The sequence below is a fragment of the Plantactinospora sp. WMMC1484 genome, from assembly GCF_049315195.1.
Classification (GTDB): domain Bacteria; phylum Actinomycetota; class Actinomycetes; order Mycobacteriales; family Micromonosporaceae; genus Plantactinospora.
The window spans coordinates 6,521,973-6,579,643 of record NZ_CP186055.1; the positions used below are offsets into that span (position 1 = coordinate 6,521,973).

A 57,671-nucleotide genomic window follows, 5' to 3' on the forward strand; every position below is an offset into this window, starting at 1 on the left:
ACGTACCGGATCGCCGTCATCCCGGGTGACGGCATCGGAGCGGAAGTGATCCCGCCCGCCCTGCGTACCCTCGAGGTCCTGGCCGAGCGCGGCGGGTTCGCCTTCCGGTTCGACCACTTCGACTGGTCCTGCCGGCGCTACCTGGAGACCGGGGCGATGATGCCGGCGGACGGCCTCGACCGGATCGCCGGGCACGACGCCATCCTGCTGGGAGCGGTCGGCTGGCCCGGCGTGCCGGACCACGTCTCGCTCTGGGGACTCCTCATCCCCATCCGGCGCCAGTTCCGCCAGTACGTCAACCTGCGCCCGATCAGGGTCCTGCCCGGCCTGCCCGGACCGCTGCGGGACTCGGCCGGGGTCGACCTCGTCGTGGTGCGGGAGAACGTCGAGGGGGAATACAGCGAGATCGGTGGCCGGCTCAACCGGGGGTTCGCGGACGAGTTCGCGGTCCAGGAGGCAGTCTTCACCCGGGCCGGCGTCTCCCGCGTCGTCGACCACGCGTTCGGGCTCGCCGCCGCCCGACGACAGCACGTCACCTCGGCGACCAAGTCGAACGGCATAGTGCACACCATGCCGTTCTGGGACGAGATCGTCGAGGAGCGGGCCGCGCGGCACCCGGCCGTCGGCTGGCGCAGGGAGCACATCGACGCGCTCACCGCGAAGCTCGTCCTCAGCCCGGCGTCCTTCGACGTGATCGTCGCGTCGAACCTCTTCGGCGACATCCTCAGCGACCTCGCCGCGGCGATCGCCGGCAGCATCGGCATCGCGCCAGCCGGCAACATCAACCCCGAGCGGGACTTCCCGTCGATGTTCGAACCGGTACACGGCTCGGCCCCCGACATCGCCGGGAAGGGGATCGCCAACCCGCTCGGGGCGCTCTGGTCGGCGAGCCTGATGCTCGAGCACCTCGGCCGTCCGGAGTCGGCGGCGGCACTCGTCGACGCCATCGAGGTGGTCCTGGCCGAGGGGGCGGTCCGCACGCCCGATCTCGGCGGCACCGCGACCACCGACGAACTCGGCGACGCCGTCCTGAACGCGCTCACCGCGACCGGTAGAAGGGCAGAGAAGTGAACGACGCCTCCGTCGAACCCGTACGGATCCTCGTGCCGAGCGGTGCGATCGGAGCCGGATTCCCGGAGAGCCAGGTCGAGCGGGGTCTGGCGCTCGGCGCCGACGTCATCGCCGTGGACGCCGGCTCGACCGACTCGGGACCGTACTACCTGGGAGCGGCGCAGCCCAAGATGAGCGCCGCCGCCGTCACCCGCGATGCCCGGATCCTGCTGCGCGCGGCCGCAGACGCCGACATCCCACTGATCATCGGATCGTGCGGCACCAGCGGCACCGACGCGGGCGTCGACTGGGTCGCCGGGATCGTGCGGCGGGTGCAGGCCGAGGAGGGCCTCTCCCTACCCGTCGCGCGCATCTACAGCGAGCAGCGCGTCGCCGACCTCAGGGAACAGTTGGACGCCGGGCGGATCCACGCCCTGCCGCCCCTGCCGGAACTGCGGGCCGACACCCTGGAGAGCTGCACGCACGTCGTCGGGATGATGGGGCACGAACCGATCGTCGACGCGCTCGCGGCCGGGGCCCGGGTGGTGCTCGCCGGCCGCGCCACCGACACCGCGCTCGCGGCGGCGTACCCGTTGATGAAGGGCCTGCCCGCGGGGCCGACCTGGCACGCCGCCAAGATCGTCGAGTGCGGCGACCAGTGCAGCACCAACCCGCGCGGCGGTGGAGTCTTCGTCACCGTCGACGCGACCGGCTTCACCGTCGAACCACTCGATCCGGAAACCTCGTGCACGCCGATCACCGTGGCGGCGCACATGCTCTACGAGACCGCCGACCCGTTCCGGATGCGCGAGCCGGCCGGCACGCTCGACGTGCGGGAGGCGACCTACACCGCGCTGGACTCCCGGCGGGTGCGGGTCGAGGGCTCCCGCTTCCACATTGCCGACCAGCACACCGTCAAGCTGGAGGGCGCGCGGATCGCCGGGTACGAGACGATGTCGTTCACCGCCGTCCGCGACCCGCACGTGCTGGGCCAGATCGAGGACTGGGCGGCCCTCCTCCGCACGATGATCGTCAAGCGGGTCAGCCAGACCCTCGGCCTCGGTCCGGACGAGTACGCCTTCGACATCCGCCTCTACGGCTACGACGCCGTCCTCGGCAACCTGGAGCCGGCGCGGACGCCGCCGCGCGAGGTCGGCGTCATGCTGCTCGTCAACGCGGCGGACCAGGCGACCGCCACCGCGATCGCGAAGACCGCGAACCCGTTGCTGCTGCACCTGCCCACCCGCGACATGCCCTACCTGCCGAGCTTCGCCTTCGCCTCCTCCCCCGCCGAGGTGGAGCGCGGGGCCGCGTACGAATTCGTGCTCCACCACGTCGTCGACAGCGTCACCCCCACCGGCCTGTTCCGGATCGAGTTCGGAGATCACCAGAATGGCTGACCACGCAGGCCACGCCGCACCGACATCTGCCATCGGCGACCTCGCCCACGAGGTGCGGTCGAAGAACGCCGGCCCGTTCTGGGTCACGATGGAGCTCTTCATGCGCGACGCCGCCGGCTACCGGATCGCGGCCGACGAGGACTTCCTCAACGAGCAGGTCGTCGCCGAGCTTTACCAGGTCGACGCGGACACGGTCCAGATGTTCCGGATCCCGTCGCTCAACGTCGTGAAGATCTCGTTTCCCCGGCCGGTCCCGCAGGGGTCGCTGCGCGACCGGGACATGCACTCCGGGCAGCACCACGTTCCCCTCGCCCTGCTGCCGATCCCGGTCGCGAAGGAGTCGTGATGGAAGCGGAGATCATGGAGGCCGACCTCGTGGTCGTCGGCGCCGGCCTCGCCGGCCTGGTCGCCGCGGCCGAGGCGGCGGACGCCGGACGCAGCGTCGTCCTGCTCGACCAGGAGGGCGAGCAGTCGCTCGGCGGTCAGGCGTTCTGGAGCCTCGGCGGGCTCTTCCTCGTCGACAGCCCCGAACAACGGCGGATGGGCATCCGCGACTCCCGCGAGCTGGCCTGGCAGGACTGGCTGGGCAGTGCGCGGTTCGACCGCGAGGAGGACCGCTGGCCGCGCCGGTGGGCCGAGGCGTACCTCGACTTCGCGGCGGGCGAGAAGCGCGGATGGCTGCGCGGCATGGGACACCGCCTCTTTCCCATCGTCGGCTGGGCGGAGCGCGGCGACGGCCGGGCCGTCGGCCACGGCAACTCCGTCCCGCGCTTCCACGTCACCTGGGGCACCGGACCGGGCGTGGTCGCGCCCTTCGCGCGACGGGTACGCGAACACGTCGCGGCCGGACGGATTGCCACGGCCTTCCGGCACCGGGTCGACGGACTCGTCGTCCAGGCCGGCACGGTGGTCGGCGTCCAGGGGCACGTGCTCGAACCGACCGCCGCCGAGCGTGGCCGGCCCACCTCCCGGGTCGAGGTGGCCACCTTCGAGGCCCGCGCCCAGGCGGTACTGGTCACCAGCGGCGGCATCGGCGGCGACCTGGACCTGGTCCGCAGGGCCTGGCCCGACCGGCTCGGCACCCCGCCGCGAAGGATGGTCGCCGGGGTTCCGGCGCACGTGGACGGTCGAATGCTCACCATCAGCACCGATGCCGGCGCCAACCTGATCAACGCCGACCGCATGTGGCACTACGTCGAGGGGCTGCGCAACTGGGACCCGATCTGGGACAACCACGGCATCCGGATCCTCCCCGGCCCCTCGTCGCTCTGGCTCGACGCGACCGGCCGGCGGTTGCCCCCGCCGAACTTCCCGGGCTTCGACACCCTCGGCACGCTGAAACACCTGCGGGCGACCGGCCACGACTACTCCTGGTTCGTGCTGACCCAGAAGATCATCGAGAAGGAGTTCGCCCTCTCCGGCTCCGAGCAGAATCCCGATCTCACCGACCGCGACATCCGGCAGGTCCTGAGCCGGGTCCGGCCGGGAGCGCCCGGGCCGGTGGAAGCCTTCAAGCGGCACGGCGAGGACTTCGTCGTGGCCGACACCCTCGCCGATCTGGTACGCGGGATGAACGCGATCGCCGATCCCGACGTGCCGGCAATCCGGGAGCCGGATCTCAGGTCCGTGATCGAGGCGCGGGACCGCGCTATCGACCACGAGTTCGGCAAGGACCTCCAGGTGCTGGCGATCCGCGCCGCCCGGCGCTACCGGGGCGACCGGCTGAGCCGGGTGGCCACGCCGCACAGGCTCCTCGACCCGTCGGCCGGCCCGCTGATCGCCGTCCGCCTACACGTGCTGTCCCGCAAGACGCTCGGCGGGCTCGAGACCGACCTGGACGGCCGCTGCCTGCGCGCCGACGGGAGTCCGCTGCCCGGGCTGTACGCCGCGGGCGAGGTCAGCGGCTTCGGGGGCGGCGGGATGATGGGGTACAACGCCCTCGAGGGGACCTTTCTCGGTGGCTGCCTCTTCTCCGGGCGCACAGCGGGCCGCGCCGCCGCCGCGCAGGTCGGCTGACCGTCACCGCCCGGCCGTGCTCGGCCCCCGGTTGGGGGTCGGGGATCGGCGGGGCGGAGTCGGGGATCGGCGGGGCGCCGGGTTCAGAGCGCGCCCCGGTCCACGAGGCTGAAGCTCGCGGTGGGGGTGGCGTCGCCGACCTCCTCGACGTACACCGTCCTGCGTGCGGCGCTCCACTGCACGAAGCCGTACGCCTCGCTGCGGATGTGGTAGGTCCGCCGGTTCTTGTCGTCCCGCTCGCCGGTGGGCGCGAGCGAGAAGAGCGTCGCCCGGGTCGGGATGCACTCGGCGGCGACCAGCGACGACGGGCCGTCCGACGCGATCTTGACACCGAGGCAGGTCTCCGGGTTGTCGTCGCGTCCCTCGCCGCGCAGCGACCTGATCATATGGTTCACCCCGAACGGCACCAGGACGAACTGGGACCTCACGCCGGTGCCGTCGGAGGCCTCCACCTCGTACGAGTGGTAGTCCAGGGCCAGATCCCGATCGATCTCGGCCAAGTGGATGAGCGTGCGCCGGCTCCCCTGCAGGATCGGGGTGTCCGGGTCCGGGGCCGCCGATGTGGGCCCGACGGTGGTCGGGGTCGGCGAGGTGGTCGGGATCGGCGAGGTGGTCGGGGTCGGCGAGGCCGGCGAGGAGGCTCCCGGGACACCCGCGGCGTCGTCGGGGTCGTCGCCGCCGGACCGGAGGGCGTCCAGCCCCACGAGGCCGGCACCGACCAGCACGACGAGGGCCGCGGCGACCCCGGCGACGCCCAGAAGTCGCCGACGGCGTCCGGTCTCCGGCCGGGTCGAGGCCGGCGTCGTCGTCGGGTCGCCTCCCCCGGCGACCTCCGGGCTCCTGCGGGCGGTCAGTGCCGCCTCGGCAACGGCGGTGCTGAGGCCCGGCTGCGGGGTGTCGCCGGAAAGCAGCACGTCGAGCAGCTCGCGCGCCGTCGGGCGCTCCGCCGGATCCTTCCGGAGGGCCCGCTCCACGAGGTCGCGGAGAGATCCGGGCAGCCCGGAGAGGTCGGGTGGCTGGGTGAGGATGCGCATGGCGGTCGCCGGGGCCGAGTCGGCGGCGAACGGGGTGCGGCCCGTCGCCGCGTACGCCACCACCACGCCCCAGGCGAAGACGTCCGCGGCGGAGGTCACCACCCGCGCCCCGTCCTCGGCCTCGAAGCGTTCCGGCGCCATGTAGGCGACCGTGCCGACTATCTGGTCGGTTCGGGTGTGCTGGCTGGTCGCCTCGAAGGGGCGGGCGATACCGAAGTCGATCACCTTGATGCCGCCCATGGCGAACAGCACGTTGGCCGGCTTGAGATCGCGGTGTATCACCCCGGCGCCGTGGATGGCGGTGAGCGCGGTGGCGATGCCGACGGCCACGCCGTGCAGCGCGGAGCCGGCGAGCGGCCCCTGTTCCTTGACCACGGTGGCCAGGCTGGGGCCGTCGACGTACTCGACGACCAGGTACGGCGGGTCGTGGTCCGGGTCGGCGTCGAGCACCTCGGCGGTGGAGAACGGCGGCACCTGCCGCGCCCGGTTGACCTCGCTGCGGAACCGACCCCGGAACTCGGCGTCGTACGAGAACTCGGGCCGGACCATCTTGATCGCGACCCTGCGCCCGTCCAGGTCCCGCCCGAGGTAGACGGTGCCCATGCCGCCCTCACCCAGCCGGCCCAGCAGTTCATACCTGCCGAGCCGGGTCCCCTCCCCCGGCAGCAGCGGCATGCTCATCTCTCGGACTCCCCCCTCGCTGCGGCCCCCACCTGCGTCAGGAGACGACCCTAGCCGGACGGGCCGTGCGGGACGAACACCGAGCTGAATGCGCCGGGCGCGCATACGCCGGGCGCGCCGGACGAGCAGAACGAACACTGCCGCGCTCGCCATCGATACCGTCGCCAGCGAGAGTCACGGCCCGGCGCTTCGGGCGACGACCGTGGGGCGCTCCGCCGGCGACACGGCGCGGGTGACCTCGCCCTCACGACCGAGCCGATCGTTCCATGCCGTGAAGCCGCTCCGTTCTGCGGGGGCCGGCGCGGCCGGGCAGGAGGCAGTGTGGACGTCAACGACGTGAGTGCGCCGTCCAGCGTGCCGAGGATCGGGTCCGGCCCGCCGTCCGTCCCAGCCTCGGCCACCGTCCGTGGGTACCCTCGGCCGGTGTTCTCGCCTCAAGGCCCGTCTCTGCGTGAGCTGTGCGTCCAGGCGCTCTCGTCGGTAGAGCGCGGTTACGACCTCCTCGCTCCGAAGTTCGACCACACGCCGTTCCGCACCCCACAGAGCGTCGTCGACGCGACCACCCGGGCGCTCGCCGAACTCGGGCCGTTCGACCACGGGCTGGACGTGTGCTGCGGCACCGGTGCGGGCATGCTGGTGCTCAGGTCCGTGTGCCAGGGACGGATCACCGGCGTCGACTTCAGTGCCGGGATGCTCGCGCAGGCGCGGAGTGCGCACCCGGACGCCACCTGGGTGCGGGCCGACGCTCGGGCCCTGCCCTTCACCGGGGACTTCGACCTCGCGGTCACCTCCGGGGCGCTCGGGCACTTCCTACCCGCCGAACGGCCCGCACTGTTCGAGGGGGTCTACCGCGCGCTGCGGCCGGGCGGGCTCTTCACCTTCCCCATCGGCACGCCGCCACCCCGCACCTCGGTCGCGCACTGGGCCATGCTCGGATTCGACCTGGCCATGCGGGTCCGCAATGCCGTGTGGCGCCCGCCTTTCGTCATGTACTACCGCACCTGTCCGCTGGCCGCGCTCTGTGCGGATCTGACGGCGGCCGGCTTCACCGCGACGACCGTCGCCCTGACGCCCCTGGGCCAGCACCGGAACGGTTCCCCACGCTACCGGCTCATCCTCGCGCGGAAGCCGGCAGACCCGCGCTGACAGCGGCCCGTCACATCCACCGGCGCCGTGCTGACCGAGCCCGGCCTTTCCGGAGGTGCGCCTCACTGCCTGACGCGCCGTCGAACGGCCGGATCAGCGGCACCCGGACCCCGGTCGAACCACCCATAGAAGTATAAATCCTGCTATACGGTTAGCTGACGCTCAGAAGAGCGGTGTCGACCCTGACCTGGAGCAGAAGCGCCATGCGTCGTACATCCGCCGCCGGGACGCGACGAGGTGGCGGCGACCGGGCGAAGGGCCGGGACGTCGACGTGTCGGCCGCGGCCCACCGGCCGAGTTCCCCGGACGACGGCGGCCGGGAACGGTACCTGGACCTCATCCGGGTGGTCGCCCTGGTCCGTGTCGTGGTGTACCACACCACCGGCTGGCTCTGGCTCAGCGCGCTGTTCCCGGCCATGGGGCTGATGTTCGGGATCGCCGGCTGCCTGATGGCGCGGTCCCTGGACCGGGGCGGGCCGCGCGCGGTCGGCAGCCGCCTGGCCAGGCTCCTGCCACCGTTCTGGCTCTACGGCGTGGTCGCCGTCACGCTGATGCTGCTCGCCGGCTGGCGGCCGTCGACCTCCGGGTCTCTGGGTTGGGGCGGCCTGGCCTGGTGGCTCCTACCGCTGCGGGTGCCACCGGCCGGTGGCCCCGCCTGGTCCTGGCTGCTCACCATCGCCCTCTGGTACATCTCCACCTACCTGTGGCTGGTGCTGCTCTCCCCGATCATGCGGCCCCTCTTCCGCCGCCGCCCCTGGTGCACTCTCGGCGTCGCCACTGCGGTGGCGGTCGGCGTCAATGCGACCGACCTGGACCTTCCCGGCTATTTCGTGCTGACCTACACCCCCTGCTGGCTGCTCGGTTTCGCCCGCCGGGACGGCCTGCTGCACCGGATTCCGGGCCGGGCGTTCGCGTACGGCGTGGGCATACTGGGCGCGGTCGGTGGAATCTGGATGCTCGTCGGCGCCCGGGCCGGCACCTTCGGCACCGACGACGCCGGCGGCGGCAACGTGCTGTGGTCGCTCGCTCTCGTCGCCGTGGTGCTCCGGTGCCGGTTCCGACTCGACCGGCTGGCCGACAACCGGCGGGCCGGTCGTGCGCTGCGGGCGGTCAACTCCCGTGCGGTCACCGTCTACCTGTGGCACCTGCCGGCCGGGGCGCTGGCCGGCGTGCTTGTGGAGGGCCGGTCCACCGGTCACCTGCCGTTACGGATCGCCGGCACGGTGCTGCTCACCGCGTCGGCAGTGCTGCTGTTCGGATGGGCGGAGAGGTGGCGCGCCCGCCGCGTGCCGCCATCCCGGCCGCGCGCGCCCGCACGACCGGACACCGCGCGGTCCCAGCCGCTCAGCCGACCTGAAGACTGACCTTTTTTTACCAAGAGTCCCTGTTGCTCTCTTTGGGCGGTTTAAGGTATGTCGAACCATGAATCCAACGTGTAGACCCACTCGGATTCCGCCGACCCGCCCAGAGAGCCGCGAGCACATTGAGCATCGAGCAGCCGCACGTCGCCCATGTCGAGACGCCACACACCGGCGTCCCGGGCACCCGTCCGCGGCCGCCGTACCGCAGAGGACCGCGGCGGGCCGACGCGGAGCACCAGGTCGATCCGACCCCGGCACGCCGACAGGGACGGCACGGGCACCCGGCGCCGCCAGGGCGAAGGACGACGCCGGCGCGCCGGGACGCCCGGGTGCTGGTGCTGGAACCGCCCCACGGCGACAGCACCACGGACCGGCTGGCCGACGAGTTCGAGATCGCCACCCGGTTGCCGCTGCCGCAGCGGATGGACCAGCTCGACGAGGCACTTCGGCACTGGCGGCCGAAACTGCTGCTCTGCAAACTCCGGCTGGACCAGCTCGACGAACCGCTGGTCGCGGTCTGCCTGGCCCACGACGTCGAGATCTTCGTCCTCGCCCACCCCGTCTACGGGCTGCTGCAACCCGCCCGACTGCGCCGTTTCGGCGGACTGCCCTGGCTGCGGCTGCGGCCGGGTCGCTCCGGCGAGGAGCGCCTCAAGCGCGGGTTCGACGTGGCGGTGACGCTGCTCAGCACACCGCTGGTGATCCCGCTGATGCTGCTCATCACGGCCGCGGTCGCCCTCAGCGGGCCGCCCTTCTACGTGCAGTCCCGGGTGGGCGCGGGTGGCCGGCGGTTCCGGATGGTCAAGTTCCGCACCATGCGCCCGGACGCCGAACGGGACACCGGACCGGCCCTCGCCAGCACCGACGACGCCCGGGTCACCCGGGTCGGCCGCCTGCTGCGCCGGTTCCGTCTGGACGAGCTGCCGCAACTGTGGAATGTCCTCAGGGGCGAGATGAGCCTGGTCGGGCCGCGCCCGGAACGGCCGGAGTTCGTGGCCAGCTTCCGCGAACTGCCACACTACGAACTCCGGCACCGGATCCGTCCCGGCCTGACCGGCATCGCCCAGCTCACCGGCGGTTACGCCGCGACCGTGGAGGACAAGCTCCGCTGCGACCTGCTCTACCTGCACTGCCGGTCGCTGCGGCTCGACCTCCTCCTGGTCGTGTTGACGATCGCCGAACTGTTCCGGGGTTTCCCCCGTGGCTAGCGGCGACGGCAGGCGACTGACCCGTAACTCCACCGGCCTGGTAGCCGCCCGGCTCACCGTGGCGGCGGCGGGACTGGCCACCCTGCCGGTCCTGTACGACCGGCTCGGCGCCGCCAAGTTCGGCACCTGGGTGCTGCTCGGCGGCATCGTGGCCGTGCTCGCCCTGGTCGACCTCGGGCTCGGCGCCGCCCTCGTCCGGCAGGTCGCCCGTACCCTGGCCGGGCAGCCGGACCGGGTCACCCGGACCGCGCTCGGGATCGGGCTGCTCTGGGGGGTCCTGCTCTGGCTGCTGGCCTCCGCCGGCACCGTCGCGGCCTGGCCCGTGCTCGCCCGGCTGCTGCAGCTCGGCCAGCTCGTCGGCGAGGCCCGCAACGCGCTGCTCACCCTGCTGCTCGGACTGCTCTGCGACGGCGCGGCGCTGCCCTGGCGGGCCGTCCTCGAGGGTGCCCAGCGCTACACCACGCTGGCCTGGATGACCGCCGGCACGGGGGTGCTCGGCGCCGTCCTCGCCGTCCTCGTCGTCCGGCTCGGCGGCGGACTGCTGGCCCTGGCCGCGTCCACGGCGGCGGCTGGAGCGGTCCGGACCGTGCTGGTGGTGACCGCCGCCCGGCACTGGCACCGGCACCTCGGCCCGAGCCTGCGCGGCGTGCGTCGCGACGAACTGCGCGAGCTGTTCGGGTACGGCCTGCGGATACAGGTGACCAACGCGTCCGGGGCAGCCAACCTGGAACTGGACCGCTTCGTCCTCGGCGGCGTCGCCGGTCCTGCCGTGGCCGGGTCGTTCGAGCTCGGCAACCGCCTACTCACGCTGCTCCGGTTGCCACCGGCGATCGTGCTGATGGCGATGTTCCCGATGGCGGTGTCCCGGGCGGCGGTCGAGGGGCGGGCCTGGCTGGACCGGTTCCACCTCACCGCCACCCGGTACCTGACCGCGTTCGCCGCGGTGGGCACGGCGCTGCTGGTGGTCTCCGCCGACCCGCTCATCCGGCTCTGGCTCGGCGAGCCCGTCTGGTGGGCGACCGCGACCATCCTCGTACTCGCCCCGAGCTATGCGCTGAACCTGGCCGCCGGCGCCACCGCGATCGTGCTCCGGGTCGAGGGACAGCCGGGCGGCGAGACCGGCTACGCCCTGCTGTCGGTCCTGCTCAACCTCGGGCTGACCTGGCCACTGTGGCAGCTCTTCGGTCCGGTGGGCGTGCCACTGGCCACCTCGTGCGGGATCGCGGCCGGCACGGCGTACTTCGTCCTGCGCTTCCACCGTCGTACCGGACGGCCGGTCGCCCCGATGCTGGCCGCCGTCCGGCCCGCCATGACCGCCGCCCTGGTGGCCGGCGCGGGCGGGGTCCTCGCCGCCCGGTTCCTGCCCGACGGGCCGGGCCGGCTCGACGCCGCGCTGGCCGTGGCGACCCGCTCCACGCTGGTGCTGCTGATCGCCGTCGCGGTGCTCGCCGGCACCGGATTCCTGCCTGCCCGGGACCGGGCCGAGCTGCGCCGGTTGGTACGCCGGGAGCGTCCCCTCGCCGCGACCGGGGAGCGTCTCCGGTGACCGCGGCGACCGACCTGAGCCGCTGCCTGGTCTGTGGTGGGGCGGCCGACCGGCACACCCGGCTCGACGGCAACCTGCGGCACTGCCCCTCCTGCACCTTCACCTGGACCGCACACCACCTCCCACCCACCACCGAGCTCTACGACGAGAGCTACTTCACCGGCGACGGCTACGAGGACTACTACCTCCCCCGCCCCCGCCGCTACGAATCAACCCGCCGCCTGCGCTGGCTCCTCCGCACCACCCGAAACCACCCACCCCGCACCCTCATCGAAGCCGGCAGCGCCGGCGGCTACTTCATCGAAGCCGCCCGACACGCCGGCATCACCGCCCACGGCATCGAAATCTCCGAACACGCCGCCCGACACGCCCGCGAACACCTCCACGTCCCCGTCCAACACGGCCACTTCGAAACCACCACCCCAGCACACCCCGTCGACGCCGTCTGCGCCTTCCACGTCCTCGAACACGTCGACAACCCCCGACACTTCCTCCACGCCGCCCACCACATGCTCAACCCCCAAGGCTGGCTCGCCCTCGAAGTACCCAACATCGCCTCCGCCGCCGCCACCCGACTCGGCACCGACTGGCCCGGCCTCCAACTGCGGTACCACCGCTGGCACTTCACCCCCGAATCACTCATCCGACTCGTCACCACCACCGGATACGACGTCATCACCTGCGACACCGCCGTCTTCCGCTACTACATGCCGGTCGGCTACCGGCTCCGGCACGCCCGCAGACTCGTGCCGCCCGACTGGTCGGGCACCAGGTCGCTGCGGCTGACCCAGCCCCGACTCGGCGACCTGCTCCGGCTCGTCGCCCGGACGCGCGGCGGGACCCGAAGGGAGAGATCGTGACCACACAACTGGAGACGTACACCTGCCTGGTCTGTGGTGGGGCGGCCGACCGGCACACCCGGCTCGACGGCAACCTGCGGCACTGCCCCTCCTGCACCTTCACCTGGACCGCACACCACCTCCCACCCACCACCGAGCTCTACGACGAGAGCTACTTCACCGGCGACGGCTACGAGGACTACTACCTCCCCCGCCCCCGCCGCTACGAATCAACCCGCCGCCTGCGCTGGCTCCTCCGCACCACCCGAAACCACCCACCCCGCACCCTCATCGAAGCCGGCAGCGCCGGCGGCTACTTCATCGAAGCCGCCCGACACGCCGGCATCACCGCCCACGGCATCGAAATCTCCGAACACGCCGCCCGACACGCCCGCGAACACCTCCACGTCCCCGTCCAACACGGCCACTTCGAAACCACCACCCCAGCACACCCCGTCGACGCCGTCTGCGCCTTCCACGTCCTCGAACACGTCGACAACCCCCGACACTTCCTCCACGCCGCCCACCACATGCTCAACCCCCAAGGCTGGCTCGCCCTCGAAGTACCCAACATCGCCTCCGCCGCCGCCACCCGACTCGGCGCCAACTGGCCGCACCTCCAGTTCCGGTACCACCGCTGGCACTTCACCCCCGAATCACTCATCCGACTCGTCACCACCACCGGATACGACGTCATCACCTGCGACACCGTCTTCTCCCGCTTCTACTGGCAGCCCTGGGGCCGGCTCCGGCACGCCCGCGAACTGCTGGTCGCCGACTGGGTCGCCACCCGCTCGCCCCGGATCCGGCACCCCCGGCTCGGCGACGCGCTGCGGCTGGTGGCCCGGCGCGCCGGACAGGGGTGGTCGGCATGACCGTCCCCGTCGTCTCGGTGCTGCTGATCAGTTGGAACACCCGCGAAGAGACCCGCCGCTGCCTCGACTCGCTGCACGTGGCGACCGGCGGCCTGCCGTACGAGGTGGTCGCGGTCGACAACGCCTCGGCCGACGGCTCCGCCGACCTGCTCGCCGCCGACCCCCGGGTTCGGCTGATCCGCAACCCGCGCAACGTCGGCTTCGCCGCCGCGATGAACCAGGCCTACCGGCAGGCGACCGGTGAACTGATCCTGCTGCTCAACAGCGACGTCCGGTTCCATCCCGGCGCGCTGGACACCATGGTGGAGTTCCTGCGGGTGCGCCCGGACGCGGCCGGAGTCAGCCCGCTGTATCTCAACCCGGACGGCAGTTTCCAGCAGCACTACGTGCAGTTGCCGACGTTCCCGGCCGCGCTCACCCTCTTCACCGCGCTGCGCCGGCTGCCGGGGTTCCGGTCCGCGTTGCACCGCTTCGAGCTGCGGGGCGCGGACTTCTCCCGGCCCCGGGAACTCGCCTCGGGCAGTTGCATGCTGGTCCGGCGCACGGTCCTCGAACCGGACCGGATCTTCGACGAGCGCTTTCCGATCTACTGGAACGACGCCGTGCTGACCCGTACGCTCCAGGCGGCCGGGCACCGGTTCTGGATGATCCCGCACGCCGCGGTCACGCACACCCGGGGCGCGTCCTGCCGCCTGCTGGGCACGGCGGCGCGGCTCCGGCACCTGATCGGCGGCCTGGTCTGCTACCTGCGGATGACCCAGCCCCGCTACCGGGTCGGCGTGTTCCGGCTGGTGCTGCTGGCGGACCATCTGGTGAAGCGGCTCTGCCGCCGGCAGACCAGCCTCGGCTGGCGCGACCTGGTCGCGGCGCTGCGCGGCGACGTCGGGCCGCTGCCGGACGGCGACCGGCGGGACTGGGCCATCATCTCCGGGTACGGCCCGTGGGCGGCCGCACACGACCCACCGACGCTGCTCGGCGACCGGTTCGACGACCACCGGGTGCTGCTGCTCGAGCGGCCGGGCCGGAACCGTCGGCTCCACGTCCGGTTCGACGGCTCCGTGTGGCGGGCCAGCCCACCCGCCCTGGTGCCGTTCGCCCGCCGGTCCGCGCCGGTCCGGGCGGTCAACGACCGGTACGCGGCCGGTGCGCTGCGCCGCTGGCTGGACGAACGCCCCGGAGCCCGGGTGCTGCACCTCGACGAGACCAGCCGCCACCTGGTCAGGCGGCTCAACGAGGACGACGTGACGCCGATCGCCACCGCCCCGTCCGCGTCGGACCTCGCCCGGAACTCCCGCGTCGGAGCGCGCCCGTGACCGACGCCGCGCTCGTCCCAGCACCGACTCGGAGCGGAGCCGCCGCACCGGCGGTCCGGTCGCGGCCGGCCGGCCCGGACTGGGTGCTGATGTTCAGTGGCAGCCCCTGGCGGGCCGCCGCGCACCGACAGCACGCGCTGGCCCGGCAGCTCGCCACCGACCGGCGGGTGGTCTTCGTGGACCCGCCCGGCAACTCGCCCCGCTGGCGCTGGTCGGTACGCCAGGTCGACCAGGCACTCTGGCATGCGGTGCCGCCCGCGATCCTCCCGTTCGGCCGCCACCTGCCGACCGTCAACCGGCTGAGCCGGCGGCTCGGCGCGCGCCGGCTGTCCCGCTGGCTGGACGCCGCGACGGATCGCCTCGAACGGGACCGGATCGGCGAAGCCGACGGGCCCGGCGGCCGGGCCGACGAAGCCGACCGGCCCGGTGAGCGGATCGACGAAGCCGACCGGCGAATCGGTCAAGCCGACCGGCCCGGTGAACGGATCGTCTGGCTCGACGAGGACCTGGCCTGGCCGGTGTGCCGCCGGCTCGGCGCCGCCGCCGTGGTGTATGACGCCACCGACCTGGACTGGACGTTCACCCGGTGGTGGAACCGGGGCCACCTGCGGCGGGCGCTGCGGCACGCGGTCGCCGAGGCCGATCTGGTTCTCGCCTCCTCCAGCGCGCTGCCGGCACGGCTACCCGGTGCCCGCCGGCCGCCGGTCGTGCTGCCGAACGGCTGCGACCCGGAGTGTTTCACCGCCGACGGGCCGGTCGCCGCGGCGCTCGCCGAGCTGCCCCGGCCGATCCTCGGCTACCTGGGCGCGGTCGACACCCGGGCGTTCGACGGCGAGCTGGTCGCCGCGGTGGCCGCCGCCCGTCCGGAGTGGACGGTTCTGCTGATCGGCCCGTCGACCCCGGCCGGCCGGGCGCCACTGCGCGGGCTGTCCAACGTACGGCTCTGGCCGGCGGTGCCGTTCGCCGAGGCGCCCGCCCTGGTCCGTGGCTTCGACGTCGGCATCATCCCCTACCGGGTGGGGGGCCTGATCGATTACGTCCACCCGAAGAAGTGCTACGAGTATCTCGCCGCCGGTCGGCCGGTGGTGGCGACACCGCTGCCCGCGCTGCGGGAGCTCTCCGCCCCGGTCCGGCTCGCGGCGACACCCGCGCGGTTCGTGGCCTCCGTGGAGGCGGAGCTGCGTACCGCGTGGTGCCCGGGCGTGGTCGCCGAGCGCCGGGCCGCCGCGGTGCCGCAGAGTTGGGACGCCCGTGGCGCCCGGCTGCGCGACCTGCTCGCGGATGTGGCGGGCGCGCGGTGAGCCGGCTCTGGGTGCCGTCGGCGCTGACCGCGGGGGTGATCGGTGCCGCTACCGCGCTGCCGGTCGCGATCCTGCCCACCAGCCTCGGCGTCGCGGTCGGCGGCACCGTGCTCTGCGCCCTCGGGTTCGTCCTCTGGCCGTGGGCGGTACTGCCGGTCGGGATCATCGGGGGCTCGGTCGCCAGCGGCCTGCTCGGCGTCGCCGACGTCCAGACGTTCGTGATCATGCATACCCTGCCGTTGGTCGCCGGCTGCGCGGCGCTGGCCGTACGGTACGTGCTCGGCTGGTGGCCGGAACAGAGCCCGCCGTGGCACCGCACCGGGCTGGCGATGGCGGTGCTCAGTGCCGGCATCGGCGTCGCCGCCGTCTACGGCCTGGCGATGGGAAACCTGCCGCGGAACGTGCTGGTGGCGGCGTACCAGGTGGCGGTGATCCCGGCGTACTTCTTCCTGGCCCTGCACACCCTGCACACCCGGCGGTGGCTGCGCGCCGCCGCCCTGCTCTACCTCGTCTCCGCCGGGGTGCTGACCACGATCGAGCTGAGCAACCCGGGCCGGCACGGCGGCCTGCTCGCGGTGCTGGCCGTACCACCGTTGATGGTGCTCGCCGGCCGGGCCCGCGGCTGGCGCCGCGCCGGCCTTGCGCTGCTGACCGCGGTCTTCCTCGCCGACGTGGTGCTCGCCTCCTACCGGGGGATCTGGCTGGTCACCGGGGTCGCCGTCCTCATCCTGCTGGTCCGGGGTGGCGCGGCGGTCCGGCGCGGGGTGCTGGTGACGGTCACCGGAGCGGTCCTGCTCTTCGGCCTGATCAGCCTGCACCCGGGGGTCCGTGAACGGTCCACCGTGGTGACGATGGCGCTCGAACGCGACGCCGGGCACCGGCTACCGGAGTCCGCCGTCGGCCTGGCCGCCTTCGCGGCGCAGCCGCTGGTCGGCGCGGGTCTCGGCCAGTCCGCCCCGCAGGTGTACGTCGAGGGTTACGCCGTTACCGACGTCGGTCCGGTGTACCACGCGTTCTGGGTGATGATCCTGGCCAACTCCGGCCTGCTCGGGCTCTTCGCCGTGCTGTGGCCGGTGCTGCGGGCGCTACCGGCCGGGTTGGCCCGGCGGAACCCTCTCGCCCTGGCGTTCGCGGCGTTGACCTGCGGCTTCCTCGGCGCCGCGTTCTTCGCCGGTCCGACCGACGGGCACTGGGAACTCGGCCTCCTGCCGGCGCTGACGCTGCTCGCCAGCCGGATCCGGGAGACACCGACGCCGGTGGTGGCACGATGACCGGCACGATCCCGCGGCCCGCCGACGACCGGGCCGGACCGATGACGGGGCGGCCCGGCAACCTGGCCGCGACCGCGGTGCTGGTGACCCACAACTCGGCCCGGCACGTCACGGATGCGGTGGCGCCGTTGCTGCGGGCGGGACTCACCGTCCGGGTCGTCGACAACAACTCCACGGACCGCACGGTCGCGCTGCTCGGCGAGCGTTTCCCCGAGGTCGCCGCCATCGCCAACCCACGCAACGTGGGATTCGCTGCCGCCGTCAACCAGGCGCTGGCCGGCTGCGTCGACGACGTCGTACTCGTGGTGAACCCGGACTGCGTCCTGCCGGCGGCGGCCGCCCGGGAACTTGTCGGATTCCTGCGCGCCCACCCCGCGGTCGGGATCGTGGGGCCGCGCCTCGTCGACGGGGACGGCCGGCCGGCGATCAGCGCCCATCCGTTCGAAACGCTGACCAGCGTGGTGCTCTCCCGGTTCGGTGGCACCCTGGTCCCGGTACCGGTGCGCCGGCTCTTCGGCGGCCCCCGCCGGCGGGCCGCCTACGACGCCTGCCGGATCCCACCCGAAGCGGTCATCCCCGGAACGGCCGGTGCCGGACCCGTCAGTGTCGACTGGCTCTCCGGTGCCTGCCTGGCGGTCCGGCGTGACCTGCTCGACCGGACCGGCGGGCTGGACGAGGGCTACTTCATGTACTACGAGGACGAGGAGCTCTGTCTCCAGGCCCACCGGCTCGGCGCCGACGTGGTGCTGCTGCCCGCCGTGACCGCCCGGCACACCGGCGGCGGCAGCAGCGCCGACCCCCGCTGGATCTGGCCGCACCTCTACCGCAGCATGCTGCGGTTCTTCGCCCGGCACCGACGCCCGACATACCAGGCGGTCCGGCTGGTGGTGCTGTTGCGGGCCCTGCTCGGCGCCGGGCTGGCGGCGGTACGGCTGGCCGTCTCACCACACTCCGGCCTGGCCCGGCTGCGGGCCTGGTCCACGATCGTCCGGCTCACGGCGACCGCCAGTCCGTCCCCGCTCGCGGCGACCCAGTCTCCATCGCCGCACGCGGCGACCGAGTCTCCATCGCTGCACGCGGCGACCGAGTCTCCGTCCCCGCTCGCGGGCACCGCGCCGCCATCCCGGCCCGCGGGTGCCGCCACACCTGCCTCGGCGGAAGGGAGTCACCGATGCACGTCCTGATCACCGCGGTCGGCCATCGCACCGAACACTGGACCGACCTGTTCGACATGCTGGCCGGGCGGCCGGACCTGACGCTCACGGTTGCCGTGGCCGACGTGTCCGTGCAGACCGACCAGACCCTACGGGCCCTCGCCCTGGCACATCCGGGGCTGCACTACCGGTGCCTGCCGCACCTGCTGGGCGAGACCCGCACCGGCCACATGGCGTCGGTGCTGTTCCGCCCCGACAGTCTGCGGCGGGCGGTGCCACGCCGTCCCGACGTGCTGCACGTCATCGGCGAGGCCGCCTACCTCAGCACCTGGCAGGCACTCCGCCTGCGCCGCCGGTGCTGGCCGGCCCTGCCGACCACGCTCTACGCGGCGCAGAACATCGTGATGCGCTTCCCGGCCCCCTTTCCCCGCCTCGAACGGCGGGCGTTCGGCGCCGTCACGCACGCCTTCCCGATCACCCCGGCGGCGCTCGGCGTGCTGCGTGCCAAGGGCTATCAGGGACCGGCCACCCTCGTGCCGCTCGGCGTGGACCTGGCCCGGTTCACCCCGGCACCGACTCCGGCCGAGGAGCGACAGTTCACGGTCGGCTTCGTCGGCCGCCTCGAACCCCACAAGGGCGTCGGAGACCTGGTGCGCGCGGTCGAGCTGATCGACGCCGACCTCCTGGTCGTGGGCCGGGGGAGCCTGTCGGCCGAGGTGGCCCGGGCGGCGGCGGCCAGACCGGGCCGGGTACGCCTGCACGACTGGGCGGACCACGAGCAGTTGCCGGACCTGCTCCGGCGGATGGACGTCCTGGTCCTCCCCTCGGTCGAGGTCGTCCAGCGCAACGTGCTGCCGTGGGTCGGCATACCGCTGCGGGAGCAGTTCGGCCGGGTCCTCGTCGAGGCGATGGCCTGCGGGGTGCCGGTCGTCGGCAGCGAGGTCGGCGAGATTCCCTACATCATCGGGCCGGCCGGGCTGACCTTTCCCGCCGGCAACGTGCCGGCCCTGGCACAGCGGCTGGCCCGACTGCGACACGACGCCAGCCTGCACGGCCGACTGCGGGAACGCGGCCTGCAACGTGCGGCGGAGTTCGGCTGGCACCGGGCCGCCGACACCATGTGCGAGATCTGGCGGCGGTTGCTCCGCCAGAGCGACGGAAGGGACGGGACACCGGACCTGCCACGCCCGCCGGCGATGGCGAACACCTCCGGACCCGAGGCCGAAAGGACGGTAAGACAATGACGATCCGGAACCGCGTACGCGGACTGCTGCGCAGTGGGCGGCAACACACCGTGATCCCGGTGCTGACCCTGCTCGCCGGTGTGGCGGGCGCACAGGTGGTGACCCTGGTGGTGCCCCGTTCCTACGAGGCGACGGCGTCGGTGATGGTGGTGCCGCAGAAGTCTGAGAGGGGCGGCGCCGCCGGTCTCGCCATCGCACAGAACCTCGCCCCCACGGTCGCCCGGCTGGCAGAGTCCCGGCAGGTCGCCGCCGACGCGGCGGCCACGCTCGGACTGCACGAGGAACTGGTGGCGGGCCGGATACGCGGCGCCTCCGAACCCGGCCTCCAGATCGTGACCATCCGGGCCACGGCACCTACCGGGCCCCGGGCCGCGGCGATCGCCAACGCGATCACCGAGGCGCTCGGCCACGAGGTCGGTGAACTGCGCATCGGCGGCGAGTCCCCGATCGCCACCGAGCTGTTCGACCGGGCCGCGCCGCCGCGTACGCCGGTGACGCCGAAGCCCCTGCTCAATCTGGCACTCGGCGGCCTCGCCGGGCTACTTGTGGGGCTCGCCCTGACCTCCGTGCGCAACCGCTTCGACACCCGACTGCGCAGACCGGACCAGATCGAGGAGTCTCTCCGGCTGCCGGTCCTCTGCGCCCTGCCACGACTGCCGCGCCGCCCGACGACGCAGGCCCTTCCCGTGCACGAACGGCCCGAGGTGGCCGCCGCGGTCGGCTCGGCGGTCGCGACGCTGAGCGTCTTGACCGCCGCGTCGCCGCGCTGCCGGATTCTCGTCACCGGGATCCGCGATTCCACCTCGGTCGACCTGGTCGCCGGGTTGTTGGCCCTCGGTTTCGCCCGGCACGGCCGATCGACGACGCTGGTGGAGGGCCGGACGACCCAACCGACCCTGGCCAGGCTGTTCCCCGGCTCGGAGCGCTGCGCGCTGCAGCAGGTGATCGCCGGTGACCGCGTCCCGGAGCCGGTGTCGGGCGTCGCCTCGCTCGCCGTCGTGCCGGCAGATCCGATCGGCCGGTCGTTCGGCGCACAGCCACCGGACAGCGAGCGGATCGGCGCCCTGCTGGACGAACTGGCGGAACGGTCCGGTGCGGTCGTGACCACCGCCTCACCGCTGCTGACCGGCACCGACCTGCCCGTACTCGCCCGGCACGCGGACGCCGTCCTGCTGGTGGTGCACGCCAACCGTACGCGTAAGGGTGAGGCGAGCCGAGCCACGCTGCTGTTGCAGCGGCTCGACGTACCGCTGCTGGGAGTGCTGGTGGTCGGCGCGACCGGCGACCTCGACACGCCGGTCCCCGCCGCGTGGCCCGTCGTCCAGCCGGTCCACGGAGTACGGCAGTACGGGGTGCGGCACCACGACGTGCCGGCCGGCGCCGTGCTGGCGCCTCCGGTCCCCGACACCAGCTCCGTCCCGACGGGCGGCCGGCTCGAACCGGCCGCCGGGACCGGACCGGCCGCCGAGCCGGATCCGACGCCCGGACCCGTCGTCGATCCGCAGCCGGTGCGCTCCCGGTCTTCGACACAGCCGAAGCCGCAGAGCCCGACCCGGGCCCGGGGGCAGGCGACGGCGCCGAGCCCCGCCCGGTCCCGAACACGACCGGACGCGTCGAATCCGAGCCGGCTCGGGGCAGCCCTGAACCGCGACCGCACCTGACCTGGCAGAGACCCAACGGCGTGCGGACGCCCATCGTCCGCACGTCCCTACCCGAACGGAGAAACCCGTGAGTGAGACCTTCGTCGCGTCCAAGCAGTCCGGATCCGACATCGCCGATCCCCGACGCATGTACACCGAGTTGTTGAAGAAGACCCTGACCAGGTACACGTTCGGCGAGGCGTGGCAGCCGTACGAACCGCGCCCCAGGAGCCTGCGTGGCACACTGGTCCGCCAGGGCAGACGGGTGCTGCACCGACGCGGCCTCGAACTCGTCTCGAAGTTCAGCTTCGACGCCGACGCCCGGGCCAACGGGCGGGACTGGCCACCGGACGCCGAGACGATGGTCGGGCTGCGCCGGCTGGACAACGTCGAACACTGCGTCCTGGACGTGCTGCGGCGGGGTGTTCCCGGTGACCTGATCGAGACGGGTGTCTGGCGCGGTGGGACGGTGATCTTCATGCGGGCGCTGCTCGCCGCGTACGCCGACCACGACCGCACCGTGTGGGTGGCGGACTCCTTCCGCGGCCTGCCGAAGCCGGAGGCGCACCGCGTGGAGGACGTCGAGGATGCCCTGTGGACGGTGCCCTTCCTGGCGGTGTCGCTGCCCCAGGTCAAGGAGAACTTCCGCCGTTACGGTCTGCTCGACGAGCAGGTCAGGTTCCTGCCCGGCTGGTTCGAGGACACCCTGCCGGGCGCACCCGTGGAACGGATCGCGGTGATGCGGCTCGACGGCGACCTCTACGACTCCACAAGCGTCGCGTTGCGCTCGCTCTACCCGAAGCTCTCCGTCGGCGGGTACGTCATCATCGACGACTACCACGCGGTGCGAGGCTGTCAGCAGGCGGTCGACGACTTCCGCGCCGAGCTCGGCATCACCGACGAACTGGTACCGGTCGACTGGACCTGCCGCTACTGGCAGCGCACCCGCTGACGGCGGAGATCGCTGACCGCCCTCGCCCGGCGGTTGCCGATGCCGGCCGCCGCGACGGCCACCCCGGCGGGCGCGGCGACGGCCGAGATCACGCTCGACCAGGGGGCCACCTCGGAGAGGCCGAGCCGGGCCGGGAAGCTGCGGTGGCGTGCCGGAAGGATCAGGCCAGTCGTTCGAGTCGGCTGCGGGCGTCCTCGGCCGCCTGGTCGCCCAGCTCGTCGTAGATCTGCGCCGCACGTCGCCACGCGGTTGCCGCCCCGGGCAGATCGGCGATCGACTCCCGCGTCTCGCCGAGCCGGATCAGGGTCTCGGCCTCGTGGTACCGGTCCGCGGAGTCGCGGAACAGTCGGATCGCCTGTTCATAGCAGCTCAGGGCCCGGTCGTGTTCGCCGAGGCGGTCGTATGCGAAGCCGAGGCTGTCCAGCGTCGCCGCCTGGCCGTTGCGGTCGCCGCTGCGCTGTTGCCGGGCGAGGGCCTCCGTGCAGCTTGCGATGGCCTGGGGGTAGTCGCCCCTGCTGGCGTACAACCAGCCGATCGCGTTCAACGTCCGTGCTTCCCCGGCGCTGTTCCCGGCCAGCCGATAGAGCCGCAGCGCTTCGCGGCCGTGCGCGAGCGCCTCGTCCGGCCGGCCGCGCAGGTAGCAGAGTTCGCAGTAGTTGTGCAGGGTCTGCGCCTGGCCGGTCGGATCGCCGAGGCGCTCGTGTAGTTCGAGTGCGCGCCGCAGCCGGAACTCCGCGGTGTCGTGCTGGCCGAGCCGGGTGAACGCGCGGGCCAGCAGCCGGTTCGTCGCGGCCTGCCCGGCGACGTCGTCGATCTTCTCCGCGGCCGCGAGCGCGACCTGCTGGGTGGCGAGTTGCTCCTGCCAGAGACCGCTCGGTGCGAGGAACGTGTTCAGCGTCCAGGCGATCTGCCAGGCGTACGCCTCGAATCCCGTCTCGGCAGCCTGGACGACCAGGCGCAGCAGTACGCGCCGCTCCGCCGTGAACCAGGCGAGCGCGGTGTCGTGCTCGGTCGCCGGCCCCCTCGGCTGCGCCGGCAGCGGTGGCACCGGGTCGATGGGCGCCCACTGCGGCTGGAGCAACAGGGCCGCCGGATAGGCGTGGTGCAGGTAGTAGTCGTACAACCGGTGCCGGGCGGCCGACCGTTCGTCGGCGTGCTCCGACGACTCCGCAAGCTCGGCCGCATAGCCTCGGAGGAGATCGTGGAAGGCGTACCGGCCCGGAACGTGCTCGGTCAACAGGTGGAGCCGGGTCAGCTCGCGCAGCGGCGTCCGGACGGCCGGCACCGGCACTCCGGCGAGCGCGGCGGCGGTGTCGGCGGTGAGGTCGGGACCCGGATGCAGCCCCAGCAATCTGAACAGTCGCGCCGCGTCCCGGCTCAGCGCCAGGTACGACCACGAGAAGGCACGCCGGGCGTCCCCGTTGGCCAGGGCGTCCAGTCTCGCCTCGGCTGTGTGCAGCTCCGCCGCGATGGCGTCGAGCGGAAACGAGGGGTACGTGGCGATGCGGGCCGCCACCATCGACAGGGCGAGTGGAAGTCGACCGGTGGCGGCGATGATGCCGGTGACCGCGGCCGGCTCGGCGGCGAGTCGGTCCGAGCCGAGCCGGCTGGACAGCAGGCTCATCGACTCCTCGGTGGTGAGCACGTCCAGCGTCAGAGGTACGGCACTCTCCTCCGCGACCAGGCCGCTGAGCCGATCGCGGCTGGTGACCACGACCACGCACCTGCCGGCACCGGGCAGCAGGGGCCGCACCTGGTCGGAGTCTCGGGCGTTGTCGAGCACCACGAGCATCCGGCGCGAGGCCAGCAGGTCGCGGTAGCGCCCGACCCGGGCCTGGATGCTGGACGGGATCCGGGCGTGCGGCACGCCGAGTGCCTCGAGGAAGCCGAGCAGGGCATCGTCCGGGGACATCGCGTCGGCTTCGTCGTATCCGCGTAGGTTCGCGTAGAGCTGGCCGTCGGGAAAGTGCCCGGTCACCCGGTGCGCCCAGTGCAGCGCCAGGGCGGTCTTGCCGACCCCGGCCATGCCGGACACCGCCGAGATCACCACCGTCGTCGGGCCCAGCGGCCGCTCCTCCAGCAGCCCGTCGAGGTTGGCGAGTTCGGCGCCGCGGCCGACGAACTCCGGCACCGCGAGGGGCAGTTGCGCGGGACGTCCGGTGAGCGGGTCCGGCGGTGCGGCCCCGCGCACCGGCCCGTCCGGGCCGGTCGCCGATCCCGCGGCCAGGCCCGGGCGGTGGTGCAGGATGTCGTTGCGCAACCGGGTGAGCTGCGGCGTCGGCTCCAGCCCGGCCTGCTCGGCCAGCACCTGCCGCGCCTGCCGGAAGGCGTCCAGCGCGCCGGCCACGTCGCCGATGCGGTACAGGCCGAGCATCAGCTGGCCCCACGCCCGCTGCCGCAACGGATGCCGGTCGAGAAGGGCACGCAGCCGCTGCACGACCTCGGCCCGCGAGCCGAGCGCCAACATCGCCTCGGCGTAGTCCTCCTCGGCGACCATCCGCCGCTCCTCCAACTGCCCGACGCGCCGGGCCAGCAACGGATGCAGCGGCAGATCGGAGAGCGGCGCCCCGCGCCACATGCCGACGGCGGTGCCGAGCTCCACCTCGGCCAGGGCCGGGTCACCGGCGGCGAGAGCGTCCCGGCCACGGGCCGCGGCCGCGTCGAACCGGTCCAGATCCCGCTCGGCGGGCCCCACCCGGATCCGGTAACCACGGCCCGCGGCGGAGATTCCCTGCCACGACTCGCCGCCACCCAGCGATCGCCGCAACCCCCGCACGTAGGTACGCAGGTTCGCCGCCGCGGACGGGGGTGGCTCGTCGGCCCACAGCACCGCGGCCAGCTCATCGGTGCCGACCACGTCGTTCGGCCGCAACAGCAGGGCCGCCAGCAGCAGGCGCTGCTTCACCGAGCCCAGCGGAACCGGCCGGCCCTCACGGGAGACCACCAGCGGACCGAGCAGGTCGAAGCGCAAGAGCACCAGCCATTTGTACCGGACGCACGCACTTCCACCTGGCACGGCTGTACGCCACTTGTACCTGAGTTGTACGTCGATCGCCGTACGCTTCCTCCGTACGGACCCGCCAGAAAGCGCAATCGCATCCGCGTCGTGTCCGATCCGCTCAGCCGCCGGTGAATGGTGGCACGGTGTCACCGGACCGCGACCGGATATCGCGCAGCGGATGCAGCGACGCCTCCGACCGATCCAGGAGCCCCGGTGCCCACAGTCCCGTCCCGAGCGATCGTCACCCATGCGGAGCCGCCTTTCATCATGTATATGGCGGGAATGCCGGGGCGTCCTCAGGAATCAGCACCCGCGTGCTTTTCGGACCTTCTCGCTCCCATCCTTTCCGCACCTGTGGAACTGGTCGAGATCGCCGCACTGCGGGACGGCCTCTCGCCGCGCCTGGACGGCACCAGCCCGGCCCGCACCAGGCAGCTCGCCGATCTGGCCGCCAAGGTTCCACCGATCGTGGTGCAGCGGTCGTCGTTGCGCGTCGTCGACGGCATGCGCCGGCTGGCGGCGGCGCGCTCCCGCGGGGAACGCCTGATCCCCGTCGTCTACTTCGACGGGACGGACGAGGATGCCTTCGTCGCCGCGGTACGCCTCAACGCCGTACACGGTATGCCGCTGTCGGCGCGGGACCGTGCCGCAGCCGTCGGGCGCATCCTCGGCGCGCACCCGCACTGGTCGGACCGGCGGATAGCGGCCGTCTGCGGAGTCTCCCCGAGGACCGTCGCCGCGCAGCGGCTACGGTCGCCCGACCACCGGAACCGGCTGGGCGTCCGGGTCGGCCGGGACGGCCGCCGGCATCCGCTCTCCGCGGCGAAGGGCCGCCGGATCGCGACGGAGATCATGCGGAGCCGGCCGGAGGCGAGCCTGCGCGAGGTCGCCCGCGAGGCGGGAATCTCCGTGGGCACCGCGATGGACGTACGGCGCAAGCTCGCCGCGGAGAACGGCGTGGTGACTCCGGTCGAGGCGAGTGCGGCCTCCCGGCCCGCCGCGCAGACCGCTCCGGCAGCCCTGGTCCGGTCCAATGTGACCGTCCTGCGACCCGCCGGCGGATGGCCCACGGCGTCCAGCCGGGGCTCCGCGCTCACCGCCGAGGCACGGTTGGAGCGCCTGCTCCACGATCCGTCGCTGCGCTACACCGAGCGGGGCAGGGCACTGCTCCGGCTCGCGTCGATGACGCTGGCGTTCGTCGCCCAGTCCGGCGCGGTCGCGGAGAACGTCCCGGGGCACTGCCGGGAGTCGCTGCGCGCCATCGCGGAGGCCTACGCGGACGGCTGGCAGAAGTTCGGCGAACGCCTCGCGGAGACGGGATCGGTCCCCCCGCGCGCCGAGGCGGCGGCCAGGTAGGGGCCGCCATCCGGTCCCGCTGCTCCCCCGTCCGTCACGCGGGTCCGCGGGACAGCCTCGCGCGGAGCTCGCCGGCGTCCGGGTGGCCGGTGAGATCGAAGATCTCCAACGCCTGTTGCCAGGCCTCGCGGGACTCCGCGGGCCTCCCGTCGGCGTGGTAGGCGTCACCTAGCCGGAACAGTGTCTCGGCTTCGTAGAACTGGCTGCCGGCCTGGCGGGACAGTCGCAGCGCCTGTTCGTAGCAGTGGATCGCCCGCGCCGCGTCGCCCAGATGATGGTGGATGAATCCGAGGCTGTCCCAGGTGTTCGCCTCGCCGAGGATCATGCGCATCTCCTGATAAATCTGGAGCGCCTGCTCGCACAGGGGGAGGGCGATGGCGTGGTCGCCCAACAGGGCGTGGCACCAGCCCGCCGCGTTGAGGGCGCGGGCCTTTCCCGCCTGGTGGTTCTCGGCCACGAACTGGTCGAGCGCACTGAGGGCATGCTCCAGCGCCGCGGCCATCCGACCGCTCCGTTCGAGGGTGTGACTGAGGGCGAGGTCCGTGTATGCCACGGCGATCTTGTTGCCGAGTGCCTCGTGGATGCTGAGCGCTTCCCGAAGATGGAGGTGCGCGTCGTCGAAGCGGCCGATCTTGCTGTAGGCACGGCCCAGACCCTGGTGTGCCGCCGCCTGCCCGACCAGGTCGCCCATGGATCGCGTCGTCTTCAGGGCGGACTCCCGGACGGTCACCCAGTCCTGAAGCCGCCCGGACATGTGCAGATAGGACTCGAAGGTCGCGGTCAACGGCTCGACGAGTTCCGGCATCCCCAGATCGGCGGCACGTTCGTTCGCCGTGAGCAGGGCCTGGTGTTCGGTCTTGAACCACGTGACGGCCCGATCGTGGTCCGGGCTCGCGACGGTGGTGACTCCGGGAGCTGGCGGCTCCAGCCGATGATCGAGCTGGGGTGCGATCTGCCGGTCCGCGAGACGCGACGAGTGGAGATAGTGGTCGAACAACCGGCGTAGCGCGGCTCGGCGTTCCTCCTCACTCTCGGTCTCCGTGACGAGTTCGGCCGCGTACGCGCGCATCAGGTCGTGCAGCGTGTAGCGGCCGGGACGGTGCTCGTCGATCAGGTTCGCGCTGTTGAGCTCGGCCAGGGCGCGCCGCGCCTCGCCGACCGGCAGGCCGATCAGGCTGGCCGCCGCCTCGACACTCACATCGACGCCGATGTGCAGGCCCAGCATGCGGAACAGCCGCGCGACCGGTCCGTGATACGCCCGGTACGACCAGGAGAGGACCGCGCGGAGATCTCTGATCTCGTCGTCACCGGTGAACATGTCCAGGACGGCCCGGGAGCCGTGCAGCTCCGCGGCCAGTTGCGCGAGGGGAGTCGTCGGCGCGGTGGCGGCGCGGGCCGCGACGATCGCGAGGGCCAGCGGCAGGCGGCCGCATCTCTCGATCACCTCGTCCACGGCATCCGGCTCCGCATCCATGCGTGCGTTGCCCAGCCGCCGCGCCAGCAGCTCCCGCGCCTCGGCGCGGGACGGCACGGCTACCGGTAGCGGATGAGCGCCCTCGACTGCGACAAGCCCCGAGAGCTGGTTGCGGCTCGTGATGACGACGACGCCACCCGAGGTGCCCGGTAACAGTGGCCGGACCTGCTCCGCGCTGAACGCGTTGTCGAGCACGACCAGTACGCGCCGGCTGGCGAGCAGACTGCGGTAGAGGCCCACCTGTGCTCCGAGAGTGGTCGGAATACGTACGGCTGGGATGCCCAGCGCCTCGAGGAGGCTCCGGATAGCCTCGTTCGGGCTCATCACCGAACGGCTCGGACCGTAACCGCGAAGATTGATGTAGAGCTGGCCGTCGACGAAGCGGTGCGCGACCGCGTGGGCCCAGTGCAACGCCAATGCCGTCTTGCCCACGCCACCCGGTCCCGTGATCACCGATATGGTCACCCCGGCCCGTCTCGGGGTGTCCGCCAACTCGGAGAGTCGGTGCAGCTGCGTGGCGCGTCCGACGAACATCGCGGTCGCGGGCGGAAGCTGCCGGGGAACGAGCAGACCCTGACGGTTGCCGTTTTCCTCGGCACGCCGGGACATCGCCGTCATCCCGGTCCCCGCGTGCTGGGCCGCCACTCCCGAGACGCCGGCCACACTCTGCACACCGACCGGAGCGGAGGGTTCCGGTCGTGGCAGCCGGCCGGCGGCGGCAGCCTGCCACGGACGGGGGATCTCCCCGTGCCGCAGGATCTCGGCGTGCAGCTGGCTCAGCCCCGGCGCCGGATCCAGGCCGGTCTCCTCGGCCAGCACCCGCCGGGCCCGCTGGAACGCCCCGAGCGCGCCCGCCACGTCCCCGGCGTGATACAGGGTCACCATCAACTGGCCCCAGGCCCGTTGCCGGAGCGGGTGCCGATCCAGCAGCGCCCGCAGGCGGGGCAGCACCGCGTCGAGGGCACCGATGGCCAGCAGCGCGTCGGCGTAGTCCTCCTCGGCGAGCGCCCGCCGCTCCTCGAGCTGGCCGGTCAGGTGGACCAGCGGCGCCGGCAGCGGAAGGTCGGCCAGTGGCGCCCCGCGCCAGATACCGACGGCCGCCCCGAGCTCAGCGGCTGCGCCGGTCGGATCGTTCGCGGCGAGGGCGCGCCGACCGCGCGACGCCGCCGCGTCGAAGCGGTCCAGGTCCCGCTCCCCCGCCTCGACCCGCAACAGGTACCCGCCGGCCACGGCGGTCAACCGCGACGGGCCGCTGTCGTCGTTCAGGCGCCGACGCAGGCCAAGCACGTAGGTGCGCAGGTTCGCCGCCGCCGACGCCGGTGGGGTGTCGCCCCAGACTACGGAGAGCAGCTCGTCGACAGCGACGACCTCGTTCGGCCGCAGCAGCAGGGCGGCGAGCAGCAGGCGCTGCTTGACCGAGCCCAACGGGACGGTCTGGCCGTCCTCGCGCGACACCACCAGCGGGCCCAGCAGGTCGTAGCCAAGATTCACGAGCAGCCTTCGGGTGCGGCCGTGCCGGGGGCAGTACAGATCACACCCTACCGCGCCGCCGTGATCGGTCGATGAACGGCGGACCGCACGCCGCCCTTGTCGGGACTGGGATGTCCCGGCGCCCGAGCCAGGATAGGGCGTGCGGCCGGAGCTTCCCGGTCCGGCGCGATCGGCGGTGGCCGTCCTGCTCAGGAGGCTGTGGCGGGCCTCCTGGTGGGGTCGGTCGAGGTGCCGCCGCTCGCGGGGCGGCGGGTCAGGACCTGGGGGCCGGCAGCCGTGATGGCGACGGTGTGTTCGGAGTGGGCGGTGCGGGAGCCGTCGGCGGAGCGGATCGTCCAGCCGTCGTCGTCAAACCTGATCTTGTCGGTGGAGCGGCAGAACCAGGGCTCGATGGCGATGGTGAGCCCGGGGTCGAGTTTCACGCCACGGCGGGCGCGGCCGTTGTTGGCGACGTGCGGGGCCTCGTGCATGGTGCGGCCGATGCCGTGCCCGCCGAACTCGCCGTTGACGCCGTAGCCGTAGGAGCGGGCGACCTCGCCGATCGCCGCGGAGACGTCGCCGAGGCGGCCGCCGGGCTGGGCGGCGGTGATGGCGGCCTCCAGGGCGACCTCGGTGGCCTCGATCAGCTTCAGGTCGGCCGGGTCGGGAGTGCCGACGATGACAGAGAGGGCGGAGTCGGCGACCCAGCCGTCGATGCCGACCGCCATGTCGATGCTGAGCAGGTCGCCGTCGCGCAGGAGATAGTCGTGCGGCAGGCCGTGCAGTACCGCGTCGTTGACCGACAGGCAGAGCACGTTGCGGAACGGGCCGCGGCCGAACGACGGGGCATAGTCCCAGTAGCAGGATTCGGCGCCGCGCTCGGCGATCCGGCGGCGGGCGTGGTGCTCGAGGTCCATCAGGTTGACGCCGATCGCGGCGGCAGCGCTCAACTCGGCGAGCAGTTCCCCGACGAACTCGCCGGCCACCGCCATCCGGCCGATCTCCTCGGCGGTCTTCAGCTCGATCATGACAGCCTCCCTCTCCCTCTGCGGTATTTTTATACCACGCCGGTCGGGAGGGCTTCGGGGGATATCCTGCTGGCATGGTTCGCCAACCGCTCACCGCCGAACAGATCGCCGCGGGCCAGCGCCTCGGAGTCGCCCTGCGGGCCGCACGGGCCGGCCGCAGCCTCGTCGAGGTGGCCGTGGCGGCCGGCATCTCCCCCGAGACGCTCCGCAAGATCGAGGCGGGTCGCCTTCCCGCACCGGCTTTCGGCACCGTGGTCTGCCTCAGCCAGGCCCTCGACGTCCCCCTCGGCGACCTGGCCGACGTCTGGCTGGCCGAGATGCCCATCCGCCAGGCGTCCTAGGCCCGGCTGTGACAGAGCGCCTCGTGGCGCATCAGGGCTTGCGGCCGACCACGCCGTAGGCGGTGACGTCGCGTGCGGCGGGTCGGGGCTGCGGCTCCGACTCGGCCCGCCACTCGGCGAGCGGCACGATTCCCGGCGAGACCAGCTCCAGGCCGGTGTAGAACCGGCCGATCTCCTCGGCCTTGCGGGCCCGGCCCTGCCCGTTCGCCGGATTCTCCCGCCAGGCCGCCTCGATCTTGGCGGCCAGCTCCGGCGGCAGGAAGTCGTTGGTGAAGTGGGTCATCACCAGCGCGCTGCCGGAGGGCAGCGGCGCGAGCAGATCCTCGACCAGGTCGTACGGGTCGTCGTCGTCGACGAGGAAGTGCAGGACCGCGACCAGCAGCACCGCCACCGGCTGCGCCAGGTCGAGCGTGGCGAGCAGGTCCGGGTGGCTGAGGATCTCCCGCGGCCGCCGCAGGTCGGCGTCCAGATAGGCGGTACGCCCCTGTGTGGTGCTGGTCAGCAGCGCCCGCGCGTGCGCCAGCACGATCGGGTCGTTGTCCACGTAGACGATCCGCGACTCCGGAGCGATCGACTGCGCCACCTCGTGGGTGTTGCCCACCGAGGGGATACCGGTGCCGATGTCGAGGAACTGCCGTATCCCGGTCTCACGGGCCAGGTAGCCCACCGCGCGGCGGAGGAACCGGCGGTTCTCCTGCACGGCGATCCGGGCGCTCGGGTAGACCTTCAGCAGCGCCTCGGCCGACTCACGGTCGGCGGCGAAGTTGTCCTTGCCGCCCAGCAGGTAGTCATAGCGGCGGGCCGGGTGCGGCACCGTGGTGTCGATCCGGGTGGCGCCACCCTTGACCGACGGTGACTGGAAACTGGGGTCGGGCACCCCGGCACCTCCATACCTGTTGCGGAGCCGGTCCCATCGTATGCGCCTGCGGTGGTGGCGGTCGGTGCCGGGGGGCAGATCCACGGGCCGCGCCCCGCTCCGGCCTCCTCAACCGGTGATGAACTACGAGGGCTTCCTCCTGTCACACGCCGGCTACGCAACCGACCAGGTCGTCTTCCTCCCGCAACTCGGGATCGGCATGACGTGCCCGCCGCCCGGGTGGTCTTCTGCGACGCCCACCCGTACGACGCCGGATACCTGCCGGTCGAACAGATCGCCGGCCGGGTACGGGTCCGCGGGCGGGGCGGCACCGTGCTTCAGCCCGGCATCCACCTGCTGGAAACCGCCCGCGACTTTCCCGCCGCCGCGCCGGTCCTGCTCATCACCGACGGACACTGCGACGCCGTACGTATCCGTCGGGAGCACGCCTTCCTCATCCCGGAGGCCGCCCGGCTGCCCTTCACGCCCCGCGGCCCCGTCTTCCGACTGCGGTGACGGCCGACGCGTCGGTGCGACGCGGCGACACCGACCGGATCGCGGCCACCTGTCTCACCGGTGGCACGGCAGCCGACCTCACCGGTGGCACGGCAGCTGACCGGGGCCGTTCAGACGTCGGATTCGAGGGCAAAGGTATTGCCGTCCGGATCCTGGAACCACGCGATTCGTCCGCCGCCGGCCCGCGCACCGATCCCCTCGGCGCTGGGGCCGGACCGCAGCGCCGGTAGGCCGAGCTTGCCTTCGTAGAAGGCGACCGCCTGCTGTATGTCGGACACGGCGATCGACGTTCGGAGGTGATGGCTGCTCAACGGCATGAACCACTGTCGCACACGCGGGTGGTGGGCCGCGGACGCATGGCCGGGGAGCCGTCCGGCTCTGAACTCCACCCGACGACGCCTGGCATCACCTGGCGACTCTGCCGGGACCCGGACGGCCAGGGCACAGGAACGGCGCCGCCGACCTATCCGAACGCTGGGCCGAGGCGGATACTGCCGCCAGGTCAAGCGACGCCGCACGCCGAGGGTCGTCGCCTGGTTACCGGCGTACGGCGACGCGCTCGCCGCGAGCCGGTCCGACACCACCGCAACCCCTCATCGCAAAGGAGTGGCCATGTCCCCCGGCTCGACCCCGATTCTGCTCCTGCACGGCTCCTGGCATGGTGCCTGGTGCTGGAACGAGGTCATCGCCCACCTGATGCCGTACGACCGTCCGGCCCTGGCGGTCGACATGGTCGGGCACGGGTTGCGCGCCCGTCGGCCCGAGTGTCTGACCATGCGTCCGTTCGATCCGGAGGGACTGGCCACCGAGGTCTCGCCCGTGGCGGATGTGGACCTCGACCAAGCCGCCGAGATGCTGGTCTCCCAGATCGAACGGCTCGGCCGTGGCGGTCCGGTCACGGTCGTGGCCCACAGCATGGGCGGTGTCGTCCTCACCCGGGCCGCGCAGCAGGTTCCCGAGCTGGTGGCGCACGCCGTGTACCTCGCCGCGATCATGCCCGGCTCCGACAAACCCGCCGACCGGTACTTCACGCTGCCGGAGAACGCGGACGCACTGGTCCTGTCCGCCCTTCGGGGCGATCCTGCCGCGACCGGGGCGCTGCGGCTCGACCTCGCCTCGAACGATCCTGCCTATCGTCGGCAGCTTCGCGACGCGTTCTACGGCGATGTCGCCCCGATCGTCGCCGACGCCGCCCTGGGCCTGCTGACCCCCGACGCCCCGGTGAGCATGATGCTGGGCACCACCCGCCTGACCGAGGACGGCTGGGGCTCGGTATCCCGAACGTATGTCGTGTGTGCGCGTGACATGGCGATCCGGCCGGCCCTTCAGCGGCTGCTCGTCGCGGAGGCGGACGCCGCCTTTCCGGAGAATCCGACCTCCGTCCTGACGCTGGACACCTCGCACGCGCCGTTCCTGTCCATGCCGGGGGAACTCGCGAAGATCCTCGGAACGCTGGGCTGACCCAGACCGCATGGCTCAGCAAGCGGGTGTGGGTGCGGCGTAGGTCAGCAACCGAGATCCAGCTTTGGCACTTCGCGGGCGCCACTACCGGTAATCGTTCACCCGGCGGACGGGGATTCCGTCCGCTGACCGATGCCCGATGTACTCGGTGCCCCCCTTGTCGAACAGCACGCGCCACAAGGTGGTGACCACGGTACGGTGAGTAAAGGACACTGGTGTCAGAGATCGCACCCGCGGCTGCTCCAGGTGTCGCGGCACGCCCAGCCGCGCGGACCGCTCTCCGGACGGCGGCCCCGGTTCCACCGCTCCGACCGGCACGACTGGAAAGGACGAAGAATTACCTTGAACGTACAACCGATTGGTTGTACGTTTGTCCGGTGACCGAGGAGAGCGCGGACCGAGCGGACGCCATGTTCCACGCGCTCGCCGACCGGACCCGGCGCGACATCCTGCGCCGCGTGCTGGCCGGGGAGCACTCCGTCTCCGTGCTCGCCGCAAAATACGACATGAGCTTCGCCGCAGTACAAAAACACGTCGCCGTGCTGGAGAAGGCCGGCCTGCTGACCAAACGACGCAGCGGTCGCGAGCAGCTGGCCAGCGGCGACGTGGAGGCGGTGCGGTCGGTGGCGTCCATGCTCGCCGAGCTCGAACAGGTCTGGCGTGGCCGCGTCGCACGCATCGACGCACTCATCGCATTCGACACACAGGAGGACTGACCCATGCCCGTCACCGACGTCCAACAGGATCTTGACAACCTGACCTTGACCATCACCGCAGACTTCGCCGCACCGGTGGAGCGGATCTGGCAGGTCTACGCAGACCCTCGCCAACTGGAGAAGGTGTGGGGACCGCCGACCTACCCGGCGACAGTGGTCGACCACGACCTCACGCCCGGTGGTCGGGTGACCTACTACATGACCGGTCCCGAGGGCGACAAACATGCGGGATACTGGCTGATCACCACGGTGGACGGGCCAAGGAGCCTCTCCTTCGACGACGGCTTCGCCGACCTGGACTTCAACCCGAAGCCGGAACTGCCGGTCTCCAACAACACCTTCACCTTCACCGCGCACAACGGTGGCACCCGCGCGACCTACGTGAGCAAGTACGAGTCCGCCGAGGCGCTGCAGCAGGTGTTGGACATGGGCATGGTGGAGGGCGCCACATCGTCGATCAACCAGATCGACGACCTGCTCGCCTCCTGACCGGAGACCGGGGCCGCAACGTCCCGTATCGAGGGCCCTCCTCCCGGTCGCCAGCGATCAGGAGGAGGGCCCGACACGCGGGGCGTCGCCCCGACCTCGGCGGCGTCGGGACGGCGCGCCACCGAGCGTCCGGCGCGCCATAGACTGTGCGACGGTCAAAAGCGCCTGTGGGCGCAGACGCAGACCGACGAGGAGCCGTGGCGATTCGTGGCCGGCGGAGAGGGCTGAGAACCATCGAGATGGTGCCAGAGGCGCGACATGCCACGTCGGTGGTCGTGCACCGCGAGCTGTCCTACCGGACGGTGCCGGGTTTTCGCCCCTTGGCGCTCGACCTGCATGTGCCCGAGGGGGTGACCGACCCACCCCTGGTCGTCTACGTCCACGGCGGCGCGTTCCGCGAGGGCCACCGTACCGGGTTGCCGCCCGTCCTCGCGGATGCCGATCTCTTCGACTGGCTGCCCCGGCAGGGCTTCGCCGTGGCGTCCGTCGACTACCGGCTCAGCGGGGAAGCGCTCTGGCCCGCCTGCGTCGACGACGTGGTGACGGCACTGCACTGGCTGCGGGACAGTGTCGCCGAGTTCGGCGTCGACCCGACCAGGGTGGCGGTGTGGGGCGAGTCGGCCGGCGGTTACCTCGCGGTGATGGCCGGACTGGCCACCGCCGACCTGGCGCGACCCGACTCGCCCGGAGCCTTCGCTCCGCCCCCCGCCCGCGGTCGCGGGAGCTCGGACGGGAAGGCGGAGAAGGCGCCAGCGGCACCGGTACGCGGGATCGTCGACTGGTACGGCCCCACCGACTTCGTCACGATGGCCGCACAGGGGGCGCCGTGGACCGACGAGCCGGACTCTCCGGAGTCCCAGTTGCTCGGCGCACCGGTGCAGAGCGTTCCGGAGCTGGCGCGCCGGGCCAGCCCGTGTACCTGGGTCACCGCCGCCAGTCCGCCGCTGCTGATCATGCACGGCACGGCCGACGAGCTCGTCCCGTTCGGCCAGGCGCGGCAGCTGGCGCGGGCGTACTCGGACGCCGGCGCGCATGTCGAGCTGATCGCCGTGCCGGGCGGGACGCACGTGTTCGACGGTACGCCGGCGGAGCAGGTCACCGAGCCGGTCCTGTCGTTCCTGCGATCGGTGCTGGGATAGGCGGCGACGACGGGAACGACCGGGCGACGCGGAGCCGGCGGGCATACCATGTGCGGCAGATCAGGCGGCCCAGGGACGGAGCGCGTTCGGTGTCAGTCGAGGACCGGCTACGTGCCATCTTCAGCGAGGTGTTTCGGCTCGCCGGCACCGCCGAGGCCGACGAACTCGATCGCCGGTCCGACGACCGGTGGGACTCGTTCCACCACATGGCGCTGATGGCTGCGATCGAGGACGGGTTCGGCGTGGAACTCGATCCGGAGCAGATGTTCCGGGTCGAGAACCTGGAGTCGGCGGCTGCCGTGCTGCGTGAGGTGGACGCGGGGGCGCGCTGAGGGGCGCGTCCCGGGCGTGGTTCACCGGGATACGTCGACCGCCGTCGTGTCGCGGCAGGCTTCGACCAGAAGGTCCTCGAACGCGAGCAGGAACCGCTCCATCTCCTGCGCCGGCAGGTATCGGGTGTCGGCGCTCAACGAGATGCTGGGCACGGCGGACGGTCCGGACACCCGCAGCGAAAAGCTGCACTGCATCCACCCCGGGTCGCGCTGCCAACCGAACGTCGACAGAGCCGTGGCACGCCAGACGTCGGCGTCGCGGACGGGCGCCGTGCCATCGCCGTACGGCAGTGACTTCGGCGCGTCGTCGGCCGCCGGCTTGCTGGTGACCGTCCAGACAGGGGGGCCGTCGAGGCGGCTGTCGTTGAAGTAGCAGTCGGCATGCCCCGGGCCGCCCTTTTCCCGCTGCAGCTCGTCGGTGGCCCGGTCGAGTTCGCCCTGGTCGTAGTAGGCGTGCCAGTGCGCCCGCAGGGCAGCGCGTTCCGTTTCCTTCAGCAGGTCCACGAACCCGGTGTCGGCCGGGAGGTCGAGGACGAACAGTCCCAACTGACACAGGTGCGTGACGATTTCCCGGTGTCCCGGCCAGAACCGGTTGTCCGTGATCATCCGCAGATGGCAGCGACGTTGCCCGGTCCATCTGCCGAGCAGCGCGGCGCAGGCCGCCTGGTACACCGTCGAATCGGTGACACCGTGCCGCGTGGCGAGGATCCGGGCGCCCGCTCCGATCGCGGGTGACGTCAGCACGGCGCTGCGGAACGGCGGTCGCTGTGGCGGCCCCGCGTCGACGAACATCGGTGACCGGATCCGGCGGGACTCCGTGATCCAGTACCCCACCGACGTGGTCGAGCGGCGCCTGGCGGCCGCCTGCTGCTGGCGCCGGGCGAGATCGAGCGGTTGCGTGCCCGGTGCCGGCAGTGGCTCACCCGCGAGCAGTGCGGTCAGGTCACCGGCGACGATGCATACGGCCTGCAGGTCCACCGCCACGTGGCAGAGGACGAGCAGTATCTCCCGGACGGTGCCGTTGGCGGTGTTCAGGACGACCCGCACCGGGAGGTCACCCGCGAGGTAGTCGAATGGCGCGGCGCGGTGCTGCTCGACCAGACGGTGTGGGTCGGCCGCGGCGAACTCCGTCACCTCCAGCGGCAGCGTGCCGGCCCGCTCCACGATCTGCCGCGGCTCGCCGTCCGCGACCAGAATCCGGGTACGCAGCGCCTCATGCCGGTCGAGCAGCCGGCCGACCGCGCCGGCCACGGCACCGACGTCCGCCGGGACGTCGGGGGGCACCGGCACCGACACGCAGACGTTGTAGTGTCCCGGCAGGTTGCGTTCGATCGCGTGCCAGATGCCGCGCTGACCCCAGGTCAGCGGGGCATCTCCACTTCGGACACCGGAGAACGTGGCGACCGTCGGCTCGCCGCCCATCGGTCAGTCCGAGGGCGTACGGCGCGGGTGCGCTCGCCGTCGCTGGTACTGGGTGCGGGCCGGCATGGCGTACGACGCTACATCGTCGTACGCCGATGCAGCAAGCGGTCGCGTCGGCGGTTGACGGGCCCTTCGCCCCGTCCCTAGCATCGGCGTTACCGTGGGTTTCCCGCTCCGCCCGACCCGAGGGACGAGCATGACCGACTTTGTGCCGGGCGTGTAATGCCCGACCGGTACCGCCTCGACGGCCCGCCCGGTGACCGGATCTTCGTTGCGGTGAGTCTGCCCGAGCGACCCGCGGGTGACGATGTCGTGGTGATCTGCCCGCCCGTTCTCACCGACGCGCTGGTGACCTATCGCAGCGAGGTGCTGCTCGGCCGGGCGCTCGCCGCCCGAGGCGTGACAGCCGTACGCCCGCACTACCGGGGCACCGGGCACAGCGAGGGCGATCAGCGGGAGGTCGCCTTCGAGCGCATGGTGTCCGACGTGACCCGGGTCGCGGCGGAGTTCGTCGGTCAGACCGGCGGTGCTCAGGTCGCCTTCGTCGGCACCCGGATCGGTGCGCTGGTTGCCGCCGAGGCGGCGCGGCGCAGTGCCTGCGCCCTTCTGCTCTGGGAGCCCACGCACGATCCCGAGTCGTTCTTCCGGGAGGCGTTCCGGGCCTCGTTCGTGCGAGCCGCCGGCGCCACCCGACGGGAACGCGTGAAGGCCAGCGACCTCTTCGCGCGGCTGCGCGCCGGCCAGGACGTCGACGTGCTGGGACACGTCGTCAGCGCGCGGCTCTATGCCAGCCTGACCGGCCGGTCACTGCGCGAGTCGCTCCGCGCCACGGTCCTTCCCACGCTGCTGCTCGATCTCACCGGCACCGCGGTCGGCCACGAACGGCTGCGTGTGCTGGCGGCCGAGCTGACGGCGGCGGGGGGCGCGGTGGATACCGGCACCGAGCCGACCCGGTTGAACTGGTGGCTGCTGGACCACGACTGGCCGGTACCGGAGCGTCTCGTGGCGCGGTCGACCGACTGGCTGGCCGACCGGCTGGCGCGGGGGGTGGCGTGACGGTGCCGCAGGTGCCGCCGACGCAGCACAGTGGAATTGTCGAGGAGTTCTGTCTTCTCGACGGGTGCCCGTACCCGCTGTTCTCGGTGTTGTCGGTGCCGGCCGACTGGGCCGGCGGGACCGGGGTGCTGCTGCTGCCCGGCGCCGGCATCTCCTCGGTCGGAAACGCACGCGTCTGGGTGGACGTCGCGCGCGAGCTGGCCGCCCACGGCAAGCTGGCGCTACGGCTCGATGTCCACGGCGTCGGCGAGAGTGGCGGCACGGCGGACCCGGCGGACCCGCTCCGACCGCCCACCGCCGATGCCTGCGCGGCGGCGCGGCGGGTCCACGAGCGCGGCGGCAACGATCTGGTGATCGTCGGCGAGTGTTTCGGCGCCCGAACCGCGCTCGACTGTGTCGGTCGGGTCGATGGGCTGCGTGGTCTCGTCCTGCTCGTTCCGCCGTTGGGTACCGCCCGACCGGGCACACCCGGGCACGCGGCCGAGACCGTCGACCTGCTCGACAAGCTGGAAGCCGCCGTTCGCTCGGACGTCCGCGTCGTGGTGGCGTACGGCCCGGACGACACCGACCGGGAGCCCTTCCTGTCAGCGGTGACGGAGCGGTTCGGCACCGGTTTCCCACGTGCCCTACCGGCTCTGCTGATCCGCTCGGCGGCGACGAAGATACACGGAATCGCCAGTGTCGAGGCGCGGATGGCGGTGAGGGAGCTTGTGGTCGAGGCGGTGGCGTCGTCGGTGCCACCCACTCCCGGAGCGCCCGTTCTTGACACGCATTGACCACAGCTGATGGTTGCCTGGCGCGCTCGGGTCTGCCTATTCTGAGGGCTCGCAGATTTTCGGCACGTACGGGGGTACATCATGGTTGGCACGCACGTTCCTGTGCGGAACACGAACCAGTGCCAAGCAGAGTGTGTGAACGGCCGTGGGCATGCTCTCCTCGACTGAGATCCGGGAGGCGATCCAGGCCAGCGCAGGGCGACAACAGGAGTTGTTCGAGGAGGCGCGCCGCGTCCGCGACGAGCACTTCGGGAAGACCGTGATCCTGCGCGGTGTAGTGGAAATTACCAACGTCTGCCGGGTCGACTGTGACTACTGTCCCATGCGGCGCGGCAACGCCCGCTACAACGACCGTTACGTGATGACCAGCGAGGACATCCTCAGTCGTGCCCGTGAGATACATGCCGCCGGTATTGACGTCATTCTCTTGCAGGGTGGGGAAACGCCACGGACACTCGCCGCGGTGACGAAGGCGATCCCTGCCATCAGGGAACTCTACGACAACCGCGTCGAGATCCTGCTCAACCTGGGAAACCTGACCCGGGCCGAGTACGCCCAACTGCGGCGTGCCGGGGCGACGAGCTATATCCTCAAACACGAGACCAGCGACCCCCGGCTGCACCTCCAGATTCGCAAGGAGACTCTCGACTCACGGCTGCGTTGCATGCGGGACCTGCTGGACCTCGGCTTCAAGGTCGGCACCGGGCTCATCTCGGACCTGCCGGGACAGAGCCTCGACAGCATCGTCCAGGACATCGAGCTGGCCGGTCCGCTCGGCGTCCACATGTGCAGTGTGAGCCCGTTCGTGCCCGCCCCGGGCACGCCGCTCGCGGACGCGCCGGCCGGCTCGCTCGACCTCGCCCTCAACGTCATCGCCTGTCTGCGGATCTGCTATCCGCACCTGCTCGTTCCGTCGGTGAGCGCGCTGGAGAAGGCGGACGCGGGCGGACAGTCGCGGGGGCTCGCCGCCGGTGCCAACGTGCTGACCGTCAACTTCACCGGCGACGCGGACCGTGGACGCTATCTCATCTACGGCAAGCAGCGGTACATCGTACGGCTGCAGCACGTCCGGGACATCGTGGCCGGGGCCGGGTTGCGCACCCGTGGGTCGGTCTTCCTGCCCACCAGCGCCGGCCGCCGCGGGTGAACGGACACACGATGAACAGCGGCCGTCGGGACCTGGCCGTCCGCGTTCTCGACCGTGCGGCGCAGCGCGCCGAACTGCTGCCCAAGATCGACCACCTGCGCGACCGGCTCGACGCGGTCGGCGTACGGGCGGGCGACGTGGTGGCGCTGGAGGGTCTGCACGGCGGCGACGTACTGGTGGCCGCGCTTGCCGCCTGGCGGCTGGACGCGGTGCCGATGCCGTGCCGCAGTTGCCCGGACACCCCGGTCGGTCAGCGCGCCTTCCGACTCGGCTCCGACCTGTGCGTCCCGCCACCGGCCCCGGGCCCACCGCCGGACGGGCTCGCCAGCACCGCCGTGTTACATCTCAGCTCCGGCAGCACCGATCGACCGAAAATCGTCAAGCGCGGCGTGCCGAGCGTGCTGACGGAGGCCGAGGGCTACCTCACCGGCCTGTCACTCGACCCCACTGACCGGGTGCTCGTGCCGGTTCCGCTCACCCACTCGTACGGCTGGGGTGTCGCGATGAGCGCCCTGCTCGGCGGCTGCGCGGTCGACGCCGCCCCGATGGTCCGACCCGCCACGGTGGCCAGGAAGATCGACAGCGGTGCGGCCACCGTGGTGGCGCTGACCGCACCGCTGGCCCGGCTACTCGCCGACACACCGCGCCGTTCCGGCTCGGGAGTGCTGCGTCGCGCCATCGTCGGTGCCGGGCAGGTCGGTGACGAACTGGACGCCGCCTTCGCCAGCCGATTCGGTGTGCACCTGACCCGTGGTTACGGCTGCACGGAGACCGGCGGGACGTTCATCGGAGACCGGGGCATCGGGCGGCCCGTCGTCGGGGTCGAGATCCTTCACCCGCCCCGTGGCGCACGTGGAGAGCTGCGGCTGCGCCTGGCCGCGCCGGTCGAGGGCTATCTGGGGGCAGCGACACCGCCGGGTCGGGAGTGGCGCACCGGTGACCTGGTGCACCGCGACGGCGAGGTGGTGCACTTCGTCGAACGGCTCCGGCCGGCGCTACGGGTCAACGGGCGGTTCGTCGACGCCTACCACCTCGAACGCCTGCTGCGCGGTGTTCCCGGCGTCGAGGCGGTGTATCTGCTGGCGATGGCCGATCCGAGGGCCCCGGAGATCGAGACTCTGTACGCCATGGTCGCCGGCACCGAGGCGAGCGGTGCCGACATCGACGCCCACCTCGCGGAACTGCCGGACGGCGTCCCGGCTCCCCGGGTGGTGCGCTGTGCCAGGCTGCCGCGCGACGCCGTCGGCAAGCCCGACCGGGAGCGGATCGCGGCGCTGGTTCGGGGAGGAGTTCCCGGATGAACCCGGACGACGCACGGCTGCGCGCATGCGAACGCCTGGTCGCCACGGCGGTGGTGGACGCCCTGGCCGGCGACGGTACCGCCCGACTCTCGGTTGCCGCGCTACTCGCCGACGCCGACCTCCGGTCTACCGACTTCGCCCTGCTGGGCCTGGGTTCACTCGACTGGATGCGGGTGGCGACCCGGCTGGAGTCGGAGACCGGCGTCGAGCTCGACGACGAGGTGCTGACGGACCCGGGGCGCCGCTGCCTGCTGGGCTGGTCGGGATGCCTCTTCACCGCCGGGGCCCTGGTCGGCACGGCGTGACCCACGGATCGACGGACAGCGTGCGACACTGCGGGGCGGCAGCCACCGCAGGCCACCTCCTCCAACGGCTTCTCCAGCGACGAAAGGTGCGCCGACCGCCATGTCGAATCGCGGAACCGACAGCCACGCGACCGAGGCCTACCTGCCGGACCTGGTCTCGGCGGCCGTGGCGCTGGCCGTCGAACTGGACTTTCCGAACTCGTGTCGGGTTGAGCAGGGCCGCCTGCTGCACGCGCTGGCGGCCGGTGCGAGCGGACGGATCGGCGAGACCGGCACGGGGTGCGGGGTGGGGCTCGCCTGGCTGGTCTCCGGTGCGCGCCCAGGAGTGCGGGTAATCAGTGTCGAGCGCGACGCGGAACGCGCCGAGCGGGCCGGCAAGCTCTTCGCGGAGATGCCCGACGTGACCATCATCCGGGCTGACTGGACTGCCATCAACGACCACGGTCCCTTCGACCTGTTGGTGGTCGACGGCGGCGGCAACGGTAAGAAGGGTGGTGCCGTCGACCCGGAGCGGATGCTCACCCCGGGCGGTGTGCTCGTCATCGACGACTTCACCCCGCTCTGCGAATGGCCACCGACGCACGAGGGCGCACCCGACCGGGCCCGGCTGTCCTGGCTGGAGCATCCGGCGCTGCTGGCCACCGAGATACGGCTGGCCCCGGACCTCTCGACGGTCGTCGCGATGCGGCGGCCCTGATGTCCCGGGTCGACGTTGCCACCGTGGTCGGGCTGCTCGAACGGCTGCGTGGCGCCGCACCGGGCGCCGCCGGTCAACACGTCGACAGCTCGCCCCGGCCACCGGGGCCCGCATCGCCGGGAGCTGCCGAACCGGTCGCGCGGGCCATTCTGGCGGCCCTCGGATACCAGGTGAGCGACGGCCCGATCCACAGCCCGCAGGGGCGGTCCTGCGGGATGTTCTCCCGACGCCTGGCGCACGTGCGGATCGACCTCGCGGCGCGCGATCCGGCCGACGACCCGGCCGCGGTCATCTGTCACGAGGCGGCGCACTGCGTCGACGAGGGCCCGTACGACTTCGACCACCCCTGGCCGAAGACCGCCGAGCAGCGGGACCAGGCGGTACGCGCCCAGCTCGTGGCGTGCCTGAGCAGTCACCTGTTCGTGCGCGGCGAGCTGGATGTCGAGCCCGGCCCGGGACAGCTCGCCCTGGCCGGCCACATGGTGCGAACCCTGGTGAACGGATCCGGCCTGGCGCCCAGCGACGCGCACGGGATCGCCGGCCGGGTCGAGGCGGTGACCCGGACGCTACGGGCGGCGCTGTCCGCCCCGCCCTGGGTCGACAGGCCGACCCGTGAGGTGGCGGTTGACCGGGGGCGGGGCGTCATGTGGCTCTCCATCGGCCCGGCCGCCAGCACGGCACCGCCGCCCTCGGCCCCGGCGGCGTTGGCGGCGACACTGAGCCGGCGGGCGCAGCGCAGGTTCGCCGACGATCCACGCTTCACCACGGAGCTGGACCGGTCCCGACCGGTCGCCACGACGACCGACTGACTGCCTGCCGGTCCACCGCAGCGCCGGGCACGTGATGCCTGGACAAGTCGTGAAAGATATACATAACATAGACGTCCGACAGTGTCTTGACTGGCACGACGACGGGGGCGTGCGATGGCTGTGACAGCACAGGTCCACCACGACCAGGTCCGGCAGCGGATGGACGGATTCGGTTTCTGTCAGGCCTTCCAACGCGCCAATCTGCTGCGCGGCTCCGAAGGGCTCTCGCCCGAGCAATGCCGCGAGATTCTGGACCTGTTCTTCCGCGCCGACGTGGGTGCCGGGCTGTCGATCCTGCGGCTGGGCATCGGCTCCACCACCGCCGGGCAGGAGGGCCCCATGCGGTCCATCGCGCCGACCGATCCGGGCGGGCCGGACAAGCCGCTGAAGTACGAGTGGGACGGCGACGACCACGGGCAGGTGTGGCTCGCGCAGCAGGCCGTACGGTACGGCGTACGACGGTTCTTCGCCAATGCGTGGAGCGCGCCGGGGTACATGCTGCACAACGGCACCGACGTCGGGGACGGCGTGGTCCGCGGGATGCCCGGCACCTCCCCCGAGGATGGTGACTGGCGCGCGACGTACGCCGAATACCTCCTGCAGTACGTGCGGTTCTACCGCGAGTGCGGTGTCGAAATCACCGATCTCGGCTTCGCCAACGAGCCCGATCTGCTCCTCAACATGCCGGACCACGTCGTGCACTACGCATTGATGCGATTGGAGCCGCACCACGTCGTCGACTTCGTCAAGGTGTTGGGCCCGGCCATCGAAAGGTCTGGCCTGCCGCTGTCGCTGGTCAGTTGCGACGCGATGACCTGGCAGCAGCAGGCGGCCTACACCGCGGCGGTGGAGGCCGACCCGGAGGCGGCCCGTTGGGTCGACATCCACGCCGGTCACAACTACCGGACCCGCGCCCGCTGGCCCTTGCCGACGAAACGGCAGACCTGGATGTCGGAGTGGGACCCGGACGTCAACCTGCGGGTGGGCGTGTGGAACGACAGGTGGGACAGCGACCGACGGTGTGACGGCATCCGGCTCGCCGAGGACATCAACGACGCGCTCACCATGGCCGAGGTCGGCGGCTACCTGTACTGGTTCGGCATCTCGACGGGCCCGACCCGGGCGCTGATCCAGGCCGACGGCACCGAATACCACGTCTCGAAGCGGTTCTGGGCGGTCGCCGCGTACAGCCGGTTCATCCGGCCGGGGGCGCACCGGGTCGACGCGGAGTTGTCCGGGGCCGACACGGTGAAGGTGTCGGCGTTCCAGAATCCCGACGGTGGAACGATCGTCAACCTGCTGAACCTCGACACCACCCCGATCGACGTCGGGCTGGACCTCGGCGCAGCGCACCCGGCGACACTGTGCACGTGGTTGACCGACGAAAGTCACGATCTCGCGGCCACCGGCACCCGGCCGGCATCCACGGCGGTACCGCTGCCGCCCCGGTCGCTGACCACCGTCCTCCTTGACACGGAGCCCGCAGACCGGGACCGGCGACCGGGTCCGACTCGGTGACCGGGGTGGCGCCGACCACCGGCGCCGAGCCCACCCCTGCGGAGCCAGCGACGGAGACCGGTCCGGCGGCGGCGACGCCGCTCGGGCGCGTGATCGGCTCGGTACGAGGGCTCGGGGTCCGCCGCGTCGCGGCCACTCGGCAGCGGCTGCGTCTGCTCGGGCTGCTCCGGCTCGTCGACCCCCGGGCCACGGTCGGCCTGGTCGCCGTCCGGGCGATGATCGAGTTGAACCCCGTGCTCGTGGCGCTGGCCGGGGGGCATCTGGTGGCCGTTCTGGCCGACGGGGCGGACTCCCCCGCCGCCGGTCGGGACGACGTACTGGGCGCCGTGGTGATCCTGGGCGCGCTGATGCTGGCCGGCAGGGCGGCCGAGTCGCTCCAGGGCTTCGTCGGCACGGTCGTCACCCAGAGCATCAACGGCGCACTGCGGGAACGCCTGCGGAAGCTGGCCATGGCCCCGGCCGATCTGCGGCTGATCGAGGATTCGACGTTCCAGACCGACGCGGAACAGGCCGGCGACCTCGGTCTGGGCAACGGTCGGGCTCGTTCCCCGGGGGCGGCGGCGACCGGCCAGACCGCACTGCTGCTCCGTCTCGCCAGCGGGTTGGCCGGTGCGGCCGTGCTGGCCCGGTTCTCGGTGCTGCTCGCCGTCGCGTTGCTGGCGATCACCCTGACGATCCGGGCCCTGCTGCGCAGGCACTGGATGCACATCGCGGAGATCCGGCGCGGGGACGGCCGGCGGCAACGCCGGGCACGGTACTGGGCGGGGCTGGCGACCGAACCGGAGGCCGGCAAGGAAATGCGGATCTTCGGTCTGGACTACTGGACGGTGCGGCGGTACCAACGCGACGAGGTCGGCGGAATGGCCGCCACGTGGCGTGCCATCCTCCGGACCGTGCGCGCGCAGGGTCCGGTCGTGGCGCTGTCCGCGCTCGCCGCCGGGCTCGCGCTCGGGGTCCCCGGGTACGCGGCCCTGCACGGCACCATCGGGGCCGGCACCATGGTCACCTGCGTGCTCGCCGCCTGGGGGCTGTTCGGGCTGAGCTTCCTGGGCACCGAGGTCTTCGACATCGAGTACGGCGCGCTGACCGTGGCCGCGCACGACCGGTTGCTGCGCCGGTACGCGCGCCCGGCGGACGCTCCGGCCCCTGGTTCCCGGCCGCCCGGGGTGGCGGCGACCGGCACGGCGGTCCCACCGTCCGGCTCGCGGGGCGACGGCGCGTCGGGGCAGGGAGAGCAGCCGCCGATGGTCCGCTTCGACGGCGTCACGTTCGGCTATCCGGGCGCATCCGGCATCGTGCTCGACCAGCTGACCCTCGAACTGCGGCCCGGCACGGTCATCGGGCTGGTCGGTCGCAACGGTGCCGGGAAGACCACCCTGATCAAGCTGCTCGCCGGCCTGTACCAGCCGACCGCCGGTCGGATCACCGTCGACGGCGTGCCGCTGGGCGAGATCGACCCGGCCGCCTGGCGTACCCAGCTCGCCGTGCTCTTCCAAGACTTCGTACGGTATCCCGAGTCGTTGCGGACGAACCTCGCGATGGGAGCGCCGCAGGCGGCTGAGGACGTCGCCGGGGTACGGGCCGCGATCGATCGCGCGGGTCTGTCCGAGCTGGTCGACCGGTTGCCGGACGGGATCGACACCCCGTTGTGGTCGGGGGTTCCGGGCGGAGTCGACCTCTCCGGCGGCCAGTGGCAGCGGGTGGCGCTGGCCCGGGTGTTGTTCGCGGTGGCACACGGTCGCCGGATCGTCGTGCTCGACGAACCCACCGCGCATCTCGACGTCGAGCTGGAGGCCGACTTCCACCGACAGATCGTGGCGGCAATGCCGGGCGTGACCGTCGTACTGATCTCGCACCGACTCTCCACCGTGCGGCCGGCGCGCACGATCCTGCTGGTCTCCGGCGGCCGGATCGCGGAGGCCGGCGACCACGACACGCTGATGGCGCGGCAGGGCGAGTACGCCCGGCTGTACCGCCTGCAGGCGGCCCGGTTCGCCGCTCCGGGGCGGTCGTCGTGAGTCGGAACGGCGGCGCCGCGGCTCCCGTGGCGCGCGGCCCGGCCGGCCGGCCCTACGACCGGATACGCGATTCGGTGCGCGGCCGCTGGACCATGCTGACCGACCTGGTCCGGTTGACGACTGCCGGCGACCGGTGGCGGGCGGCCGGGGTCACCGTGATGGCGCTCGCCCTCGCCAGCAGCACCGCCGGCACCGGGCTCAGCCAACGCTGGTTGGTTGACTCCGCCATGGACGGCCTGGTGGCCGGCCTGCTCGCCGCCGTCGCGGTCGGCGTGGTCGCACACACAATGGCCGCGGCCTGCGGCCGGATCGAGTCGAACCTCCGACTCTACCTGATCGAGCGGTTCGGAATCCTGCTCAACCGGGAGATCGTCGGCTGGTCCGCCCGGATCCCCACGCTCGAGCACTTCGACGATCCGCGCTTCCTGGACCGGGCGTCGCTGCTCCGCAACAGCACCTGGCAGCTCGCCGGCGGGCTCAGCGCGATCAGCGAGCTCGCCATCGCGGCCTTCGGGGTCATGCTCTGCGTCGGACTGCTCGCGGACGTTCATCCCGTCCTCGGGCTGCTGGTGGCGCTGGCCGTTCCGCCGTTGCTGGCCAACCGGGCGGGGCTGCGCCGGGTACGGGACGCCCGGGAGCGCGCGACGGGTTCGATCCGGCTTGAGGAGCGCCTGCAGGATACGATCCTGCGCCCGGAGTCGGCGAAGGAGGTCCTGGTCGCGGGGGCCGCCCCGATGCTCGGCGCCCGAGCCGCCGAGCTGTGGCGCGGCGCCTGGCGGATCGAGGCGAGGGCACATCTGGTGGCAGCGGCCTGGCAGGTGCTCGGCTGGGCGGCGTACGTGGGCGGACTGGTCGCCGCGCTGCTGGTGGTGAGCCGGATGGTCGCCCGGGGCACCGCGACCGTCGGAGACGCCGTGCTGGTGCTCTCGCTCGGCACCCAGCTTCTCGTCCAGATCAACTTCGCCATCCAGGCGGCGCACCGGGCCTCGCTGGCCGGGCACGTGACCGAGTACTACCAGGCGCTGCGGGAGCGGGCCCGTCGGCCCGACTCCGGGGACCGGCCGACGCCGGCACGGCTGCGGCACGGGATCACGCTCCGCAACGTCTCCTTCGGGTACGGCGAGAGCGTGGACGGGGTGCTGCGCGGCGTCGACCTGCACCTGCCGGCGGGTGCCACCGTGGCCCTGGTGGGTGTCAACGGCGCCGGCAAGAGCACCCTGGTGAAGCTCGTGGCCGGGTTGTACCGGCCCAAGTCCGGTGGGATCGAGGTCGACGGCGTCCCGCTGCAGCAGCTCGACCCGGCCTCCTGGCGCGGGCGGCTGTCCGCCGCGTTCCAGGACGGGGTGCGGTTCCAGGTGCGCGCCGGGGAGGCGATCCGCCTCGGCGACCTGCGCCGGCTCGACCAGGCCGACGCGGTGGCCGCGGCGGAGCGGGCCGGCGCTGCCGAACTGGTCGAGCGGCTGCCGGCGGGCTACGCCACCCCGCTCGGCACCTCGTTCGGCGGGGTGGACCTGTCCGGAGGCGAGTGGCAACTGCTGGCGATGGCTCGGGCCTGCATGCGCGGCGACCCGCTGCTCCTGTTGCTGGACGAGCCGACGGCGGCGATGGACCCGGCGGCCGAGCACGCACTGTTCGAGCGCTTCGGCCGGATGGCCGCAGCCGCCGCCCGCCGCTCCGGCAGCATCACTCTGCTCGTGACGCACCGGTTCTCGACCGTGCGGGACGCCGACCTGGTCATCGTGCTGGACGACGGCCGGATCACCGAGCAGGGTCGGCACGAGGAGCTGATCGCGCGCGGCGGACGGTACGCGCGGATGTACCACCGCCAGGCGGAAGGCTACCGGTAGGGCGGCCCACGACGGATTCGTCGAGTGGTCTCGACGGCGGGTGGTGCCCGGCGCGGGCCGGTCAGGGGGCGGCCGGAGCGGGAGCCCGGCCGGGATCTACTTCGGACACGCCCTCCGGCGGTAGGAGCATCTTGCAGCGCTTGAGCAGTCGGTTGGCCGCCGCGGTGAATGCGCGCCTGCCGTGCAGCCAGCGTCGGTTGTCGAGCACGAACAGGTCGCCGGGACGGAGCACGAACTCGGCGACCAGGTCGGGACGCCGGAGGACGGCTTCGAAGTCGGCCAGCGCGGTGGTGTGTGGCTCGTCCAGGCCGGGCCAGCGGTCGGCCGCGGTGGAGGCCGGCTCGCGGTAGCGTACCCACCACCGTCCGTTGGTGTGCCACAGGATGGGGCCGTGCACGATCCCTTCGTGGTTGGGGAACGGAAAGACCGGCTCGGCGAGTGCCCGCAGGCTGTGCCGACGATCCTCGGCGAACAGCGTCGACGCGATCGCCTCGGCGCTGACGAGCAGCGACTCCCCGCCATGGCCGACTTCGGCGCGTACACACCCGAGGGCCACGAACGCGTGCGGTCGGGCGAAGTTGGCGGAGTCGCTGTGCAGACCGAACTCGCCGGTTCCGCGTGACGTGCCAGCGTCGGAGAGTCCCGAGGCGGTCGGCCGGGGTGTGACGTCGAAGACGAGTGCGCTCGGTATGCCGTTGCCCGCCACGACCACCGGGCCGAACGCCGAGGAGAGCACCGCCACCGCCTCGTCCGGTTGTATCGCACAGTTTTCGACGATGACGCCTCCGGTGGCGTCGACCAGGCTCCGCGCCTCGGCCAGCAGTGCGTCCAGGCCGGGGATGCCGGCGGAGAGGGCGTCGAGCGAGTGGCGCTGTTGGACGGGGTCCGCCAACACCGTCGGGTCGGGATAGTCGGCGGCGGCGATCGCGTCCCGGATATGGTTCGGCATCCTCAACCGCGGCAAGGCAGCTGCGGAAATCGCAGCGGGTAGTGACGACACGGTGCCTCCCTGAGCATGGGTGGTGACCTCCCACCAAACGGCTTGCCTTGACAAGTATAAATATCTACTCTGGTGGATGCGGTTGGTCTATTAGGACACGGGGGAGGCATCTTGCCATCCGACAGTTCACGCACCCAGCCAGTCGCCCCGCATCCGGTGGGGACGCTTCAGCTAACGGTCCTCGATCGGGCGACGGACTTCCACGAAGACTCGATGATGGTGGATGCGGGTGACGACGCACCGGAATGGACCAGAAGAATTCCGATCTCGGTGAACGACACCTACGGCGATCCTTTCATCCCGGAACAGGTGGCGAACACGGTGACCAAGCTGGCCGAGCTGCGCACTCACCGGGCGCCGATCGCCATCTTCACCAAGGCCGGTTACCACCCCGACGTGCTCGCCCGGCTGGCCGAGATCGCCGACAACGACAACATCATCGTGTACTACTCACTGACCGGCCTGGACGAGGGGGGCATCTCGTTCGACGAACGGTTGCGGTTCATCGCCGCGCTTACCGGCCTGTTCCGTAGCGTCTTCGTCTTCACCCGGCCGATCATCCGCCGCCGCAACGACAGCCCGAAACACCTGCGCCGGCTCGCCCAGGCCGCGGCGGAGTTGACCGGGCAACTCGTGCTGGGCGGGCTGCACGACGCGAAGAAGCGCAAGCAGATCGAGCGTCCGGTCGAGCTGCGTCTGCTCGACTACTGCGACGAACTCGGGGTGCGGGCCTTCCACAAGACGAGTTGTGCCGCGGCGTGGACCCGGCAGCGCCGCTGCTGGGTCCACGACATCGGCACGCCCGGAGAGATCGAGGTGGCGGCGTCGCTGGGCTACCGGTTGCAGGTGGGCGACGACCGGGTGGTTCTGCACGAGGGATCGACCGGGGACATCAACTTCGTGCGCATGCTGACCGGCGCCGAGGTGTACGTCGACAACCTCCTGAGCAACTACAACCTTCTGACGATCGGAGCGCCGCGCAAACTCGAGATGACCTCGTCCTGGTTCGCCTGGTCGGAGAACATCGAAACCTGCCTGGACTGCAGCTACTGCATCATCAAACAAATCGAGTATCTGAAAAAGATGCAGGTGCGGATCGGCGTTCACCCCACCCGCCTTCCCGAGATCGTCGACGGCGAGCAATCCGCACACACCCTGTCCCAGCTTCGCGGAAACAAGCTCGCACCAGGCTCCGGCGGGCGCAAGCGATACGGCGACGTGCGCATCGAAAAACCCTGTCGCGTCGCCGTATACCAGTAGTCCGTGGCACGGCCCGCCGGTGAACCGAGTTCGGAGAGGGGGTGCTGCAGATGAGGGACTGCGTCGTGGTCGTATCCGACAAGGTCGGACCGAGCAGCAGCAAGAAGTAAGCCGTTGTCGTGGTCGCGCCGTGCGTTGGCGCGGCCACGACGCGCCTTCGAGCCCGAAGGGTTCGACGAGCGGCACCGGCTATGCGAGACCCGCCTCCCGCAGCCGGGGAAGCAGAAGCTCACGAAACCGGACCACCTCGCGTAGCTTCGGGTAACCGGACACGATCACGCTGTCGACTCCGAGGTCGCGGTACTCCACCAGCCGCGCGGTGACCTCGTCCGGGGCGCCCACCAACGCCAGCGCCGCACCACGCCGCGCCGTCCCGACCCCGGCCCACAGGTTTGGCGCCACGACCAGGTCGTCCGAGGTGGCCAGCTTGTGCACGGTATTCAGCTTGGACTCCGCCTCGTGCCGCTCGTTGCTCATGATGGCGGCGACGCGGGGATCGACCCGCGAGACGAGGTGGTCTGCCGCGGCCCACGCCTCCGCACTGGTGCGCCGAACGATCAGGTGTAGCCGCATGCAGATCCCGACGGCAGCGAGGTCCGGCACCACCCGCAGGCCCGTCACCTCCGCGGCGGCGGCATCGGGCGGCACGCCGTACATCAGGTAGTGGGTGCCGTAGCGGGCGAGCAGGGATCGCGCGACGGCCGACGACCCGGACAGGTAGATCGGCACCCGCTCGGTGGGCGACTCCACCATCAGGAAGTCGGTCACCTGGTAGAACTCACCTGCGTACGAGAACGTCCGGCCCCCGTACAGTACGCCGGTGAACACCTCCATCCACTCGGCCATCCGGCGTTGCCGCGCCTCCCGGTCGTCGCCGACCCCGAGCATCGCCGGCTCGTCGCCACCGGCACCCACCACGTTGAGCCGGATCCGACCCGGAAACCAGGACAGCAGCGTGGCCGTCATCTTGGCGAACTGCGCCGGATGGAACTGAAACGGCCGTACGGCGACCAGCAGCGCCGCCCGCTCCGTACGCGCCAGCACGGCGGCCGTGGCGATCAGCGCATCGTGATGGTTGCGGAACGTCGCCGGTACGAGCAGTGCGGCGCAGCCCGCCGCCTCGGCCTCGGTGACGATTTCGGTGAGGTACGGCAGTGTGGGCTCGGGCCCTTCCTCCGGCCACAGCCCGATCTGTTCGACGTCGGGACTCAGCGGTAGGAACCAGTGGAACTCCATGTGCCCTCCAAGTACTCGGCGGCGGACAGCTCGATGGCGTCGTCGGCGCGGAGTTGGCAGTATCCGAGGTGGTATCCGAGGCCCGCGTAGCCGAAGACCGTTTCGTTGTAGAACGGCCGGTACGGGTCGCGTTCGACCCGGCCGTGCCAACGGTCGTCGAAGAAGGCGGGATTCGCCGTGCCGGCGCGGCGGAACAGGGTCACCGCGTCGGTCCAGTTCTCCTGGGACTGGGCGAGCAGGCCCAGGTTGATGTCCACGTGCACGAGCTGCGGGTCGCACCGACGAGCCGTGTCGTACGCCCGCGCGGCCTCGTCGAGATCGCCCAGCACGTGGCGTTGCACGCCGACCATGTTGTGCCCGGCCGCCGACGTCGGTGCCAGCGCGGTCGCCCGCTGATACGCCTGCAGCGCGCCCACGTCGTCGCCGACGGAACGCAGGACGTGCCCCCGGAACAGCCACACGGTCGCCCGCTCAGGTGCGATCCGCACCGCCTCCTCGGAGTGCCGCAGCGCGGTGGAGAAGTTGCCGAGGGTCCGCTCGATGAGCCCCAGATAGCCCACCAGCACGCCGTCGTCGGGTTGCTGCCGGAGCTGCTCCGCCATGAGCGTCAGATACCGGTGCGCCTTGCGCTCGCGCGCGTCGACCGGCCGGCAGTGGCCGAAGTGGTTGAGCAGCACGGGCGCGGCCTCGACCCGGCCGCCCGCGTCCCGGATCGCGTCCGCGACGGACTCGTTGATTCTGCGCCGGTAGCGCACCTGCGGAAGGTTCCGGAAGACCCGTAGTTCCCGCCCACTGTAGAAGGAACCGGTCGCGAAGAAGTTGTATCGCATCAGCCGGTAGCCGAGCACGTCGTCGCCGGCCGCTGCCAGCGTGTGCCGGAGCGGCTCCACGGCGTTAGCCGGTAGCCGCTCGTCGGCGTCGAGGAACACCACCCAGTCACCCTCGGCCCGCTCCAGTGCCGCATTGCGGGCCGCGGAGAAGTCGCCGTCGAACGGGTACTCCACGAACACGTCGGCGAGGGCCCGGGCCCGCTCTACGGTGCCGTCGGCGGAGCCGGTGTCCACGATCACGACCTGGTCGACCAGGCCACGGACACTCGCCACGCACTGGTCGAGAAACGGCAACTCGTTCTTGACGATCAGGCAGAGAGCGATGCGCATCGTACGTACTCCTCCATCGGTTGCCGGCCGTCCGATCCGGTCGTCATTCGCGGGCCGCGTGGGCCGCACCGAGGAGGTCGGCCACGAAGCCGGTGCTGTGTTCGAGGAGGCTGTCCCGGGCCCCGACCGACCCGAACAGGTGGTCGGTGTCGGCGATCTCCCGCACCCACGCGCCGAGCGCTGCCAGTTCGGTCGCCGCCCGCCGCAGCTTGTCGTCCCGGGCGCCGTAGACCAGCCCCCAGGGGCGGCCGCGCGCGGCCAGCGTGCTGCGCGGGCGCAGTCGCTCACGTTCCCGGAAGAAGCCGTGCGGCAGGTGGAATTCGCCTCCGCGGATCGGCATGCTCTCCGCCACCTCGAAGCGCACATCCTCGATCAGGTCACTGGACATCAGCAGCGTCCCCGCCGCGTCGAGGTCCGGTGCAGCAAGAGCCGCCGGCACCCCGCCGATGCTGATGCCGGCGGTGACGAGCGGCACCGCGCCGATCGACGCCCGAGCCCACTCGCCGATCGCGACGAGGTCGCTCGTCATACCGGCGAATGTCGTGTCCAACCAGGAACCGGATGACTCGCCGGAGCCACGAAAGTCGAAGCGCAGCACGGCCGCACCGGTCGCGCTGAGCCCCACCGCCCAGTCGGCGAGCAGCTCGGCGGGGCCGCTGCGGTCACCGGTCAGCCCGTGTGCGCACACCACGATCGCCCTCGGAGCGGCGACCGGACGGTCCAGCACCGTGTAGCACCACCCGCCGGGTACCTCGACGTACCGCTCCTCGCGCTCGGTCATCCGGCCTCCCACCACTCCGGCCCTACCACGTGCGCCCCGCCCGCCGGACGGGCCGCCGCGACGAGCAGTGCCAGCGTCGGCACCCCGACGTGGTCCACCACCACGACCGGGCCGTCGGACCCGGCCAACCCGTCCAGTACGGCGTCCAGCTCGGTCGACCGGCGCAGGTGCAGCACCTCGTCCGGCACCGGCACCGGGGACCGGGCCCCGGGGACGTACACCCACCGGGCGTCCGCGGCAACGGCGGTCCACCAGTCGGGCACGGACCGCCCGGCGCGGGGCTGCGTGGCGAGCATGTCGCAGGTGAATCCGGTGTTCTGCTGGGCGCCGACGCGACCGGATCCGTTGAGGATGCGATCGACCGGCGCGAGACCCGACAGTGCCGGCGCACCGGCCGTCACGACGTCGTTGCTGGCGAGCAGGACGGTGAGGTGCGCGTCCACCCAGCGGGCGGTCGGCCGGGCGCCGGGCGGTACCCAGACGGCGAAGTCGGCCGAGGGTAGGAGTTCGGCCGCGGCCGGGTCGTCCGGGTCGACGAGGTGCCACCGTACGGTCCCGGCCGGCTCCGCGCTGGCGGCCACGGCCGGGCCGGCGCGGAGCAGCACCACCTCCGGCGCCGCGCTGCCCAGCGAGATCCGGACCCGCCGGGCCAGCCCGGCGACCGTCTGCGCCAGGGCGAACCGGGTGGAGTTCCAGACCGTCATGCCGGAGTGCACTCGCAGCGGCTGCGCCGTGCGGCGCTGGTCCCGCGCGTCCCGACCGGGATCCACCCGCTCGCCGATGGCATGGGCCCGAGCCGCCCGCTCGGCCCCGTCCGCCCAGAGGTACACGTGCAACGCCCGGGGCACCAGGTCGCGGGTGGCCCGCCCCTCCAGGACGAGGCCGGCTGTCGCCGCCGCGGCGGTCACCGCGTCCCGCACCATCGCGCGTACGGCGGGCTCCACCGCCAGTCGGCTCGCCCGCGCGGCCACCTCGGTACTCCGCAGGTCGGTCTCACCGAACCGGTGGGGCCCGATCCGCACCACCGGGTCGAGCATGCCGTCGGCTGCGGTGACGAACTCGATCGCGGGAACGGTGGTATCCGTGCGGGCTTCGCCACCCGCTGCCACGGCGCGGTAGACCATGCCGGCGGAAAGCCATCGCCAGCCGAGCGTCCGGGCCAGTTCGCGGGCGACCGCCGTCTTGCCCACGCCGCTGAGACCGTCGATCGTGACGATCTCGCGTAGGTCGGCGCCCTTCACGCCGCCCCTTCCGACTGCTGCACGAGCATCCTGGCCAGGCACTCCTCCGCCGTACGCTCCGGCGGTGCGGTGCCGTCCACCCGCTCGTGCGTCGGTGCGGCCAGCTCGGCGAAACGGGCGACCGCGTGCCGGAGGAACGGCTCACCCGCACCGACACCGGGCCGGGTACGCGCCGAGACCCGGACCCCCGCGACGTCGGCTGGTACGTCGACCCACAGTGCGAGGTCGGGCGCCGGCAACCGCTCCAGCACCGGCACCCACTCCGTAAGGTCGACGCCGAAGTACGACTGGTTCACCAGGTGGTCGACCACCCAACGGTCTGTCACCACGAGGGCACCGTCACGCACAGCGGGCAGGACCAGACGCTCGGCCGCGTCGAGCAGCAGCACGCCGAAGTATCCGGCGAGCCAGCGCTCCCGGACCGGCCACGCCGGATCCGGAGTGGAGAGTCGCCGGACCCGGCGCACCAGCTCGGGATCGCCCTGGAGCGGGCGGAGCGTCACCACGTCGGTCCACCGCCCGAGGGTCCGCGCCCGCGCCGCGAGCGCCGCGACCAGGGTCGACTTGCCGCTGCCGTCGACACCGCTGACCGTCACGAAGGTGCCGGAAGCCACTGTCGCCACCTCCTCAACCGCTGCGGAACGAGCCTTGCCAACGCCACCCGGTCGGACTCGAACCGGAACAGCGGATCGGCGGTCGCCATCCGTACCGAAGGGCCGGCGGTCGACAACGGCACCGCCCGGCCAGCGGCCGGGTCCTCCGCCGGCAGGACGGCGAGGTCGTACCGGGCCGGGGTGAGGCGTTCGGCCAGGGCCCGCACCAGCTCCGACGGGACGCGTAGCCCACCGACCAGGTTCGGTTCCGCGCCCAACGCCGTCCAGAGCGCGGCCTCGTCCGCGGCCAGCGGGATCCGCGGCCGTAGCGTCGCCGCGTCGACGGGCAGCCGGGACAGCAGATCGGCCGACGAGGGCGGGCTGAGCACGACGCGGAGCCGGTCGCCGGACCGGTCGGGCAGCAGGCCGCCGGAGAGGCCCCGTGCCACCCAGTGCACCGTCGTGCCGGGAGACCACCGGTCGATCGCGGCGGTCACCTCCGCGATTCGGAGATCCCAGGTGCGGATGTCGATTTCCTGGCGACTCTCGCCGCAGCCGGGCAGGTCGAACCGGACTGCTGCGAAGCCCGCGCGCAGGCAGCCCTCCGCGAGCTCCCGGAACAGGTAGTTGTTGCCTGTGCGGTTCTCGCCGAGGCCGTGCAGGAGGACCACGACGGCGGACGGGCCGCCCGGTGGCCGCGCCACCCACACCGGCTCCGTCGGCCCGGGCAGTCTCCGTGGCGGTGCGAACGGGACTGTCATGCCTCGCGGACCCAACGCACGCGGTCGTCGACCCAGCCCGCCGTCGCCAGGTTGGCCCGCAACCCGGACACCCCAGGACTGCGCAACGCCACCTCGCTCTCCAACGCCGCGACGTCATACCGCAGGAGAGCATTTTCCAACGCCTCTGACAGGGCACGGGCCAGTCCTCGCCCGTGTGCGTCGGGAACCACGAACACGTCCACGACGAACCCGCACCTCCCGGCCCGGTACCGGTCCGGTGCCAGGACCGCGTACGCATGCCCGAGCAACCGGCCGGCCTCCTCGACCACCAGGCAGACCGCCCCGTCCCGGGTGACGTCGGCGAAGCGGTCCCGCACCCACTCGGACACGTCCACCGCGGGCGACCGTCCGAACAGACCACGGCCGACCGCCGTGCCGAGGCACTCGCAGACGAACGGCGCATCTGCGGCCGTGGCGGGGCGTACGCCCGGACTGGCCGTGTCGGACGCCGTGACCGGTCTGCGTACCACGACCACCTCCGGGCGGAACCCGTGCTCGCGCAGCGGGTCGGC

51 protein-coding genes (2 of these 51 cut by a window edge) are annotated in these 57,671 nt (G+C 72.1%); 36 read left to right on the top strand and 15 right to left on the bottom strand.

Annotation, left to right across the window (positions count from 1 at the left end):
- The 4 genes in view from ACN28C_RS27965 to ACN28C_RS27980 are tightly spaced (at most 14 nt apart) and all read left to right on the top strand, a layout consistent with a single transcriptional unit that may run on beyond the window.
- Window positions 1–1,071, top strand: partial view of a tartrate dehydrogenase gene (locus ACN28C_RS27965; RefSeq protein ID WP_422770502.1) — the 3' portion only. It extends 45 nt beyond the left edge of the window; 1,071 of the gene's 1,116 nt are visible here — the last part of the coding sequence; its start codon lies off the left edge, out of view; the stop codon is at window positions 1,069–1,071.
- Window positions 1,068–2,450, top strand: coding sequence for an acyclic terpene utilization AtuA family protein (locus ACN28C_RS27970; protein WP_422770503.1), 1,383 nt, complete (start codon window positions 1,068–1,070; stop codon window positions 2,448–2,450). Before ACN28C_RS27965 ends, ACN28C_RS27970 begins: the two co-directional genes overlap by 4 nt.
- Entirely contained in the window at window positions 2,443–2,796 is a 354-nt protein-coding gene (locus ACN28C_RS27975; RefSeq protein WP_422770504.1) for a DUF4387 domain-containing protein, read from the top strand. The genes ACN28C_RS27970 and ACN28C_RS27975 overlap by 8 nt, the downstream gene beginning before the upstream one ends.
- Window positions 2,797–2,810: 14 nt before the next feature.
- Window positions 2,811–4,466 carry an FAD-binding dehydrogenase gene (locus ACN28C_RS27980; RefSeq protein ID WP_422774833.1) on the top strand — a complete coding sequence of 552 codons (1,656 nt, stop codon included), beginning with the start codon at window positions 2,811–2,813 and terminating at the stop codon, window positions 4,464–4,466.
- A gap of 83 nt (window positions 4,467–4,549) precedes the next feature.
- Here ACN28C_RS27980 and ACN28C_RS27985 read toward each other — a convergent pair whose 3' ends face one another.
- Complete coding sequence (locus ACN28C_RS27985) at window positions 4,550–6,181, bottom strand: serine/threonine-protein kinase (RefSeq protein WP_422770505.1); 1,632 nt, start codon at window positions 6,179–6,181, stop codon at window positions 4,550–4,552.
- Window positions 6,182–6,604: 423 nt separating this feature from the next.
- On the opposite strand from ACN28C_RS27985, the gene ACN28C_RS27990 reads away from it, so the two are divergent.
- The 13 genes from ACN28C_RS27990 to ACN28C_RS28050 all read left to right on the top strand — a co-directional run bounded on the left by ACN28C_RS27990 (window position 6,605) and on the right by ACN28C_RS28050 (window position 22,031).
- The gene (locus ACN28C_RS27990) at window positions 6,605–7,327 is read left to right on the top strand and encodes a class I SAM-dependent methyltransferase (protein ID WP_422770506.1); all 723 of its coding nucleotides are present in this window, start codon (window positions 6,605–6,607) and stop codon (window positions 7,325–7,327) included.
- Window positions 7,328–7,530: 203 nt separating this feature from the next.
- Window positions 7,531–8,691 carry an acyltransferase family protein gene (locus tag ACN28C_RS27995; protein ID WP_422770507.1) on the top strand — a complete coding sequence of 387 codons (1,161 nt, stop codon included), beginning with the start codon at window positions 7,531–7,533 and terminating at the stop codon, window positions 8,689–8,691.
- A 326-nt stretch (window positions 8,692–9,017) separates the two neighbouring features.
- The gene (locus ACN28C_RS28000) at window positions 9,018–9,896 is read left to right on the top strand and encodes a sugar transferase (RefSeq protein ID WP_422770508.1); all 879 of its coding nucleotides are present in this window, start codon (window positions 9,018–9,020) and stop codon (window positions 9,894–9,896) included.
- Window positions 9,889–11,442: a lipopolysaccharide biosynthesis protein gene (locus ACN28C_RS28005; RefSeq protein WP_422770509.1), complete on the top strand. Its 1,554-nt coding sequence runs from the start codon at window positions 9,889–9,891 to the stop codon at window positions 11,440–11,442. Before ACN28C_RS28000 ends, ACN28C_RS28005 begins: the two co-directional genes overlap by 8 nt.
- The gene (locus ACN28C_RS28010; RefSeq protein WP_422770510.1) at window positions 11,439–12,302 is read left to right on the top strand and encodes a class I SAM-dependent methyltransferase; all 864 of its coding nucleotides are present in this window, start codon (window positions 11,439–11,441) and stop codon (window positions 12,300–12,302) included. Before ACN28C_RS28005 ends, ACN28C_RS28010 begins: the two co-directional genes overlap by 4 nt.
- Window positions 12,299–13,156 (top strand): class I SAM-dependent methyltransferase, encoded by an 858-nt coding sequence (locus ACN28C_RS28015; protein WP_422770511.1) that lies wholly within the window; start codon window positions 12,299–12,301, stop codon window positions 13,154–13,156. The genes ACN28C_RS28010 and ACN28C_RS28015 overlap by 4 nt, the downstream gene beginning before the upstream one ends.
- Window positions 13,153–14,469, top strand: a complete 1,317-nt coding sequence (locus ACN28C_RS28020) for a glycosyltransferase family 2 protein (protein WP_422770512.1) — start codon at window positions 13,153–13,155, stop codon at window positions 14,467–14,469. The genes ACN28C_RS28015 and ACN28C_RS28020 overlap by 4 nt, the downstream gene beginning before the upstream one ends.
- Window positions 14,466–15,770, top strand: a complete 1,305-nt coding sequence (locus tag ACN28C_RS28025; protein ID WP_422770513.1) for a glycosyltransferase — start codon at window positions 14,466–14,468, stop codon at window positions 15,768–15,770. The genes ACN28C_RS28020 and ACN28C_RS28025 overlap by 4 nt, the downstream gene beginning before the upstream one ends.
- Window positions 15,767–17,041 carry an O-antigen ligase family protein gene (locus tag ACN28C_RS28030; RefSeq protein ID WP_422770514.1) on the top strand — a complete coding sequence of 425 codons (1,275 nt, stop codon included), beginning with the start codon at window positions 15,767–15,769 and terminating at the stop codon, window positions 17,039–17,041. Before ACN28C_RS28025 ends, ACN28C_RS28030 begins: the two co-directional genes overlap by 4 nt.
- The gene (locus tag ACN28C_RS28035; protein WP_422770515.1) at window positions 17,038–18,225 is read left to right on the top strand and encodes a glycosyltransferase; all 1,188 of its coding nucleotides are present in this window, start codon (window positions 17,038–17,040) and stop codon (window positions 18,223–18,225) included. The genes ACN28C_RS28030 and ACN28C_RS28035 overlap by 4 nt, the downstream gene beginning before the upstream one ends.
- Window positions 18,213–19,439 carry a glycosyltransferase gene (locus ACN28C_RS28040; RefSeq protein ID WP_422770516.1) on the top strand — a complete coding sequence of 409 codons (1,227 nt, stop codon included), beginning with the start codon at window positions 18,213–18,215 and terminating at the stop codon, window positions 19,437–19,439. The genes ACN28C_RS28035 and ACN28C_RS28040 overlap by 13 nt, the downstream gene beginning before the upstream one ends.
- Complete coding sequence (locus ACN28C_RS28045; protein WP_422770517.1) at window positions 19,436–21,100, top strand: hypothetical protein; 1,665 nt, start codon at window positions 19,436–19,438, stop codon at window positions 21,098–21,100. Before ACN28C_RS28040 ends, ACN28C_RS28045 begins: the two co-directional genes overlap by 4 nt.
- A 67-nt stretch (window positions 21,101–21,167) precedes the next feature.
- Window positions 21,168–22,031: a TylF/MycF/NovP-related O-methyltransferase gene (locus ACN28C_RS28050; RefSeq protein ID WP_422770518.1), complete on the top strand. Its 864-nt coding sequence runs from the start codon at window positions 21,168–21,170 to the stop codon at window positions 22,029–22,031.
- Window positions 22,032–22,191: 160 nt separating this feature from the next.
- On the opposite strand, the gene ACN28C_RS28055 is transcribed toward ACN28C_RS28050, so the two are convergent.
- Window positions 22,192–25,008 carry an AfsR/SARP family transcriptional regulator gene (locus ACN28C_RS28055; RefSeq protein ID WP_422770519.1) on the bottom strand — a complete coding sequence of 939 codons (2,817 nt, stop codon included), beginning with the start codon at window positions 25,006–25,008 and terminating at the stop codon, window positions 22,192–22,194.
- A 378-nt stretch (window positions 25,009–25,386) separates the two neighbouring features.
- On the opposite strand from ACN28C_RS28055, the gene ACN28C_RS28060 reads away from it, so the two are divergent.
- The gene (locus ACN28C_RS28060) at window positions 25,387–26,388 is read left to right on the top strand and encodes a hypothetical protein (protein ID WP_422770520.1); all 1,002 of its coding nucleotides are present in this window, start codon (window positions 25,387–25,389) and stop codon (window positions 26,386–26,388) included.
- A 34-nt stretch (window positions 26,389–26,422) separates the two neighbouring features.
- Here ACN28C_RS28060 and ACN28C_RS28065 read toward each other — a convergent pair whose 3' ends face one another.
- Together ACN28C_RS28065 and map are read right to left on the bottom strand one after the other, a co-directional pair.
- Window positions 26,423–29,353 carry an AfsR/SARP family transcriptional regulator gene (locus tag ACN28C_RS28065; protein WP_422770521.1) on the bottom strand — a complete coding sequence of 977 codons (2,931 nt, stop codon included), beginning with the start codon at window positions 29,351–29,353 and terminating at the stop codon, window positions 26,423–26,425.
- A 188-nt stretch (window positions 29,354–29,541) separates the two neighbouring features.
- On the bottom strand, window positions 29,542–30,360 hold the full coding sequence (gene map, locus ACN28C_RS28070; RefSeq protein ID WP_422770522.1) for a type I methionyl aminopeptidase: 819 nt from the start codon (window positions 30,358–30,360) through the stop codon (window positions 29,542–29,544).
- Between the two features lie 74 nt (window positions 30,361–30,434).
- On the opposite strand from map, the gene ACN28C_RS28075 reads away from it, so the two are divergent.
- Window positions 30,435–30,701 (top strand): helix-turn-helix domain-containing protein, encoded by a 267-nt coding sequence (locus ACN28C_RS28075; protein ID WP_422770523.1) that lies wholly within the window; start codon window positions 30,435–30,437, stop codon window positions 30,699–30,701.
- A gap of 31 nt (window positions 30,702–30,732) precedes the next feature.
- Here the strand turns inward: ACN28C_RS28075 and ACN28C_RS28080 are convergent, their stop codons facing one another.
- Entirely contained in the window at window positions 30,733–31,578 is an 846-nt protein-coding gene (locus ACN28C_RS28080; RefSeq protein ID WP_422770524.1) for an SAM-dependent methyltransferase, read from the bottom strand.
- Between the two features lie 204 nt (window positions 31,579–31,782).
- Here ACN28C_RS28080 and ACN28C_RS28085 point away from each other — a divergent pair, with 204 nt between their 5' ends.
- Window positions 31,783–32,073 carry a hypothetical protein gene (locus ACN28C_RS28085; protein WP_422770525.1) on the top strand — a complete coding sequence of 97 codons (291 nt, stop codon included), beginning with the start codon at window positions 31,783–31,785 and terminating at the stop codon, window positions 32,071–32,073.
- 110 nt (window positions 32,074–32,183) lie between these two features.
- Here the strand turns inward: ACN28C_RS28085 and ACN28C_RS28090 are convergent, their stop codons facing one another.
- Entirely contained in the window at window positions 32,184–32,405 is a 222-nt protein-coding gene (locus ACN28C_RS28090) for a VOC family protein (protein ID WP_422770526.1), read from the bottom strand.
- Window positions 32,406–32,685: 280 nt separating this feature from the next.
- Between ACN28C_RS28090 and ACN28C_RS28095 the strand changes: the two genes are divergently transcribed.
- The 5 genes from ACN28C_RS28095 to ACN28C_RS28115 all read left to right on the top strand — a co-directional run bounded on the left by ACN28C_RS28095 (window position 32,686) and on the right by ACN28C_RS28115 (window position 36,210).
- The gene (locus ACN28C_RS28095) at window positions 32,686–33,534 is read left to right on the top strand and encodes an alpha/beta fold hydrolase (protein WP_422770527.1); all 849 of its coding nucleotides are present in this window, start codon (window positions 32,686–32,688) and stop codon (window positions 33,532–33,534) included.
- A 377-nt stretch (window positions 33,535–33,911) separates the two neighbouring features.
- Window positions 33,912–34,250 carry an ArsR/SmtB family transcription factor gene (locus ACN28C_RS28100; RefSeq protein ID WP_422770528.1) on the top strand — a complete coding sequence of 113 codons (339 nt, stop codon included), beginning with the start codon at window positions 33,912–33,914 and terminating at the stop codon, window positions 34,248–34,250.
- Between the two features lie 3 nt (window positions 34,251–34,253).
- Window positions 34,254–34,739, top strand: a complete 486-nt coding sequence (locus tag ACN28C_RS28105) for an SRPBCC family protein (RefSeq protein ID WP_422770529.1) — start codon at window positions 34,254–34,256, stop codon at window positions 34,737–34,739.
- A gap of 242 nt (window positions 34,740–34,981) precedes the next feature.
- A complete protein-coding gene (locus tag ACN28C_RS28110) occupies window positions 34,982–35,878 on the top strand; it encodes an alpha/beta hydrolase fold domain-containing protein (RefSeq protein ID WP_422770530.1) in 897 nt (298 codons plus the stop codon).
- Window positions 35,879–35,967: 89 nt separating this feature from the next.
- Entirely contained in the window at window positions 35,968–36,210 is a 243-nt protein-coding gene (locus ACN28C_RS28115; protein ID WP_422770531.1) for an acyl carrier protein, read from the top strand.
- Window positions 36,211–36,231: 21 nt separating this feature from the next.
- Here ACN28C_RS28115 and ACN28C_RS28120 read toward each other — a convergent pair whose 3' ends face one another.
- Window positions 36,232–37,632 carry a condensation domain-containing protein gene (locus ACN28C_RS28120; protein WP_422770532.1) on the bottom strand — a complete coding sequence of 467 codons (1,401 nt, stop codon included), beginning with the start codon at window positions 37,630–37,632 and terminating at the stop codon, window positions 36,232–36,234.
- Between the two features lie 276 nt (window positions 37,633–37,908).
- Here ACN28C_RS28120 and ACN28C_RS28125 point away from each other — a divergent pair, with 276 nt between their 5' ends.
- The 10 genes from ACN28C_RS28125 (at window position 37,909) to ACN28C_RS28170 (ending at window position 49,106) form a co-directional block, all read left to right on the top strand.
- Entirely contained in the window at window positions 37,909–38,688 is a 780-nt protein-coding gene (locus ACN28C_RS28125; protein WP_422770533.1) for a hypothetical protein, read from the top strand.
- Complete coding sequence (locus ACN28C_RS28130) at window positions 38,685–39,464, top strand: alpha/beta hydrolase (protein WP_422770534.1); 780 nt, start codon at window positions 38,685–38,687, stop codon at window positions 39,462–39,464. Before ACN28C_RS28125 ends, ACN28C_RS28130 begins: the two co-directional genes overlap by 4 nt.
- 151 nt (window positions 39,465–39,615) lie before the next feature.
- Entirely contained in the window at window positions 39,616–40,611 is a 996-nt protein-coding gene (locus ACN28C_RS28135; RefSeq protein ID WP_422770535.1) for a biotin synthase BioB, read from the top strand.
- An 11-nt stretch (window positions 40,612–40,622) separates the two neighbouring features.
- Entirely contained in the window at window positions 40,623–41,912 is a 1,290-nt protein-coding gene (locus ACN28C_RS28140; RefSeq protein WP_422770536.1) for a class I adenylate-forming enzyme family protein, read from the top strand.
- Window positions 41,909–42,217: an acyl carrier protein gene (locus tag ACN28C_RS28145; protein WP_422770537.1), complete on the top strand. Its 309-nt coding sequence runs from the start codon at window positions 41,909–41,911 to the stop codon at window positions 42,215–42,217. The genes ACN28C_RS28140 and ACN28C_RS28145 overlap by 4 nt, the downstream gene beginning before the upstream one ends.
- Window positions 42,218–42,317: 100 nt before the next feature.
- Complete coding sequence (locus ACN28C_RS28150; protein WP_422770538.1) at window positions 42,318–42,914, top strand: O-methyltransferase; 597 nt, start codon at window positions 42,318–42,320, stop codon at window positions 42,912–42,914.
- Window positions 42,914–43,723 carry a hypothetical protein gene (locus ACN28C_RS28155; RefSeq protein ID WP_422770539.1) on the top strand — a complete coding sequence of 270 codons (810 nt, stop codon included), beginning with the start codon at window positions 42,914–42,916 and terminating at the stop codon, window positions 43,721–43,723. The genes ACN28C_RS28150 and ACN28C_RS28155 overlap by 1 nt, the downstream gene beginning before the upstream one ends.
- Before the next feature lie 114 nt (window positions 43,724–43,837).
- Window positions 43,838–45,241 carry a glycoside hydrolase family 30 beta sandwich domain-containing protein gene (locus ACN28C_RS28160; RefSeq protein WP_422770540.1) on the top strand — a complete coding sequence of 468 codons (1,404 nt, stop codon included), beginning with the start codon at window positions 43,838–43,840 and terminating at the stop codon, window positions 45,239–45,241.
- Between the two features lie 5 nt (window positions 45,242–45,246).
- Window positions 45,247–47,259, top strand: coding sequence for an ABC transporter ATP-binding protein (locus tag ACN28C_RS28165; protein WP_422770541.1), 2,013 nt, complete (start codon window positions 45,247–45,249; stop codon window positions 47,257–47,259).
- Entirely contained in the window at window positions 47,256–49,106 is a 1,851-nt protein-coding gene (locus ACN28C_RS28170; protein ID WP_422770542.1) for an ABC transporter ATP-binding protein, read from the top strand. The genes ACN28C_RS28165 and ACN28C_RS28170 overlap by 4 nt, the downstream gene beginning before the upstream one ends.
- A 61-nt stretch (window positions 49,107–49,167) precedes the next feature.
- Here ACN28C_RS28170 and ACN28C_RS28175 read toward each other — a convergent pair whose 3' ends face one another.
- Window positions 49,168–50,055 carry a TauD/TfdA family dioxygenase gene (locus tag ACN28C_RS28175; RefSeq protein WP_422770543.1) on the bottom strand — a complete coding sequence of 296 codons (888 nt, stop codon included), beginning with the start codon at window positions 50,053–50,055 and terminating at the stop codon, window positions 49,168–49,170.
- Between the two features lie 162 nt (window positions 50,056–50,217).
- On the opposite strand from ACN28C_RS28175, the gene ACN28C_RS28180 reads away from it, so the two are divergent.
- A complete protein-coding gene (locus ACN28C_RS28180; RefSeq protein WP_422770544.1) occupies window positions 50,218–51,366 on the top strand; it encodes a hypothetical protein in 1,149 nt (382 codons plus the stop codon).
- A gap of 189 nt (window positions 51,367–51,555) precedes the next feature.
- Here ACN28C_RS28180 and ACN28C_RS28185 read toward each other — a convergent pair whose 3' ends face one another.
- The 7 genes in view from ACN28C_RS28185 to ACN28C_RS28215 are tightly spaced (at most 53 nt apart) and all read right to left on the bottom strand, a layout consistent with a single transcriptional unit that may run on beyond the window.
- Entirely contained in the window at window positions 51,556–52,602 is a 1,047-nt protein-coding gene (locus tag ACN28C_RS28185; RefSeq protein WP_422770545.1) for an LLM class flavin-dependent oxidoreductase, read from the bottom strand.
- The gene (locus ACN28C_RS28190; RefSeq protein WP_422770546.1) at window positions 52,575–53,762 is read right to left on the bottom strand and encodes a glycosyltransferase; all 1,188 of its coding nucleotides are present in this window, start codon (window positions 53,760–53,762) and stop codon (window positions 52,575–52,577) included. The genes ACN28C_RS28185 and ACN28C_RS28190 overlap by 28 nt, the downstream gene beginning before the upstream one ends.
- Window positions 53,763–53,805: 43 nt before the next feature.
- Entirely contained in the window at window positions 53,806–54,543 is a 738-nt protein-coding gene (locus ACN28C_RS28195; RefSeq protein ID WP_422770547.1) for an alpha/beta hydrolase, read from the bottom strand.
- A complete protein-coding gene (locus ACN28C_RS28200) occupies window positions 54,540–55,784 on the bottom strand; it encodes a (d)CMP kinase (RefSeq protein WP_422770548.1) in 1,245 nt (414 codons plus the stop codon). The genes ACN28C_RS28195 and ACN28C_RS28200 overlap by 4 nt, the downstream gene beginning before the upstream one ends.
- The gene (locus tag ACN28C_RS28205; RefSeq protein ID WP_422770549.1) at window positions 55,781–56,398 is read right to left on the bottom strand and encodes a hypothetical protein; all 618 of its coding nucleotides are present in this window, start codon (window positions 56,396–56,398) and stop codon (window positions 55,781–55,783) included. Before ACN28C_RS28205 ends, ACN28C_RS28200 begins: the two co-directional genes overlap by 4 nt.
- The gene (locus ACN28C_RS28210; protein WP_422770550.1) at window positions 56,377–57,081 is read right to left on the bottom strand and encodes an alpha/beta hydrolase; all 705 of its coding nucleotides are present in this window, start codon (window positions 57,079–57,081) and stop codon (window positions 56,377–56,379) included. The genes ACN28C_RS28205 and ACN28C_RS28210 overlap by 22 nt, the downstream gene beginning before the upstream one ends.
- 53 nt (window positions 57,082–57,134) lie before the next feature.
- Window positions 57,135–57,671: the 3' portion of a GNAT family N-acetyltransferase gene (locus tag ACN28C_RS28215; protein ID WP_422770551.1), read on the bottom strand. The gene runs 1,545 nt beyond the window's last position; 537 of the gene's 2,082 nt are visible here — the last part of the coding sequence; its start codon lies off the right edge, out of view — the gene reads right to left on this strand; its stop codon occupies window positions 57,135–57,137.

Excerpts from the sequence above, each read along its gene's own strand:
- ACN28C_RS28020 (WP_422770512.1), top strand. The coding sequence starts at position 13,153 with ATGACCGTCCCCGTCGTCTCGGTGCTGCTGATCAGTTGGAACACCCGC.
- ACN28C_RS28040 (WP_422770516.1), top strand. The coding sequence starts at position 18,213 with ATGCACGTCCTGATCACCGCGGTCGGCCATCGCACCGAACACTGGACC.
- ACN28C_RS28095 (WP_422770527.1), top strand. The coding sequence starts at position 32,686 with ATGTCCCCCGGCTCGACCCCGATTCTGCTCCTGCACGGCTCCTGGCAT.
- ACN28C_RS28045 (WP_422770517.1), top strand. The coding sequence starts at position 19,436 with ATGACGATCCGGAACCGCGTACGCGGACTGCTGCGCAGTGGGCGGCAA.
- ACN28C_RS28155 (WP_422770539.1), top strand. The coding sequence starts at position 42,914 with ATGTCCCGGGTCGACGTTGCCACCGTGGTCGGGCTGCTCGAACGGCTG.
- ACN28C_RS27995 (WP_422770507.1), top strand. The coding sequence starts at position 7,531 with ATGCGTCGTACATCCGCCGCCGGGACGCGACGAGGTGGCGGCGACCGG.
- ACN28C_RS28195 (WP_422770547.1), bottom strand. The coding sequence starts at position 54,543 with ATGACCGAGCGCGAGGAGCGGTACGTCGAGGTACCCGGCGGGTGGTGC.
- ACN28C_RS28105 (WP_422770529.1), top strand. The coding sequence starts at position 34,254 with ATGCCCGTCACCGACGTCCAACAGGATCTTGACAACCTGACCTTGACC.
- ACN28C_RS28135 (WP_422770535.1), top strand. The coding sequence starts at position 39,616 with ATGCTCTCCTCGACTGAGATCCGGGAGGCGATCCAGGCCAGCGCAGGG.
- ACN28C_RS27985 (WP_422770505.1), bottom strand. The coding sequence starts at position 6,181 with ATGAGCATGCCGCTGCTGCCGGGGGAGGGGACCCGGCTCGGCAGGTAT.
- ACN28C_RS27975 (WP_422770504.1), top strand. The coding sequence starts at position 2,443 with ATGGCTGACCACGCAGGCCACGCCGCACCGACATCTGCCATCGGCGAC.
- ACN28C_RS28120 (WP_422770532.1), bottom strand. The coding sequence starts at position 37,632 with ATGGGCGGCGAGCCGACGGTCGCCACGTTCTCCGGTGTCCGAAGTGGA.
- ACN28C_RS28035 (WP_422770515.1), top strand. The coding sequence starts at position 17,038 with ATGACCGGCACGATCCCGCGGCCCGCCGACGACCGGGCCGGACCGATG.
- map (WP_422770522.1), bottom strand. The coding sequence starts at position 30,360 with ATGATCGAGCTGAAGACCGCCGAGGAGATCGGCCGGATGGCGGTGGCC.
- ACN28C_RS28150 (WP_422770538.1), top strand. The coding sequence starts at position 42,318 with ATGTCGAATCGCGGAACCGACAGCCACGCGACCGAGGCCTACCTGCCG.
- ACN28C_RS28145 (WP_422770537.1), top strand. The coding sequence starts at position 41,909 with ATGAACCCGGACGACGCACGGCTGCGCGCATGCGAACGCCTGGTCGCC.
- ACN28C_RS28160 (WP_422770540.1), top strand. The coding sequence starts at position 43,838 with ATGGCTGTGACAGCACAGGTCCACCACGACCAGGTCCGGCAGCGGATG.
- ACN28C_RS28190 (WP_422770546.1), bottom strand. The coding sequence starts at position 53,762 with ATGCGCATCGCTCTCTGCCTGATCGTCAAGAACGAGTTGCCGTTTCTC.
- ACN28C_RS27980 (WP_422774833.1), top strand. The coding sequence starts at position 2,811 with ATGGAGGCCGACCTCGTGGTCGTCGGCGCCGGCCTCGCCGGCCTGGTC.
- ACN28C_RS28140 (WP_422770536.1), top strand. The coding sequence starts at position 40,623 with ATGAACAGCGGCCGTCGGGACCTGGCCGTCCGCGTTCTCGACCGTGCG.
- ACN28C_RS28175 (WP_422770543.1), bottom strand. The coding sequence starts at position 50,055 with ATGCCGAACCATATCCGGGACGCGATCGCCGCCGCCGACTATCCCGAC.
- ACN28C_RS28185 (WP_422770545.1), bottom strand. The coding sequence starts at position 52,602 with ATGGAGTTCCACTGGTTCCTACCGCTGAGTCCCGACGTCGAACAGATC.
- ACN28C_RS28075 (WP_422770523.1), top strand. The coding sequence starts at position 30,435 with ATGGTTCGCCAACCGCTCACCGCCGAACAGATCGCCGCGGGCCAGCGC.